Origin of the sequence: Streptomyces barringtoniae, from assembly GCF_020819595.1 — a bacterium.
Taxonomy (GTDB): Bacteria; Actinomycetota; Actinomycetes; order Streptomycetales; family Streptomycetaceae; genus Streptomyces; species Streptomyces barringtoniae.
This window is the reverse complement of sequence record NZ_JAJHNP010000005.1, coordinates 224862-281882: the sequence shown is the minus strand read 5'-3', so window position 1 is coordinate 281882 and position 57021 is coordinate 224862. Positions and strand designations below refer to the sequence as shown.

At 72.3% G+C, this 57021-nt stretch carries 47 protein-coding genes, 1 pseudogene and 1 riboswitch (2 of these 49 running past the window's edge); of the genes and pseudogenes, 18 read left to right on the top strand and 30 right to left on the bottom strand.

The window, feature by feature from the left end:
* Positions 1–600, top strand: partial view of a hypothetical protein gene (locus tag LMU33_RS10685; protein ID WP_228619480.1) — the 3' portion only. Its footprint begins 93 nt before the window's first position; 600 of the gene's 693 nt are visible here — the last part of the coding sequence; the start codon falls outside the window, past its left edge; its stop codon occupies positions 598–600.
* 552 nt (positions 601–1152) lie between these two features.
* Here LMU33_RS10685 and LMU33_RS10680 read toward each other — a convergent pair.
* A complete protein-coding gene (locus LMU33_RS10680; RefSeq protein ID WP_372477919.1) occupies positions 1153–1695 on the bottom strand; it encodes an ATP-binding protein in 543 nt (180 codons plus the stop codon).
* A 199-nt stretch (positions 1696–1894) separates the two neighbouring features.
* On the opposite strand from LMU33_RS10680, the gene LMU33_RS10675 reads away from it, so the two are divergent.
* Positions 1895–2488 carry a TetR/AcrR family transcriptional regulator gene (locus tag LMU33_RS10675; protein ID WP_228619477.1) on the top strand — a complete coding sequence of 198 codons (594 nt, stop codon included), beginning with the start codon at positions 1895–1897 and terminating at the stop codon, positions 2486–2488.
* 10 nt (positions 2489–2498) lie between these two features.
* Here LMU33_RS10675 and LMU33_RS10670 read toward each other — a convergent pair whose 3' ends face one another.
* A complete protein-coding gene (locus LMU33_RS10670; protein ID WP_228619475.1) occupies positions 2499–2834 on the bottom strand; it encodes a hypothetical protein in 336 nt (111 codons plus the stop codon).
* A 252-nt stretch (positions 2835–3086) separates the two neighbouring features.
* Between LMU33_RS10670 and LMU33_RS10665 the strand changes: the two genes are divergently transcribed.
* Positions 3087–4925, top strand: coding sequence for a glycoside hydrolase family 15 protein (locus LMU33_RS10665; RefSeq protein WP_228619474.1), 1839 nt, complete (start codon positions 3087–3089; stop codon positions 4923–4925).
* Between the two features lie 127 nt (positions 4926–5052).
* Here LMU33_RS10665 and LMU33_RS10660 read toward each other — a convergent pair.
* From LMU33_RS10660 to LMU33_RS10645, 4 genes and pseudogenes are all read right to left on the bottom strand, one after another.
* A pseudogene (locus LMU33_RS10660) lies at positions 5053–5285 on the bottom strand (cytochrome ubiquinol oxidase subunit I); the annotation flags it as partial.
* A 36-nt stretch (positions 5286–5321) separates the two neighbouring features.
* Positions 5322–6161: an SDR family oxidoreductase gene (locus LMU33_RS10655; RefSeq protein ID WP_228619472.1), complete on the bottom strand. Its 840-nt coding sequence runs from the start codon at positions 6159–6161 to the stop codon at positions 5322–5324.
* Positions 6162–6353: 192 nt separating this feature from the next.
* Positions 6354–7943 (bottom strand): GMC oxidoreductase, encoded by a 1590-nt coding sequence (locus LMU33_RS10650; RefSeq protein WP_228619470.1) that lies wholly within the window; start codon positions 7941–7943, stop codon positions 6354–6356.
* Between the two features lie 109 nt (positions 7944–8052).
* The gene (locus LMU33_RS10645; RefSeq protein ID WP_228619468.1) at positions 8053–9027 is read right to left on the bottom strand and encodes a cyclase family protein; all 975 of its coding nucleotides are present in this window, start codon (positions 9025–9027) and stop codon (positions 8053–8055) included.
* A gap of 840 nt (positions 9028–9867) precedes the next feature.
* On the opposite strand from LMU33_RS10645, the gene LMU33_RS10640 reads away from it, so the two are divergent.
* Both LMU33_RS10640 and LMU33_RS10635 read left to right on the top strand, forming a co-directional pair.
* Positions 9868–10011 carry a hypothetical protein gene (locus LMU33_RS10640; RefSeq protein ID WP_228619467.1) on the top strand — a complete coding sequence of 48 codons (144 nt, stop codon included), beginning with the start codon at positions 9868–9870 and terminating at the stop codon, positions 10009–10011.
* 129 nt (positions 10012–10140) lie between these two features.
* Positions 10141–11139, top strand: a complete 999-nt coding sequence (locus LMU33_RS10635; RefSeq protein WP_228619465.1) for a LacI family DNA-binding transcriptional regulator — start codon at positions 10141–10143, stop codon at positions 11137–11139.
* 106 nt (positions 11140–11245) lie between these two features.
* Here LMU33_RS10635 and LMU33_RS10630 read toward each other — a convergent pair whose 3' ends face one another.
* The 4 genes from LMU33_RS10630 to LMU33_RS10615 all read right to left on the bottom strand — a co-directional run bounded on the left by LMU33_RS10630 (position 11246) and on the right by LMU33_RS10615 (position 15582).
* Positions 11246–12094: a carbohydrate ABC transporter permease gene (locus tag LMU33_RS10630; RefSeq protein WP_228619463.1), complete on the bottom strand. Its 849-nt coding sequence runs from the start codon at positions 12092–12094 to the stop codon at positions 11246–11248.
* Positions 12084–13046, bottom strand: a complete 963-nt coding sequence (locus tag LMU33_RS10625) for a carbohydrate ABC transporter permease (protein ID WP_228619462.1) — start codon at positions 13044–13046, stop codon at positions 12084–12086. Before LMU33_RS10625 ends, LMU33_RS10630 begins: the two co-directional genes overlap by 11 nt.
* Positions 13043–14410, bottom strand: coding sequence for an ABC transporter substrate-binding protein (locus LMU33_RS10620; protein ID WP_228619460.1), 1368 nt, complete (start codon positions 14408–14410; stop codon positions 13043–13045). The genes LMU33_RS10625 and LMU33_RS10620 overlap by 4 nt, the downstream gene beginning before the upstream one ends.
* A gap of 80 nt (positions 14411–14490) precedes the next feature.
* A complete protein-coding gene (locus tag LMU33_RS10615) occupies positions 14491–15582 on the bottom strand; it encodes a glycoside hydrolase family 172 protein (RefSeq protein WP_228619459.1) in 1092 nt (363 codons plus the stop codon).
* 252 nt (positions 15583–15834) lie between these two features.
* Between LMU33_RS10615 and LMU33_RS10610 the strand changes: the two genes are divergently transcribed.
* The 4 genes from LMU33_RS10610 (at position 15835) to LMU33_RS10595 (ending at position 21061) form a co-directional block, all read left to right on the top strand.
* Positions 15835–17322, top strand: coding sequence for an FGGY-family carbohydrate kinase (locus LMU33_RS10610; RefSeq protein WP_228619457.1), 1488 nt, complete (start codon positions 15835–15837; stop codon positions 17320–17322).
* A gap of 290 nt (positions 17323–17612) precedes the next feature.
* Positions 17613–19247, top strand: a complete 1635-nt coding sequence (locus LMU33_RS10605; protein ID WP_228619455.1) for a fucose isomerase — start codon at positions 17613–17615, stop codon at positions 19245–19247.
* Positions 19248–19321: 74 nt separating this feature from the next.
* Positions 19322–20428, top strand: a complete 1107-nt coding sequence (locus LMU33_RS10600; protein WP_372477917.1) for a DUF4185 domain-containing protein — start codon at positions 19322–19324, stop codon at positions 20426–20428.
* A 51-nt stretch (positions 20429–20479) separates the two neighbouring features.
* Positions 20480–21061: a histidine phosphatase family protein gene (locus LMU33_RS10595; protein ID WP_228619453.1), complete on the top strand. Its 582-nt coding sequence runs from the start codon at positions 20480–20482 to the stop codon at positions 21059–21061.
* Positions 21062–21124: 63 nt separating this feature from the next.
* Here LMU33_RS10595 and LMU33_RS10590 read toward each other — a convergent pair whose 3' ends face one another.
* The 3 genes from LMU33_RS10590 to LMU33_RS10580 all read right to left on the bottom strand — a co-directional run bounded on the left by LMU33_RS10590 (position 21125) and on the right by LMU33_RS10580 (position 22804).
* Positions 21125–21877 carry a CbtA family protein gene (locus tag LMU33_RS10590; protein WP_228619451.1) on the bottom strand — a complete coding sequence of 251 codons (753 nt, stop codon included), beginning with the start codon at positions 21875–21877 and terminating at the stop codon, positions 21125–21127.
* Between the two features lie 21 nt (positions 21878–21898).
* Positions 21899–22120: a CbtB domain-containing protein gene (locus LMU33_RS10585; protein WP_191875862.1), complete on the bottom strand. Its 222-nt coding sequence runs from the start codon at positions 22118–22120 to the stop codon at positions 21899–21901.
* 36 nt (positions 22121–22156) lie between these two features.
* A riboswitch (cobalamin riboswitch) is annotated at positions 22157–22294 on the bottom strand.
* A 96-nt stretch (positions 22295–22390) separates the two neighbouring features.
* The gene (locus LMU33_RS10580; RefSeq protein WP_228619450.1) at positions 22391–22804 is read right to left on the bottom strand and encodes a (2Fe-2S) ferredoxin domain-containing protein; all 414 of its coding nucleotides are present in this window, start codon (positions 22802–22804) and stop codon (positions 22391–22393) included.
* 286 nt (positions 22805–23090) lie between these two features.
* Between LMU33_RS10580 and LMU33_RS10575 the strand changes: the two genes are divergently transcribed.
* Together LMU33_RS10575 and LMU33_RS10570 are read left to right on the top strand one after the other, a co-directional pair.
* Entirely contained in the window at positions 23091–23855 is a 765-nt protein-coding gene (locus LMU33_RS10575; protein WP_228619448.1) for an alpha/beta hydrolase family protein, read from the top strand.
* Positions 23856–24036: 181 nt separating this feature from the next.
* Positions 24037–24924 (top strand): GNAT family N-acetyltransferase, encoded by an 888-nt coding sequence (locus LMU33_RS10570; protein ID WP_228619446.1) that lies wholly within the window; start codon positions 24037–24039, stop codon positions 24922–24924.
* On the opposite strand, the gene LMU33_RS10565 is transcribed toward LMU33_RS10570, so the two are convergent.
* The 4 genes from LMU33_RS10565 to LMU33_RS10550 all read right to left on the bottom strand — a co-directional run bounded on the left by LMU33_RS10565 (position 24921) and on the right by LMU33_RS10550 (position 29567).
* Positions 24921–26105 carry a sensor histidine kinase gene (locus LMU33_RS10565; RefSeq protein WP_228619445.1) on the bottom strand — a complete coding sequence of 395 codons (1185 nt, stop codon included), beginning with the start codon at positions 26103–26105 and terminating at the stop codon, positions 24921–24923. The genes LMU33_RS10570 and LMU33_RS10565 overlap by 4 nt on opposite strands.
* 381 nt (positions 26106–26486) lie before the next feature.
* The gene (locus LMU33_RS10560; RefSeq protein WP_228619443.1) at positions 26487–28223 is read right to left on the bottom strand and encodes a sodium/solute symporter; all 1737 of its coding nucleotides are present in this window, start codon (positions 28221–28223) and stop codon (positions 26487–26489) included.
* Positions 28224–28254: 31 nt separating this feature from the next.
* Complete coding sequence (locus LMU33_RS10555) at positions 28255–28518, bottom strand: hypothetical protein (protein ID WP_228619441.1); 264 nt, start codon at positions 28516–28518, stop codon at positions 28255–28257.
* Positions 28519–28751: 233 nt separating this feature from the next.
* Positions 28752–29567 (bottom strand): LytR/AlgR family response regulator transcription factor, encoded by an 816-nt coding sequence (locus LMU33_RS10550; protein ID WP_228619439.1) that lies wholly within the window; start codon positions 29565–29567, stop codon positions 28752–28754.
* 152 nt (positions 29568–29719) lie between these two features.
* On the opposite strand from LMU33_RS10550, the gene LMU33_RS10545 reads away from it, so the two are divergent.
* Positions 29720–30763: a bifunctional class I SAM-dependent methyltransferase/NUDIX hydrolase gene (locus LMU33_RS10545; RefSeq protein ID WP_228619438.1), complete on the top strand. Its 1044-nt coding sequence runs from the start codon at positions 29720–29722 to the stop codon at positions 30761–30763.
* Between the two features lie 6 nt (positions 30764–30769).
* Here the strand turns inward: LMU33_RS10545 and LMU33_RS10540 are convergent, their stop codons facing one another.
* The 7 genes from LMU33_RS10540 to LMU33_RS10510 all read right to left on the bottom strand — a co-directional run bounded on the left by LMU33_RS10540 (position 30770) and on the right by LMU33_RS10510 (position 43521).
* Positions 30770–33139, bottom strand: coding sequence for a glycoside hydrolase family 65 protein (locus tag LMU33_RS10540; protein WP_228619436.1), 2370 nt, complete (start codon positions 33137–33139; stop codon positions 30770–30772).
* A gap of 2 nt (positions 33140–33141) precedes the next feature.
* On the bottom strand, positions 33142–35226 hold the full coding sequence (locus LMU33_RS10535; RefSeq protein WP_228619764.1) for a xanthine dehydrogenase family protein molybdopterin-binding subunit: 2085 nt from the start codon (positions 35224–35226) through the stop codon (positions 33142–33144).
* A 964-nt stretch (positions 35227–36190) separates the two neighbouring features.
* The gene (locus LMU33_RS10530; protein ID WP_228619434.1) at positions 36191–37186 is read right to left on the bottom strand and encodes an FAD binding domain-containing protein; all 996 of its coding nucleotides are present in this window, start codon (positions 37184–37186) and stop codon (positions 36191–36193) included.
* Positions 37183–37722: a (2Fe-2S)-binding protein gene (locus LMU33_RS10525; RefSeq protein ID WP_228619432.1), complete on the bottom strand. Its 540-nt coding sequence runs from the start codon at positions 37720–37722 to the stop codon at positions 37183–37185. Before LMU33_RS10525 ends, LMU33_RS10530 begins: the two co-directional genes overlap by 4 nt.
* Positions 37723–37814: 92 nt before the next feature.
* Positions 37815–40028, bottom strand: coding sequence for an RICIN domain-containing protein (locus LMU33_RS10520; RefSeq protein ID WP_228619431.1), 2214 nt, complete (start codon positions 40026–40028; stop codon positions 37815–37817).
* A gap of 28 nt (positions 40029–40056) precedes the next feature.
* Positions 40057–41412: a lectin gene (locus LMU33_RS10515; protein ID WP_228619429.1), complete on the bottom strand. Its 1356-nt coding sequence runs from the start codon at positions 41410–41412 to the stop codon at positions 40057–40059.
* Between the two features lie 222 nt (positions 41413–41634).
* On the bottom strand, positions 41635–43521 hold the full coding sequence (locus LMU33_RS10510; RefSeq protein ID WP_228619763.1) for an ABC transporter ATP-binding protein: 1887 nt from the start codon (positions 43519–43521) through the stop codon (positions 41635–41637).
* Between the two features lie 96 nt (positions 43522–43617).
* Between LMU33_RS10510 and LMU33_RS10505 the strand changes: the two genes are divergently transcribed.
* Together LMU33_RS10505 and LMU33_RS10500 are read left to right on the top strand one after the other, a co-directional pair.
* On the top strand, positions 43618–44592 hold the full coding sequence (locus LMU33_RS10505; RefSeq protein WP_228619427.1) for a lysylphosphatidylglycerol synthase transmembrane domain-containing protein: 975 nt from the start codon (positions 43618–43620) through the stop codon (positions 44590–44592).
* A 47-nt stretch (positions 44593–44639) separates the two neighbouring features.
* Positions 44640–45404, top strand: coding sequence for a crotonase/enoyl-CoA hydratase family protein (locus LMU33_RS10500; RefSeq protein WP_228619426.1), 765 nt, complete (start codon positions 44640–44642; stop codon positions 45402–45404).
* Positions 45405–45437: 33 nt separating this feature from the next.
* On the opposite strand, the gene LMU33_RS10495 is transcribed toward LMU33_RS10500, so the two are convergent.
* From LMU33_RS10495 to LMU33_RS10485, 3 genes are read right to left on the bottom strand one after another with little or no spacing between them, the layout of a single operon-like run.
* Positions 45438–46709: an NAD(P)/FAD-dependent oxidoreductase gene (locus tag LMU33_RS10495; protein ID WP_228619424.1), complete on the bottom strand. Its 1272-nt coding sequence runs from the start codon at positions 46707–46709 to the stop codon at positions 45438–45440.
* Positions 46706–48283 (bottom strand): FAD-dependent oxidoreductase, encoded by a 1578-nt coding sequence (locus LMU33_RS10490; protein ID WP_228619422.1) that lies wholly within the window; start codon positions 48281–48283, stop codon positions 46706–46708. The genes LMU33_RS10495 and LMU33_RS10490 overlap by 4 nt, the downstream gene beginning before the upstream one ends.
* The gene (locus LMU33_RS10485) at positions 48280–49710 is read right to left on the bottom strand and encodes an FGGY family carbohydrate kinase (RefSeq protein WP_228619421.1); all 1431 of its coding nucleotides are present in this window, start codon (positions 49708–49710) and stop codon (positions 48280–48282) included. The genes LMU33_RS10490 and LMU33_RS10485 overlap by 4 nt, the downstream gene beginning before the upstream one ends.
* Positions 49711–49958: 248 nt before the next feature.
* Between LMU33_RS10485 and LMU33_RS10480 the strand changes: the two genes are divergently transcribed.
* The 3 genes from LMU33_RS10480 (at position 49959) to LMU33_RS10470 (ending at position 53807) form a co-directional block, all read left to right on the top strand.
* Positions 49959–50945: a hypothetical protein gene (locus tag LMU33_RS10480; RefSeq protein WP_228619419.1), complete on the top strand. Its 987-nt coding sequence runs from the start codon at positions 49959–49961 to the stop codon at positions 50943–50945.
* A gap of 42 nt (positions 50946–50987) precedes the next feature.
* Entirely contained in the window at positions 50988–52520 is a 1533-nt protein-coding gene (locus tag LMU33_RS10475) for an amino acid permease (RefSeq protein ID WP_228619418.1), read from the top strand.
* Between the two features lie 183 nt (positions 52521–52703).
* Positions 52704–53807, top strand: coding sequence for a mechanosensitive ion channel family protein (locus LMU33_RS10470; protein ID WP_228619416.1), 1104 nt, complete (start codon positions 52704–52706; stop codon positions 53805–53807).
* A gap of 380 nt (positions 53808–54187) precedes the next feature.
* Here LMU33_RS10470 and LMU33_RS10465 read toward each other — a convergent pair whose 3' ends face one another.
* The 3 genes from LMU33_RS10465 to LMU33_RS10455 all read right to left on the bottom strand — a co-directional run bounded on the left by LMU33_RS10465 (position 54188) and on the right by LMU33_RS10455 (position 55874).
* A complete protein-coding gene (locus LMU33_RS10465; protein WP_228619414.1) occupies positions 54188–54616 on the bottom strand; it encodes a DUF7144 family membrane protein in 429 nt (142 codons plus the stop codon).
* A gap of 32 nt (positions 54617–54648) precedes the next feature.
* Positions 54649–55116: an SHOCT domain-containing protein gene (locus LMU33_RS10460; protein WP_228619413.1), complete on the bottom strand. Its 468-nt coding sequence runs from the start codon at positions 55114–55116 to the stop codon at positions 54649–54651.
* A gap of 110 nt (positions 55117–55226) precedes the next feature.
* Entirely contained in the window at positions 55227–55874 is a 648-nt protein-coding gene (locus tag LMU33_RS10455) for an HdeD family acid-resistance protein (RefSeq protein ID WP_372477916.1), read from the bottom strand.
* 240 nt (positions 55875–56114) lie between these two features.
* Here LMU33_RS10455 and LMU33_RS10450 point away from each other — a divergent pair, with 240 nt between their 5' ends.
* A protein-coding gene (locus LMU33_RS10450; RefSeq protein ID WP_228619411.1) for a DUF2252 domain-containing protein crosses the window boundary here: on the top strand, positions 56115–57021 show its 5' portion. Its footprint extends 503 nt past the window's final position; 907 of the gene's 1410 nt are visible here — the first part of the coding sequence; the start codon lies at positions 56115–56117; its stop codon lies beyond the right edge, outside the window.

Sequence of the window (57021 nt, the reverse complement as noted above, 5' to 3'; positions counted from 1 at the left end):
CACGCTCGGCAGGCCGCACAGGACCGCCTTCGAGACGTGGTGCAGGCGTACGCCGAAGACACTCCGCTCGGACCGGACATGGTCGTCATGCGCGACACCTGCTTCGGTGGCACGGCGAAGCAGTGGCTCGAGTCGAACGGCGACGACGCCTACAAGATCCGCTGTTCGATGCGGGTCAGCGCATACTTCGGAGTCGATCCGAAGCGGATCGGCTCGGTGCTCGACGGCATACTCGCCGCCGGCGACCGACCCCAGTCCCTCATCGCATTCGGTCACGACTACTACCGCAGCCACCTCGTCGGTTACTACCGGGGGCACGGTCCCAATCCGTCCGGCCCGGATGCGCCGGAGCCGACCCAGCTGTTCGACGCTACACAGACGCTTTCCTGGGACCCGGTGCATGACCGCAATCCCCGTCTTCTCGTCGGGGAGCCTGAGCAATGCCCGAAGAACGACCCTCCGGTGACACGCTGCCTGCGTGAGCCCGAATCGGAATCGGTCGCGGGCATCCGCCAGCGGCACGGCATGGTGTTCAAGCTGGAGCTCGGCTCCACCGAGTACTACGAAGTCGCCAAGGACGGCCATGTCGTCACGGGTTGAGCCTGCACTGCCACCGCAGAGGGCCGACCCGGCCGAGCCCGTGCGTGTCCGCACCGCATGCCGTCACAAGGCGCGCAGTGCGTCGACGGCGATGCGCGCGGCCGTACCGATGACGGCATCGGGATACGCAGCACCTTCCACGGCCTTCCCTCCGGGATCGCAAAGGCCGGTGCCTTCGCCGGAGCACTCGTCCTGGCCGACGGAGGACTCCGGGTCATGACGCTGATCGCCGCGTGCTGCTTCACGGCCGGCATCGACCCCGGCCGGGACCGGCCGTGCGGCCGCCGCTCGAAGGACGGGGCAGTGTTTCCCCTCGCGAACTCCTTCGGCGCGCCTGTCACCGGCCTCGGGACCAGGGGGCGTCACCGCGCGCGAGTATGGCGGTGACAGCGCGGACAAGAAGGTTGTGGAGCCCGGCCGGCCTCGGTCGACCGGGCTCCGTCCCGCCGTGCCGGATCGGGCCATCACCCGTGTCGTACTGCCGACTTCTGACATGAGACCGGTCAATCTGACATACGGCCGGTAAGCCGCTCTCGGGACAGCCCTTGGCGCCTAGTCCCCCAGACGGTCCTCGGCCCGCAGCTCGAACCACATGGTCTTGCCGGTGCCCGTCCTGGTGCTGCCCCACGCATCCGCGAGCAGATCGAGGAGCTCGATGCCACGGCCACCCTCCGCGTCCGCGTCGGCGACGCTGCGTGCGGGGCCGGCGGACTCGGTGTCCTCGACCTCGCACAGCAGGCGGGAGTGGCGCAGCCGCAGGTTGAGCCTGAGCGGGCCGCGCGTGTGCCGCAGGGCATTGGTGACCAGCTCGCTGACCAGCAGTTCGGCGGTGTCGGCCAGGTCGCCCAGGTCCCAGTCGCTCAGCTGCCCGGTCACCAGGTGCCGGGCCCGGCCCGCGGAGGTCAGCTCCCGCCGCAGGGGCCAGGAGGCGTCCCAGACGGTGGCCCGGCCGCGCGGTGCGTCCAGCGGGCGCAACGGCGCGAGCATGCGGGACCACAGGGCCCACTGCCTGGCGAACCACGTGGGCCCAGCGGCACGTGTGGACCGCCCTGCCCGGCGAAAGGCTGTGGGGCAGCCGACGGCCTGGACGGCCATGGGGATCAGTCCCTTCTGGGCCGACGGCCAGACGGTCCGCCGGGTGGCGTGCCCGGCAATGCGCCAGGCTCTTGCATGTAGCAGTCGCTACACCTCCAATATAGACGTAGCGGACGCTACGGTAAAGAGCGGACCAAAAAGAAATAAAAGTAATAAAGGACATCGCGCACTGCGCCCCCTCACGTGCCCAGGAGCCCCCATGCCTCGCCCGCCCGATCAAGCCAAGCGTCGCGACCTTCTCGACCGGGTCCGCGAGTACGTGCTGCGCAACGGCCTCGCGGATCTCTCGCTGCGCCCCCTGGCCCGGGCCCTGGGGACCAGCGACCGCATGCTCCTGTACTACTTCGGCACCAAGGAACGGATGGTCGCCGAGGCGCTCGCCCTCTACGAGCGCCGCCCCCTGCTGCGCACGCGCGACCTGCTGGAGACCGTCGGCCCGCCCACGGACCCCGCAGGGCTGCGCCGCTTCATGGAAGAGGTGTGGCGCCAGTTCGCCGACCCGGACGTACGCGCCTCGCTCCCGCTGTACGTCGAGATCATGAGTGCCAGCGTGCTTCACCCGGACCGCTACGGACCCGTCATGCGTGACATCGTCACCGAATGGACGGGCCTGCTGGTCTCCGTCTTCCGTGACCTCGGCATGAGCCAGGACCGGGCCCGGACACAGGCCACCCTCCTGGCAGACGCCTCACTCGGCCTCCTGGTCGCCCCTCTGGCGGACGGTCACTGGGAGCGGGCCGACAAGGCCTTCCACGCCCTCCTCGACAGCCTGGAACCGGGATGGGGCCGATGAGCCCGCGTCGTCACTCGGGGGCGAAGGAGAAGCTGCGCCACAGGCCGGTGGCACTGACGACCTGGTCCGCCGCTCCGATGTCCAGGTAGGTGCTCTGCCCACCCTGGGGCACGGTGCAGTCGGGTGTCGTATACAGGAGCAAGCTGCTCTGCGTCTGGTTGTTGACGTGGGTCACGCCCTCGGGGAAACGGTGACATCCGTGGATCGACGGGTTGGAGAGCGTCTCCACGAGCCTGAGTCCGTTGCGCGCCACCACCTGACCGGACGCCTGGTCCTGGCAGGCGCTGAGCGCGAGGCCGGACAGCACGATGCCGACGAGCGCGGCCAGCGAGCGTGAAGAAGGCATGGGGCCTCCCGGGATACGGGTGTTGCCGGGGACGTCGCCCTTCCTTCACTATTCGCCAGGTCCGATGGACCCGCACGGTGGGGACGTCCGTCGCGGTCCGTGGACGGTCCGTGCACCGCACTGGGCGGACGGCCGGGTCCACGACCGGCGCACAGCGCGCGCATCCCGATCGACGAGCCCGGGCAGCACCCGCGGCTTACGCTGATCGAGGGGGTGCGTCCGGGTGAATCGCACACCGAAAGGGGCGCCCCAATGGACGACTACCCGCTGATCGAGAACCACGGTCTGATCGGCGACCTGCAGACGGCGGCGCTGGTGACGACCGAGGGCGTGGTCGACTGGTTCTGCTCCCCGCGGTTCGACTCGCCGAGTGTCTTCGGGGCGCTGCTGGACAAGGGCAACGGCGGGCACTGCACGGTCCGGCCGGCGCACCGGACCCATGCGACCAAGCAGTTGTACCTGCCCGACACGGCGGTCCTGGTGACCCGGTTCATGACCGAGGGGGGCGCCGGTGAGGTGCTCGACTTCATGCCCGTGACCGGTACGACGACCACCTCCCGCCACCGGCTGGTGCGGCTGGTCCGCTGTGTGCGCGGCAGCATGACGTTCCAGGTGGAGATCGCCCCGCGGTTCGACTACGGGCGCAGGAAGCACGAGTTGCACATCACCCAGCACGGAGCGGTCTTCGCCGCGGAGGACGGCACGGAACTCACCGTGCACCCCATCCGTGAACCGCAGGACGAGCGGCTCGTGGACGTGCTCACGGACCAGGGTGCCGACCTGCACCTCTCGCTGACGCTGCAGGCCGGTCAGCATCGCGGGCTGATGCTGGAGACGGGCGCCGAGGGGCCGCCCGCCGAGATCCGCCTGGACGCATACCAACGGCTCTTCGACGAGACCGTGGCGTTCTGGCGCTCCTGGCTGGCGCAGTCGCGCTACACCGGGCGCTGGCGGGAAGTGGTGGAGCGTTCCGCGATCACGCTGAAGCTCATGACCTTCGCACCCAGCGGTGCCGTGGTGGCCGCCCCGACGGCGGCTCTCCCGGAGCAACTGGGCGGCGAACGCAACTGGGACTACCGCTTCACCTGGATCCGTGACGCCTCCTTCTCCGTGTACGCCTTGCTGGGGCTGGGCTTCACGCAGGAGGCCCGGGCGTTCATCGTCTGGCTGAGCGACCGGGTCAAGGAGCGGGCCGGCAGCGGCGGGACCACGGGCCCGCTCAACATCATGTACAAGGTCGACGGCTCGGCCGACCTGAACGAGCAGATCCTCGACCACTGGGAGGGCTATGCGGGCTCCGCGCCGGTACGGATCGGCAACGGCGCCGCGACGCAGCTCCAACTGGACATCTACGGCGAGGCGCTGGACAGCATCTACTTCGCGCACCAACACGGTTTCCAGGTCGGGCACGGGGGATGGACCTCGATGCGGGCGGACCTGGACTGGCTGGCCGACCACTGGGACCAGGCGGAGGAGGGTATCTGGGAGACCCGCGGCGGGCGCCAGGACTTCACCTACGGCCGGGTCATGTCCTGGGTGGCGTTCGACCGCGCTCTGCGCCTCGCCGAGTCGAAGGGCTGGCCGTCGGCGGCCGGACGGTGGCGGACCGAGCGGGACGCCGTCTACGAGCAGGTCATGGCCAAGGGGTGGAGCGAGGAACGGAAGGCCTTCGTCCAGCACTACGGCAGTGACGTACTGGACTCCTCGCTGCTGCGCATGGCGACGGTCGGGTTCCTCAGCGCCGAGGATCCGATGTGGGCATCGACCCTGGACGCCATGGAGCGGGAACTGGTCAGCGACAGCCTGGTCTACCGCTACAACCCCGAGGCCTCGCCCGACGGGCTGCACGGCTCGGAGGGCACCTTCTCGCTGTGCACGTTCATGTACGTCGACGCCCTGGCCCGCGCGGGGCGGACGGACAGGGCACGGCTGGTGTTCGAGAAGATGATGGGGTACGCCAACCATCTGGGCCTGTACTCGGAGGAGATCGACCCGACGGGCCGTCAACTGGGCAACTTCCCCCAGGCGTTCACGCATCTCGCCCTCATCGACGCGGCCCTCACCCTCGACAAGGCGCTCGACGAGCGGTAGCCCGGGCCCGGTTCACAGCGCATCGGCGACCGGTTCCAGCCGGCCGTCGCGCCGAGGTCAGCCCTGGTCACCGGCGCCGCCGCGGCGCAGGTCCACGTCGGTGAGGCCCTCCAGCTCGCCATGGACCGGTGCCGGTGACCACGCCGATCGCGAACTGGACCGCCATGACGGCCGGCCACCGCCGGGCCAGCAGCAGGGCGGTGGCGTCGTCACGGCGCAGACCGTAGCCGTGCATGACGAGCGTGATCAGCGGCAGCGCCACGCCCAGGGCACGAGGATGATGTGGGAGGCCAGGGTGAAGGCCATCATCGATCTGGGCGGCAGCGTCTGCGGCGGTACGTCCGCCGGCAGCAGGAGCATGTGATGTCCCTCCTGGGGCCGGCACGGTGGGCTGGGTCAGCCGCCGGTGGCGAAGCCGGGGAAGAGGGTCATCCCGCCGTCGACGTACAGGGTGGTGCCGACGACGTAGTCCATGAGGTCGGAAGCGAGGGCGACGACGGCGTGGGCGATGTCCTGGGGGTCACCGATGCGCTTGTACGGGATCAGCCGCAGGAGGTCCTGCTGCGCCTCGGGGGTCTCCCAGGCGGTGCGGTTGATGGGCGTCTTGATGGCTCCGGGGGCGACCGCGTTCACGCGGATGCGCTTGGGGGCGAGTTCCTGGGCGAGCGTCGCCATCATCATCTGCACGCCGCCCTTGGAGGAGGCGTAGTTGACGTGACCGGACCAGGGGATGATCTGGTGGACCGAGCTCATGCAGATGATCTTCCCGGCGGCGCGCGACACCTCGGGGACGATCCCGCGGCGCAGGAACTCCTTGGTCGCCTCACGGGCGCAGAGGAACTGTCCGGTGAGGTTGACGTCCAGGACCTTCTGCCACTGGGCGAGGGTCATGTCGGTGACCGCCGCGTCCCGCTGCAGTCCCGCGTTGGCGACCAGGATGTCGATCGTGCCGAACTCCTGGACCATCCGGTCCGTCATGGCGACGACCTGGTCCTCCTGGGACACGTCCGCCTCGTAGGCGGCCGCCCGGACCCCGAAGCCGGTGATCTCCTCGACCACCTTCTCGGCGTCCTCGCGGCCGGCCACGTAGTTCACCACGACATCGGCCCCCGCCCGGCCCAGGGCGACGGCCGTCGCCCTGCCGATTCCGGAGTTCGCGCCGGTCACCAGTGCCTTCTGCCCCTTCAGCAGGTGGGCGGGGATCACGCCCTGGGGTGCCCCCTCGGTGGAACTCACGATGTCCTGCTCCTCCACTGCGCGCCCGTCCCCGCCGGGCCCGTCGCCCGGTGGTCCAGCCATCAGGCAAGCACCGGCGAGGAACGGCGGCATCCCGGAGCGGATCGCGTTGCGCTGCCCGGCTGAGCATCTTCGCCCGGTCGTCGGAGTCCGGGCGGCCGAGTCCGGGCGTCGGAGTCCGGGCGGCCGAGGTCAGCCCAGCCGTTCCTTCAGGTGGTCGCCCACGCGGAGGGCGTTGGCGATGGCCGTCAGGGACGGATTGACCGCGCCGATGCTCGGGAAGAAGCTGGTGTCGACGACGTAGAGGTTGTCCAGGTCGTGGGCCTTGCAGTTGACGTCCAGGGCCGAGGACGCCGGGTCGGTGCCGAAGCGCACGGTGCCGGCCTGGTGCGCGGTCGCGCCGATCGGCATGCCCTTGTGCAGGTAGATGCTGCGGGACAGCAGCCGGTGCTCGTGCATGCCCAGATGGCCGAGCATGTGCTGCAGTTTGTGCCGCAGGCGCGTCAGGCCGCCGATGTTGTTGCCCTCGTCGAGCGTGAGCCGGATCCTGCCGCCGGCTTCCAGCGTCACCCGGTTGTCCGGCTGCGGCAGGTCCTCTCCGCACAGCCAGAAGTCGACGGCGTGATGGGCCAGGACCTCGAACGGCATGTCCGGCGCCACCGCTCCGGCCCAGCGCGGGGCCTCGCCGTGGATCTGCTCGGCGTCCGACTTGCCGAGCATCTGGATCCCGCCGAGCGGGTAGTCCCAGTCGTCCGCGCCCAGGTACCAGTCGTGCAGGGCGAGGGTCTTCTGGAACTGGGTGTCGTTGGGTTCCTTCGAAATGGCCATCAGCGCAAGGTTGTTGTGGCGCATGTAGTACCGGCCTACGACGTCCGAGCTGTTCGCCAGCCCGCGCGGATGCCGGTCGTCGGCCGAAGCGAGCAGCAGGGCGGCGGAGTTGACGGCCCCGCAGGCCACGACCACGACGTCCGCCGAGAACCGGGCCTCGTCCTCGTCGGGGAGCTGGGTGACGACGCCGGTGACGCTGCGCCCGGTGGCGTCGGTCTCCAGCCGTGTCACCCGCGCGTTGGTGATCATGTCCACGTTGGGGTGCTCCAGTGCCGGCTCCACGCAGATCACCTGGGCGTCGGACTTGGCGCGCACCAGACACGGGAAACCGTCCACCCGGTTGCAGCGGATGCAGACGCTGGAGTGGGTTGCGCGGCCCAGCGCGTCCTGGGTCAGGTTGACCCCGATCGGCAGGTGGAAGGGGTGCAGCCCCTGCTTCTCCAGGTCGTGGCCCAACTGCTCGATGCGCGGCTCGTGTTCGACCGGCGGGTAGGCGTACTGCGCACTGCACGGACCTTCCCAGGGATCCTCGCCGTGCCGGCCGTGCACCAGGTAGAGGTGCTCCGCCTGGGTGTAGTACGGCTCCAGGTCGTCGTAACCGAGGGGCCAGGCGGGAGAGATGCCGTCGTGGTGGCGCAGTTCCCCGAAGTCCTCGGGGCGCAGCCGGAACAGGGCCGCGCCGTAGAACTTGGTGTTTCCGCCGACGTAGTAGTTCACCTCGGGCGGGAACTCGTTGCCGTGACTGTCGAGCCAGAACTCCGGGGCCCGGTACTTGGCCTTGACGAACACGGCCGTGGAGTCCCAGTTGTCGCGTTCGCGCCGCAGGTAGTCGCCGCGTTCGAGGATGAGCACGCGTCGGCCCGACGGAGCGAGGCGGTGGGCCAGCGTGCCGCCGCCGGCTCCGGTACCGATCACGATGACGTCGTACGAAGGCAGGGCGTCCACGGCAACCACCGTCCTTGCTCGTGCTCGCGTGGTCTGCGGGGCCGTTGCGGCTCTTTCCTCTTCGAACGTACGCGCCGTGCAGGGGTACAGCACCCGGAGCGGGCCGCACACCGGCAGGTCACAGAACGGCGATCGGGTTCACCGGGGAGCCGGTCGCCGCCGGGAGGCGCAGCGGGGCGACCACGCACAGGAAGTGCCAGCGCCCCTGCTCCTCGCACACCTCCGCCAGTTCCTCGAAGTCCAGGTAGTCCAGCAGGTGCAGCCCCATGGCGTTGACCGCCAGCACGTGCACGGGAAACGCGACCCCGGCGACCGCACTCGGCGCGGCGTCGCTGTTGCCGTCCGACCCCAGGACGGACACATGCCGTTCGGCCAGGAAGCCCATCGCCGTCGGATGCAGGCCCGCCCGGGCCCGCGTCACGTCCCATGGTCCGAGGTCCCGGCGCCGCAGGCGGTGTCCTACGCGTACGAACAGCAGGTCACCCGGACCGACCGTGGTCCCCTGGGCGGTCTCGGCCGCGACGAGGTCCTCGGCGGTCACCTGGGCGCCCGGTTCGAGCCACGGCACACCGCGCAGCCGCGGGATGTCCAGGAGGACGCCCCGGCCGACGATGCCGTCACGCACCAGATCGAGGGTGAGCGCTCCGGCCCCGTCGGGTGTCACGGTGCTCGACGGGACACCGCCGTACAGCTCTCCGTCGAAGATCACGTGGCACAGCGCGTCGAGGTGACTGTCGACATCACCGTGCACGTTCATGGCGAACCGGTCACGGGCGAAGGTGAGCCCGGGTTCGGCGCTCTCCCGGTGCGTGGGAGCCGTCATCCGATGGGTGGCGGGCTCCGGGCTGTCGGGACCGGGCCGCGTCTCGACGGGCGCGGCCAACGACACGGTACGCCCGCACCGGACCTCGGCGGCGGCCGCCACCACGCGCTCGGGCGTCAGCCGGTCCAGGGCGCCGCGCCGCTCCTCGCCACCGTCCGGGTTCGGGTCCCGCAACCGGCGATACAGCTCGCGGAAGGCCGCTTCGGACAGGGGCTGCGGTGCGGCGGGCTGCGCGGGCGGCGCGGGTAGGGGCTGCTGGTGCGAGGTCATCGGGAACTCCTCCTCGTCCGCCTCGGCCCACAGCACGTGTTCCGGACGCGGGAGACGGATGCGACCGCGTCACGGCATGCCGAGCTCATGGTCACCGCTGCGGCCATTGCACCACTCGGCCACAGGCTCCGCACGTCCGCACAGTGCGGGCCGTACGGCGCTTGCGGACGGCGTGGCTCGGCGAGGGCAGGCAGGGCCGGCGCACGGCGCCTCTCGCATCCGGCACCGGGCACTCGGAGGCCCTGTCCACCAAGGGAAGGGGAGGCGGGGCGGTTCTCGCGCCCGCAACGGCGGGCCGGCCCGGCCGGACGACGGTCCTGGAGGTCAACGGCGGGAAGCCGCCGGGTCCGCCGCCAGGCAGAGGATCGCCTGCGCCGTGGCCGCGGGGGCGCCTCCCTGGGCGGAAAGTGACCGACACCGGGCAGCAGGGCCCGTTCGTACGGGCCGGTGAACATCTCGTCCTTGCCCTCGGTGGTCTCTGCGAGGTTGTCGCCGTCACGCTCGCCGTGGAGCACCAGGGAGGGGACCCGCACCGGCGGCGGCTCGGCGAGGCGGTCTTCGATGTCCTGGTAGGCCGGGTCGCCGTCCGCCTCACCCCAGCGGTGCAGGTAGGCGTGGACACTGATCTCGGCCCAGTCGGGGTTGTCCCACGCCGCGGCGGCCGTGTCGAATGCGGCCTGGGTGAATTCCCACCCCGGTGACCAGGACCGCCACAGGTAGCGGCAGAAGGCGCGCCGGTCCTCCTCCAGTGCCGCCCGGCCCCGGGCCGTGGCCGTGGCCGTGTACCACTCGTACCAGTAGGCATGGGCCAGCGGACAGGGGACCTCGCTGTCGGGGCGGTTGGGCCCCGCCACGATCGAGAGCGACGCGGCCGTACGCGTCCTGCTGCTGTGGGGACGCCGCCCCGCCGACCCGAACCGCTGGCACAGCGACGCCGGCCCGGAGGCCCTGCGCAGGGTGCGGAGCCTCCCGGGCGGCTACTGACGCCGCGCCGCCCGCCCCGCCGCCCGTAGGGGGGCGACCGAGAACATGGGGCCCAATTCGAGGGGATGAAATCCTTTTCAGCTGCAGGGTAGGGTGTTCCTACACACGGCTGAAAGGATGCGCACTCAGGTGGTGACGATCCATGACGTGGCGCGAGCCGCCGGGGTGTCCCCGGCGACGGTCTCGCGTGTCTTCAACGGCGGCAGGGTCACGCCGGAACGCGCCCTGTCCGTCCAGCAGGCCGCCGCGGCTCTCGGCTTCGCGCCCAACCGGGTGGCCCGCTCGCTGCGCAAGCAGCGCTCCAGCGTGATCGCCCTGATCATCCCGGACATCGAGAACCCCTTCTTCACCTCGCTCGCCCGCGGGGTCGAGGACGCCGCGCAGCGCACCAGCCTCTCGGTCGTCCTGTGCAACTCCGACGAGGACACCGACAAGGAACGCCGCTACCTCGAGGTCGCCCTCGGCGAACAGATGGCCGGTGTGATCGTGGCCGCGGCCTCGCAGGACGAGACGGACCTGGCGCCGCTGATCGCCCGGGGCGTGCCCGTGGTCGCCGTGGACCGCCGGCCGCACGCGGCCGAGGTGGACGCGGTGCAGGTGGACAACCAGCACGGCGGCGAGGTGGCCACCCGTCATCTGCTGCGGGCCGGCTACCGCCGGATCGCCTGCATCACCGGCCCCCGGGGCGCCTCCACCTCCGAGGAGCGCCTCGCCGGATACCGCACGGCGCTGTACTCCGCGGGCGACGCCGCCCCGGCCGGCGACGCCTACGTACGGCACGCGGACTTCCGGGTCGAGGGCGGCCGGGCCGCGATGCGTGAGCTGCTGGCGCTGCCCGAGCCGCCGGACGCCGTGTTCGTCGCCAACAACCTCATGACGATCGGCGTCCTGGACGCGCTGCGCGAGGTCGGGCGCACTCCGCCGGGCGTCGGTGTGCTGTCCTTCGGCGACGTGCCGTGGGCGTCGCTGCTGCGGCCGTCCCTGACCGCCGTGGAGCTGCCCTCGTACGAGCTGGGCCGTACCGCTGCCGATCTGCTGCTGCAGCGCATCGAGGGCAAACCGTCGCCGCTGCAGACCGTGGTGCTGCGCACCAGGCTGCAGGTGCGGGAGAGCACCGCCGGGCCGTGAGCCCGGCCGGGCACACCAAGGGCGCGGTGCCGGTCGGGTGACCGGTACCGCGCCCTTTTCGTGGGCCCTGCGCCGCCGCACGCCCGGGCCCACGGCAGGTCCGGAGCTACTTCAGCCCGGACGTCTTGATCGACTCCACGATCTGCCGCTGGAAGACGAAGAACAGCACCAGCATGGGCAGTGCCGCGACCGTGGCCGCCGCCAGGATGTAGTTCCAGTTGGAGGTGTACTGGTTCTGGAACGAGGCGATGCCGAGCTGGACCACCGTCAGGGACTGGTCGTTGGTGGCGACCAGCGGCCAGACGAAGGCGTTCCAGTTGGCGAGGAAGAAGAAGATCGCAAGGGCGGAGAGGATGGGCCGGGACATCGGCAGGACGATGTTCCAGTACACCCGCCAGTGTCCGCAGCCGTCGACGATCGCCGCCTCCTCCAACTCCTTGGGCAGGCCCAGGTAGAACTGGCGCAGCAGAAAGATGCCGAAGGCGTTGAAGATGGCCGGGACGATCAGTCCGGCGTAGCTGTTGAGCAGGCCCAGCTCACGGGCGACCAGGAACAGCGGTATCAGCACGACCGGGGCCGTGACCAGCAGGGTGGCGAAGATCGCGCCGAAGAGCTTCTCGCGGCCCGGGAAGCGCAGCCGGGCGAGCGCGTAGGCGGCCATGGAGTGGAAGAACAGCGCCACCACGGTGATCACGGCGGAGACGAAGAAGCTGTTCCAGAGGTAGCGGGCGAAGGGGACCTCGGTGAAGACGTAGACGAAGTTGTCGAAGGTGAAGTCCTTCGGGATCAGGTTGCCGTCGGTGACGGTGGCCCGGGTCTTGAAGGACGACGTGACCATCCACAGCACCGGGAAGATGCTGATCAGCGACAGGACGACGGCCAGGACCGTGAGTCCCGTGCGTGAGGAGCGAAGCCGACGCCGGCCCGCCCGGGTCGTCAGGGCGTCACTCGCCATCGTCGAACCTCCCGCCTGAAGTGAGCTTGAAGATCACGGCGGAGATCACGACCATGATCAGCACCAGGAACGACCCCATGGCCGACGCGTAGCCGAACTCGCCGAATCCGAAGGCCTGCTGGTAGATGTAGAAGATCGCCAGTGAAGTGCCGTTGGCGGGGCCGCCGTTGGTCAGCACGAAGATCAGGTCGAGGCCTCCGCTGATGGCGGCGACCGTCGACATCAGCAGGACGAAGAAGCTGGTGGGGCGCAGCAGCGGCCAGGTGATGGTCCGGAAGGTGGTCCACGGTCCGGCACCGTCCAGCTTGGCGGCCTCGTAGAACTCCCTGGGGATCTCCTGGAGCCCCGCCAGGAAGATGATCATGTAGTAGCCCATCATCACCCAGACCATGATGGCGATGACACAGCCGAGGGCCAGGGAAGGGCTGCCGAGCCAGGACTCGCCGTCGAAACCGGCGGCCCGCATGGCCCGGTTGACCGCTCCCGTCTGGTCGTCGAGCAGGAACTTCCACAGCACACCGACCACCACGAGGCTGATCACGTACGGCAGGAAGAGCGCGGTGCGGTAGACGCCGACGCCGGGCAGCTTCTGCTTCACCAGCAGGCCGAGGCCGAGGCTCACGCAGAAAAGGACGGGGACGAGGATCACGACGTACTCGCCGGTGATCTTCATCGAGTCCCAGAACAGCGGGTCGTGCATCATCCGCTGGTAGTTGCCGAGCCCGATCCACTGGTACGAGCCGAAGCCACTGACCTGGAAGAAGCTCAGGGCGATGGAGAGCACCATCGGGATCGCGACGAAGACGAGGAGGCCCAGCACGTCGGGCGCGAGGAAGAGGCCCGCGGCCAGCCATTCGCGGTGCTTGCGGCTGAGTCCCGGTGTGTCCGCGGAGGCGGGTGCCTGTGCCGGGGCCGCGGCCCGCCGGCGCTGTTGTGCGGCGACGCTGCTCATATCAGGCTCGCCCCCTTGTAGCTCTTGGTGTACGCAGCGATGGACTGTGCGGCTCTCTCCGCCTCGCCGGCGACTCCGCGGCCGGCGAGCATGGTGCCCTGGATGGCGTCGGAGATCGCCTTGTAGACGACCGGGGGGTAGCGCGGCTCGGCGCGCCCGCCGGGGAAGATCTCGTCCTTGAACTTCTTCATGATCTCGGAGTCGTAGCCGCCCTTGGCGGCGCCCCGCTCCAGGGCGCTGGCGCGCGGCGCCACGTCGGACTTGGCGCCCACGCACCAGTCGACCATCCGGTTGATCGAGTCGTCCTTCATGGAGCCGAGCGCCCAGGCGCAGAACTCGGCCGCCGCCTCGGGGTTGCGGCCCTGGGCGTTGGCGCAGAAGGACCAGCCGCCGAGCGTGGTGACGTAACTGCCGCCCGACGGTACGGGCAGCTTGAAGACGCCGTAGCGGTACTTGGGCGCGAACGCCTTGAAGCTGGAGACGTTCCAGATGCCCTGCTGCCACATGGCGACGTTGCCGCCCTTGAAGCCGCCGATCACGTCGTCGGCGGCGGGCACGACGCGCGGGGCGATGCCGTGGCGTACGGCGTCCTGCCACAGCGCGAGAGCCTGGCGGGTGGCCGGGGAGTCGAAGACGACCTTGCCCTGGTGGTCCAGGACGTCGCCGCCGCCCTGCCACATCCACGGGTACCAGGTGAAGTTCTGGTAGTAGCCGGGCTGGGTCTCGAAGACCAGGCCCGCCCGGGTCTTCGTCCGCAGTTTGTCGCCGATGTCGAGCATCTGGTCCCAGGTGGTGGGGATGTCGGCCTCGGACAGACCGGCCTTCTCCCACACGTCCTGGGCGTAGAACATGGCCAGCGGCTCGATCTCCATCGGGAGGGCGTAGACCTTGCCGTCGACCTTGCGGCTGTCGAGTGCGGAGCCGTAGTCGTCGATGGCGGCCTTGTCCATGTGCGGGGTGAGGTCCGCGAGGACGCCGCCGTTGTAGTAGCGCAGGAAGTCGCCGGGCGAGAGCAGGAAGATGTCCGGGCCCTCGCCGGTGGCGAAGGCGGACGGCAGCTTGAAGCCGTTGAGGTAGGTGGGCTGGGGCAGGTAGACGAGGTCGATCTGGCTCTTGTGGGTGCGGTTCCACGCGTTGACCATGTCCACGAACCACTTGGACTGGGCGTTGATCGCGGGGTCGGGCGAGCGCTGGGGGCCGTAGAAGTTCCAGAACTGGAGGTTGCCCCCCTTCGCCTGTGCCGTGCCGCAACCGGTGAGCAGGGCCGGGGAGGCGAGGGCCGCGCCGGTGCCCGCCGCCGCGGTGAGGAAACGCCGGCGTGACGTGGTGGCCGGGCGCCCGGCGTCGTTGCCGTGCTGGAGCATGCGTGCGCTCCTGTCGGAGTGGGATGGGGCCGGATGGAGGAAAAGCAAGGGGGGTGGCGGACGGAGAACGGGGGCGGCGGTCAGTCGACTTCGAGGGTCAGCAGGTCGGGTGTGGCCGGACGGGAGGCCGAGCTGGGGGCGTCCAGGTAGAAGAGCGAGGTGCTGGCTATGTCGTCGCTGGTGTGCCGGTAGCGGTGCGGCAGGCCGTTGCCCTGGCCGGGGCCGATGCCGAGGCTCTGCACGGTGACGCGCAGGTCCCGGGAGAAGCGGACGGGGTCGAGGACGTGCCAGCGGTACATCCCGAACCGCTGCTGGCTGCGGTAGAGCCCGTCGGGTCGCAGGATCTGGTTCAGGCCCAGGTAGGGCGTGGTGTAGGCGGTGTAGCCCTGGCCGGGGACGTCGAAGTTCCAGGCGCCGCCGAAGTAGTCCTCGGTGCCGGTGCCGCAGATCGTCGGGAACTCCTCGTCGCCGTCGAGGTAGAACTTGAACTCGCCCTCGCCCCACCAGCCGGGGCTGTTGACGCCCCAGGCGAGGTAGGTGCCGACATAGCTGCCGGCGCCGGTGACCCCGTCGAGCAGGGTGTGCACCTCGCCGTACGGCACCGGGTGGCTGCGCCGCCACTGCGCGTGGAAGTAGGAGGCGTCCTCGCCGACCTCGTCCAGTTCGTAGTCGACCTGGTAGTAGAGGGTGACCTTCTCGGCGGTCAGGTTTTCCAGGGTGATGCGGGCGCTGCGGCGGAACGGCATGGGCCAGTACGCGTTGAAACCGCCGTTGGGGTTGGCGGCGACGGGCACGGACGAGACCTGGCTGAATGTGTTCCAGCCGTTGCAGAAGAAGTCGCCGAGCGGCACCTCGACGGCCGGGGTCTCCTCCCCCTCCCAGTACATCCGGAGCAGGGAGCCCCGCCAGGCCGTGTGCGGGTCGGTGGTGCACCACAGGTGCCGGATGGTGCCCGGCCCCTCGATGTCGGCGAGCACCGCGGTCTCGCCTGCGGCGATGTCGATGCTCGGGGAGATCTTCCAGCCCGGCCCCAGCCTGCTCGCCGCGACCGCTCCGGTGCCCTCGGTGGCCCGGCCGCCGCCGGACTTGGCACCGGTGAAGTTCTCGGCGCTGATCGAACGGCTCACGGCACGGGTCCTGCGGGAGATGCCGTCGAGTCCAAAGGTCGTCATCGTGTTATGTGCCTTCATGGGTGGGGTGCGGGGCGGGCCCGGAGCCGGGCCGCGCACCCTGTGAAATCCATTTCAGCGAAAAGTAGGGCGGACACCAGAGGGTGTCAAGGGGTGAGATCGGAGCGGACGCCGGCCACCTCATGACGCCTGAATTACGCACATTGCTCAGTTTGTTACGGCTCTTCTCGGCCACATGGCCCGACCCTGCGCGGCCTCTTGACGCTGAAATCGATTTCTGCCAGCGTGCACCTCATGCCTCGCAAGTCTCCCAACGCAGTCATCGGTGTGGACATCGGCACATCGAGCAGCAAGGGCGTCCTCGTCGGCCTCGACGGCACCCTGATCCGCTCGGCCGTGCGGGAGCACACCCCCTCAAGGCCGGGTCCGGGCCGCTTCGAGATGGACGCCTCCGTGTGGTGGCACGAGTTCGCCGACATCGCCCGCGAGCTGACCGGCCCGGACGACTCCACCGTGCTCGCCGTCGGGGTCAGCGGCATGGGCCCCTGCGTCCTGCTCGCCGACGAGCACGACACCCCGCTGCGCCCGGCGATTCTCTACGGCGTCGACACCCGCTCGGTCCGGCAGATCCGCCGTGTCGAGGAACGGCTCGGCGCCGACGGGATCATCCGCCGGTGCGGCTCCGCGCTCACCACCCAGGCCGCCGGACCGAAGATCGCCTGGGTCGCCGAGGAGGAACCCGAGCGGTACGCCCGCGCCCGCCGCCTGTACATGCCCAGCTCCTGGCTGGTCCGCAAGCTCACCGGGGCTTATGTGCTGGACCACCACTCGGCCAGCCAGTGCACCCCGCTGTACGACACGCTCGCGGGCGAGTGGTACGGCCCCTGGGCCGCCGAGGTGGCCCCCGGCATCGAGCTGCCGCCGCTGCGCTGGTCCGGCGAGGCGGCCGGCACCGTCACCGCCGAGGCCGCCGAGGCGACGGGCCTGCCGGCCGGGATCCCCGTCACCACCGGCACCATCGACGCCTGGGCCGAGGCCCTCAGCGTGGGTGCACAGCACACCGGCGACCTGATGCTCATGTATGGCACGACCATGTTCCTGATCCACACCGTGCCGAAGCCGCTCACCAGCCCATCGCTGTGGGGCACGGTCGGCGCCCTGCCCGGCACCCGGAACCTGGCCGGCGGCATGGCCACCTCGGGCGCGGTCACCAACTGGCTGCGCGATCTGTTCGCCGCCGGTGACCACGACGAACTGACCCGCCTGGCCGCCGAGTCGGGGACCGGCGCGGGCGGGCTGCTGATGCTCCCGTACTTCTCCGGCGAGCGCACTCCGATCATGGACCCGGACGCCCGCGGTGTGATCGCCGGACTCACCCTGTCCCACACCCGCGGGGACCTGTACCGGGCCGCGCTGGAGGCCACCGGATTCGGGGTACGCCACAACATCGAGGTCATCGAGGAGGCGGGCGGCGACATCCGCCGCGTGGTCGCCGTCGGCGGCGGCACCCAGGGCGCCCTGTGGACCCAGATCGTCTCGGACATCACCGGCCGGCCGCAGGAGCTGCGCACCACCACGATCGGCGCGAGTTACGGCGGCGCGCTGCTCGCTGCGCAGCTCGTCGGGGACGCCGGTATCGACGACTGGAACCCGGTGCGGGAGACGGTGACGCCGCGCGCGGAGCATCGACGGCGGTACGACGAGCTGTACGGGCTCTATCGGCGGCTGTACCGGGAGACTTCGGCGACCGTGCATGCCCTTGCCCCACTGCAGGAGCGCTGAGCCCCTCCGAGTCCAGCAAGGGGCTCCGCCCCTTGAACCCCGCCAGGGGGCTCCGCCCCCTGGACCCCCGGCCTATGCCCACCCACCACCCGACTCGGTCGGCCGGAAAGGCACCGAACCCGACTCGGTCGGCTGGAAGGGCGCCGGCCCCTGCTCGCCCCACTCGGCCGACCGGAAAGGCACCCAACCCCAACTCGCCCCACTCGGTCGGCGGGAAAGGCGCTGGACCCCCAACTCGACCCAGTCGGGCGGCTGGGGGGTGGCCCATACGCACACCCAACGGAGATCGCATGACCACGTACACCCTGCCCGTGCCCGGCCGGCCCGCTGCCGCCGAGCCGCACACCGTCTACACCGTGGCGAGCGGTGACCTGCGCCCCGCCGCCAACGTCACCTGCTGGCCGACCCAGGAGAAGCTGGAGAAGGACCTCGCCGCGGCGCTGACCGGCCTCGGATGGCAGGTCCGCCGCGGACACCCCTTCGACGCGGCCAAGGGGCACGGCTTCATCGACAGCCAGCGCGCCGGCATCGAGGTGTTCAAGACCCTGCCGAAGGACGCGCCGCTGATCGTCGTGGAAGGTGTCTGGCAGTACAGCCACCACGTCCTGGCCGGGCTGCGCGACCACCGGGGACCGATCCTCGTCGTCGCCAACTGGAGCGGTGAATTCCCGGGCCTGGTGGGCCTGTTGAACCTCGCGGGAAGCCTCACCAAGGCCGGGCGCGCGTACTCCGTGCTGTGGAGCGCCGACTTCACCGACGACTGGGCCCGCGGCGGGCTGCGTACCTGGCTGGAGACCGGCACCCTCACCCACGACACCAGCCACGTCCGGCCGCTGCCGCCCCTGCCCGAGGACCCCGAGACCGCACTCGGCGTGGCCCTGGCCCGGCAGCTGCGCGAGGAGAAGGCGATCATCGGCGTCTTCGACGAGGGCTGCATGGGCATGTACAACGCCATCATCGACGACGAGTTCCTCAACCCCCTCGGCATCTACAAGGAGCGGCTGTCGCAGAGCGCCCTCGTCGCCGAGATGAACAAGGTCTCCGACGAGGAGGCGCAGGCGGTCCGCGCCTGGCTCGACCACGCCGGCATGACCTTCCACACCGGTACCGACGAGGCGACCGAGCTCACCGACGCCCAACTGCTCAGCCAGTTCAAGATGTACATAGCCGCGCTGCGCATCGCCGACGACTTCGGGCTCGACGCGGTCGGCATCCAGTACCAGCAGGGCCTGAAGGACACCGTCCCGGCCAGCGACCTCGCCGAGGGCCTGCTCAACAACGTCCAGCGCCCGCCGGTGTTCAGCCGTGACGGGGACCGAGAGCTGTACGCGGGTGCGCCGCTGCCGCACTTCAACGAGGTGGACGAGGGTGTCGCCGTCGACTCCCTGGTGACCAACCGCATCTGGACGGCGATGTGGCTCGACCCGGCCACCACGCTGCACGACATCCGCTGGGGCGAGGAGTACGACGGCCGGTTCGTGTGGGTCTTCGAGATCTCCGGCTCGGTGCCCGCCTCCCACAACGGCGGCTACCACAAGTCGTACAGCATGCGGCAGCCCCCGATGTACTTCCCGCTCGGCGGCGGCACGCTCAGCGGGGTCTCCCGGCCGGGCGAGATCGTCTGGTCGCGGGTGTTCCTAATGGACGGCCGGCTGCATGCCGACCTCGGCCGGGCCACCGCGCTCGAGCTGCCGGAGGAGGAGACCCGGCGCCGCCTCGAGGCCACCACCCCGCAGTGGCCGATCATGCACGCGGTGCTGCACGGCGTCAGCCGCGACCAGTTCATGGCCCGCCACCGCGCCAACCACCTGAACGTGGCCTACGCCCCCGACGCGGAGACGGCCGACAAGGCGCTGCGCGCCAAGGCCGCCCTCTTCGCCGAGCTGGGCGTCGAGGTGCACCTGTGCGGTGACGTGGCGCTGTAGCCGTACCCGCGGCCCCGCCGGTGCTGCACGTGCGCGAGCGAACCGACAGCCCTTCGAGGAGTGAGGAGTTCAGCATGGCCGGTGCACGACGTTCCACCCCCACCGACGAGGCCGGAGGCCCCAGCCGCCGCCAGGTGCTCGCCGCCGGTGCGGGCATGGCGGCGGCAGCCGCGTCCCTCACGGGCGCGCCACCGGCGGCCGCCGCCACCGCCCGGGCCACCGCCATCACCGGCACCAAGGTCAGAAACCTCACCGGCCCCGCCGAGACGGGCCCGTTCGCCGCGCCCTGGACGGATCTCGGCATCCCCGTCACCTGCCCCGACGGCACGATGCTGTTCGTCTGCGGCGACACCTTCGACGGTGCCGGCGTCGGCGCCTCGGACTGGCGGGCCCCGGTCGGCCTGCGCGCCCGCCAGCCCGATCCGAACGGTCTCGTCATCGACGACAGCGTGGGCGGTGCGCACGCGGGGGGCCTGGTCCCGGAGGGCCACCAGAACAACACGACCGCCATCCCGTCGGACGTGTTCACCGTCGGCGACACGATGTACATGCACCTGATGCGAGGTGTCCTGTACCAGACCGACCACTCGGACTTCTGGCGCTCCACGGACAACGGCGAGAGCTGGGAGTATCTGTGCCTGTGGCCGGGCGACCAGTACGGCGGCCAGTTCCAGCAGAAGACGTACGCGGTCGCTGACGACGGCTACTGCTACGTCCTGTCGACCGTGTTCAACCGTGACGCCGACTCCGACCTCCTGCTGCACCGGGTGCGCCAGGACCGGCTGGGCGACCCGGCGGCCTACGAGCCGTGGGGCTACGCGAACGGCGCCTGGGCGTGGGGCAATGACCCGACCACGATCACCGCGCGCCGCCGCTGGGGCGAGATCTGCTTCCGCGCCATGGGCGGCAGGTACGCCCTGACCTGGCTGAACATGGATCCGCTCGGTATCCGCGCGCAGGTCTTCGCGTTGCCGACCAGCAACCTGTTCACCACGCCGGAGCAGACGGTCATCGTCCCCACCACCCCCGGCGACGAGTCCGGCAACGCGGTGGCCAGCCCCTACGGCGGCTTCATCGTGCCCGGGTCGACGTTCAGCGACTTCAACATCAACGTCAGCCAGTGGTACGACGACCAGAACTACCGGGTGATGCAGTACCGGATCAGCGGACTGGCCGTCTGAGCCCGTCCCCGGATTGTGCGAGCGGTGCGGATGCTGGTACTTGTGGATCACATGACCAGCCGAGTCCTTCTCGTCTCCCCCGCCATGAGCGCGTCGCTGCGGCAGGCCCGCTTCGACGACGGCGGCTCCATCGACGAGGGCGGCGCGGCGCGGGCCCGCTCGGCGGCCGGTGTGCTGCCGTCCGCGGTCCGTGTCCTCTCCTCCCCCGGTGTGCGCTGCCGGGAGACGGCCGCGGCGCTGGGCCTCGACGGTGTGCCGGTGCGGGAGTTGGCGGGTCTCGACGTGGGTCGCTGGCGCGGGCGCACGCTGGAAGAGGTGGGGGCCGCCGAGCCGGAGGCGGTGGGCCGCTGGCTCAGCGACCCGGAATGCGCATCCCATGGGGGTGAGTCCGTGCGGGACCTGTGCGGACGGGTCGCGCGCTGGCTTGCCGACGCGCAGGGGTGGGAGGGCCGTACGGTCGCCGTGGTCGAGCCGGAGGTGGTGCGGGCGGCCGTCGTCGACGCACTCGGCATGCCCGCGGCAGTCTTCTGGCGCCTCGACGTGCCGCCGCTGACCGTGACCGAACTCAGCGGCCGGGCCGGACGCTGGAATCTGCGACTGGGGCGTCCCCTTGCCGCGCCGGAGACCGACTAGGCGGGGAGAACGGCACAGGGCCCGACGGATCGTTCCGTCGGGCCCTGTGCCGTACAGAAGGAGTCAGCGCGCGGCCGGAACCGCTCGCCGGTTCGCGGCCGCCGCCGGTTTGGGGTTGAGCAGCCGCTCGGCCAACTCACCGAAGACGAGGCCGTATCCGGCCCACAGAGTGGTCTGGATCGCCAGTGCCGAGAGCCGGAACCGCCACAGCAGGGTGGCCGGGAAGGCCTTGGGCACCTCGTTGACGACGGGCAGGAACTGGTAGGCCAGGCCGATCAGGACGGTGAACGCGACCACCGCGGCAACCGTGGCCCACCAGGTGCCGAGGCGCGGGGCGAGCCGCTTGCCCAGGATGGTGACGGCGACCGCCAGCAGGACGCTGAGCAGCATCATCAGGAAGTACAGGGTGGTCCGCTTGCCGATGGTGTCGGGGTTGCCGATCGACGGCGGGTTGGCCGGGTACTTCAGGAACGGCACGACGTACACGGCGAGCAGCGCACAGCCCGACAGCAGCAGTGCCGTGGCGCGCGGGCCGAAGCGCCCCACGCGGCCGAGGGCGAAGCCGAAGGCGAGCGCGGCGATGCCGCCGAAGGCGACCCCGTAGACGAGAACACCGGTGGCGAGGCCGGCGGTCGACTGCAGGGATCGGGAGACGACCTCCATCTCGTGCTCGTGGGAGTGGGCCTCCTCGAAGCTGATCGCCTTGTCGACGTTCGGCTCACCGAGGACGTACGCCACGACCAGGGCGAGCACACCGGCCGCGAGACCGGCGAGCATGCCCCGGACGAGAAGGTTCCGTACGGTTGCGGAGTTCATGGGCGCGGTGGTGTTCCTGCGTCAGTGGCAGGGGAAGCCCAGAAGGTGGCGGGCGTCGTGCACCCACTCGTGGACGTCCGTGCCGTTGAACACGGAGGTGGCGCCCTGCTCGGCGCCGACGAAGTAGAGCAGGACCAGCATCAGGATGCCGAAGAAGACCGCCCAGGGAGCAATCGCCTTCAGCGGCAGCTTGGCGGGAACGACGGGGGTGGTGGCTGTCGGCTGGGCGACGGTCTGCGCCATGGCAGGACCTCCTCTGGGAGTTCGCGTCCCATCTCGGTGGTGCACAGGACGACGGCCACGGGTCTGACTCACGAGCCCCTGAGGGTCCCGCATACAGTGGCGCGACCGTGCCGGATTTCCACCGGCTTCCGTTTCGCCGTCATCGATATCGGACCGACCGTACCGCGTGACGCGCGCACGGCCAAGACCGCCTCCCTCCCAAGTGATCTTCCTCTCCCACCAGGTGGGACGGTACGAGACCGGTGGGTCGGCGGTGAACGCCCGGCGGGATCACCCGCCCGGTGAACGGGAATCCGTGCGGCGTCGCGGCGGGGTGAAGGCGTACAGGTCGAGGATGTCCGGCACGGGTGCCACGCCGGGGCCGCCGGCGCGCACCCAGGCGACGATGTCCTCGGTCGCGTCAGGGTCGTTGACGAGCCCGAGCCAGACCGGCCGCGCGCCGGCTGCCCGGCCCGCGGCGGACGGCTGTACGACGACGACGTTGGCCTGGTCGCACACGTCGAGGCAGTCGGAGATGCGCACCGGCACCTCCGCCCGCAGACGCGCGGTCTGCGCCGCGTGATCGACCCCGGTCACCTTGGGACTGCCGCAGCAGCAGTCCCGGCACAGGACGACCCGGCAGGGTGCCGCACCGCTCTCCGCCGCGGCGTCGTCCGACGCCTCTTCCGCCGGCCTCTCGGGCACGCCGCGTCACTCCCCGCCGTCGCCTTGTGTCGCCGGCCATCATTCCACGGCGGAGAACACCCGGTTGCCGAGGGCGTGTTCGGCTGTGCAGGTGGCGGGAAAAAGGGTTGGGCGGGTTGATCATCGATCTGGTAGCTTGCGGTCGACCGTGAAACCGCCCGAGGAGGTGAGACCCATGAACGCTGTATCCGTATGGGTGCTCCCCCTCGTCGTCACGGTCGGGCGATCGACGTAGGTGTCGCCGGGAGCGCCTCAAGAACAGGGCACTCCCGAAAGGCAACACACCATGAAATCTCTGCAGTTCACCGCCGAGTCGTCCGCCAACGGCATGATCGAACGCGACTTCACCGTGGGCGAGGTCCCCGGTGTCCTGTGGTCGCCCGCATCCGGCGCGGACCGTGCGCCCCTGGTCCTGATGGGCCACGGCGGCGGCAACCACAAGAAGCATCCCGCGATGGCGGGGCGTGCGCAGCTCCTGGTGAGCGGCTGCGGCTTCCACGTCGCCTGCATCGACGCACCCGGTCACGGCGACCGGCCGCGCACGGCACACGACGAGCAGGAGATCGCCGAGCTGTTCCGGGCGAGGGCGGCGGGCGAGCCGGAAGGCCCGGTCGTCGTCCGCTACAACGCCCACCTGGCGGAGCTCGCCGTACCCGAATGGCGGGCGACGCTGGACGCCCTCCAGGAACTTCCGGAAATCGGCGCCGACGGACCCGTCGGCTACTTCGGCATCAACATGGGCACCGCGATCGGCGTGCCGCTGGTGGCGATCGAACCCAGGATCACCGCCGCGGTCTTCGGTCAGCACTGGCCCGACGTCCTGGCGGAGAAGGCGAAGCAGATCACCATCCCGGTCGAGTACGACATGCAGTGGGACGACGAGCACATTCCGCGCGAGGCCGGTCTGGCGCTCTTCGACGCCTTCGCCTCGCAGGAGAAGACCCTGCACGCCAACGCGGGCAGGCACAAGGAGCTCCCCCGGTTCGAGGCCGCCAGCGCGGTCCGGTTCTTCGCCCGGCATCTCGGCCGAACGGCCGCCGTGCCGGCCTGACCCGAGCCGTGGCGGCGCCCGGCCTGCCGGTCGGGCGCCGCGACCGCCGCGCGCCCCGGCGACCTGGTCGTCGTCCCCTGGTCCGTCAGCTGCGGCACCTGTGACCGCTGCCGCGCCGGACTGACCGCGCAAGCCGGAATGCGGGTGCGGGCCAACGGCGCGGTGGTGTGTGATCGGGGGTATGGCGATGGTGCTGGGCAAGCCGGGAGTCGACGGGTTGGGCGAGGTCGTGGGCGTGCTGCCGGAGTGGCAGTACGACGGGGCGCCGATGCAACTGCATCCGGGGGACCTGGGCTGGTTCTGGCGGTTCGGTGCGCAGGCCACGGCCGAGGCGGTCCGGACCTGGAGCCGGGACGGACGGATTCTCGCCGTCGGGCTGCTGGACGGTCACGACCTGTTGCGGCTGACGATCGCGCCGGACGCTCACCGGGACGAGGAACTGGCGCGGCAGCTGGTGGACGACGTGACCGAGCCGGAGCGCGGCGTACTGGAAGAAGGGACGGCGTACGTCGAGGCGCCGAGGGGCGCACTGATCCACGAGCTGCTGTTCGAGGACGGCTGGAACACCGACGAGCCGTGGACGCCGCTGCGCCGCGACCTCACGGAGCCGGTGCAGGACCCGGGCGTGCGGGTCGAGGTGATCGGACCGGCGCAGGCGCACGTGCGTGCCGCCGTACAGCGGGCATCGTTCGACAGGTCGACGTTCACGGACGAGCGGTGGCACACGATGGCGGCCGGATTGCCGTACGCCGACGCCCGGTGTCTGGTCGCCTACGACGACCAGGGCAACGCGGTGGCGGCGGTGACCGTGTGGTCGGCCGGACCGGGGAGGCCCGGGTTGCTCGAGCCGATGGGCGTGCACCGGGCACATCGCGGTCACGGCTACGGCACGGCGGTCACCGTCGCCGCGGCGGCCGCACTCCGGGAGCTGGGCTCGTCGAGCGCGATCGTCTGTACCCCGAGCTCCAACGTCGGCGCCGTCGCCACCTACACGTCGGCCGGCTTCCAGCGGCTCCCCGAGGTCCGGGACCGCCGCCGGGACGGCTGGGCCGTGCACCCCCGTTCCTAGGGCCTGGCCTGGATGCCGGGGCGGAACTTCGGGACGCGGAGGGTGATCTTCGTGCCCGCCCCGACGCCGGTCTCGATGACGAGGCCGTGGTCGTCGCCGTAGACCTGGCGGAGCCGGCGGTCGACGTTGCTCAGGCCGATGCCGGTGGCGGGGCCGGCCGTGCCGCGCAGGATCGCGCGCAGGCGTTCCGGTTCCATGCCGATGCCGTCGTCCTCGATGACGACCCGGGCCTCGGTGCCCTCGTCCTCGGCGACGATCGTGACGCCGATGCGCTCCACGGCCCCCTCCAGGCCGTGTTTGAGGGCGTTCTCGACGAGGGGCTGCAGGCAGAGGAAGGGCAGCGTCACGGGCAGCACCTCGGGGGCGATGCGCAGGGTGACCTTCAGGCGGCGGCCGAAGCGGGCGCGGGCGAGTTCCAGGTACTGCTCGATGGAGCGCAACTCCTCGGCGAGGGTGGTGAAGTCGCCGCCGCGGCGGAAGGAGTAGCGGGTGAAGTCGGCGAATTCCTGGAGGAGTTCGCGGGCACGCTCGGGGTCGGTGCGGACGAAGGAGGCGATGCTCGCGAGCGAGTTGTAGATGAAGTGCGGGGAGATCTGGGCGCGCAGGGCCCGGAACTCGGCCTCGTGGGCGCTGGTGCGGGCCCGGTCCAGGCCGGCGAGCTCGAGTTCCAGGGAGAGCCGGCGGGCCGCTTCCTCGCCGGCCCGGACGACAGCGGTCGACTCGTCGGCGGCGAACACGACGAGGGCGCCGGGCGCGCTGCCGTCGGCGGTGAGCGGCACCAGGGCGCCCCAGCGGACGGGGCAGCCGGTGTCGTCGCAGGACAGCGGGAAGGTCCGGGCGCTGGGCGGGTCGGCGAGCTGTGCCGGCACCTCCGCGCGGTGGTGTTCGCCGGCGCCGTCCCAGGCGAGCACGGCGGTGTCGTCGGTGAGGGCGAGGGCGGGGGCGCCGAGCAGGGGGCGCAGCCTGCGGACCGTCTTACGGGCGGTGTCCGGGGTGAGCCCGGCGCGCAGGGGTGCCGCGGCGAGCGCGGCGGTGTGCAGCCCGTGGGCCAAGGCGCGCGCGCCGTCGCGATCGGCCGAGTGCTCCTGCTGCCGACGCGCCGCCCCGTGCCCGAGAGCAGCACCGAGCACGAACAGCCCGAGCCCCGCGAGAACGAGCGCCGCGGTACCGAGGACGGTCATGGGCGACGCGGGTTCGGGCCGACGGGGTGTGTGCCGCTGGACCGCCGGGGGGCGCCGCCGGCCACCGGGTGCCTGGACCGCCCGGGGGCTCCTCGGTACGGTCCAGGGCCGGGGGATCGGCGGTGCCGTCCAGCGCCGGGGGCTTGGCGGTGTAGGCGAGCGGCGCGGCCTTGCCACTGCTGGGCAACCACGCGGTCTTGCCGGTGCTGGGCAGCCGCGCGGTCTTGCCGGTGTTGCGGAGTGGCGCGGTCTCGTCGGGCCGGGTGCCTCGCCTGCTCTCCTCTGTCCCGGCGACCCGCATGTGGGTCGGCACCGTCGGGGCGGCCGACGGGTGTCCCGGCTCGTCCGGCTGTGGCGCTGGTCTGCACAACGGCTCCTCGGTCAGGTCGTCGCCGGTCCGGGGCGGGTGGGGACCGGGGGCTCGGGGAGGTGGAGTCGGGCCATGGTGGCGGCGGTGCCGGGTGGGACGCGGCTGCGGGTGGCCAGGGAGATCAGGACCATCGTGGTGAAGCCCAGGGGGACGGACCACACCGCGGGCCAGGCCAGCAGGGTGTGCGGCCAGCCGGAGCGGGCGCCGCCGGCGATGGTGGCCGTCACCGCGGTGAGCGCCGAGCCGCCGCCGAGGACGAGCCCGGCGATCGCGCCCGGCGGGGTCAGGCCGCGCCACCAGATGCCGAGGACGAGCAGCGGAGCGAACGAGGACGCGGAGACGGCGAAGGCGAGGCCGACCGCGTTGGCCACGGGCAGATCGCTGACCACGGCAGCCGCAGCCGTCGGCACCGCGATCGCGGGCAGCGTGGCGAGCCGGAAGTGGCGGACGCCGAGCGTGGGCAGCACGTCCTGGGCGAGGACGCCCGCGACGGACATGGTCAGCCCGGACGCCGTGGAGAGGAACGCCGCGCAGGCGCCCCCGGCGACGAGGGCGCCGAGCAGGTCACCGCCGACCCCGCCGAGCAGCCGCTGCGGCAGGACGAGGACCGCGGCGTCGGTGTCGCCGGTCAGGAGCAGGTCGGGGGCGTACAGGCGGCCGAGCATGCCGTACAGGGGGATGAGGAGGTAGAACGCGCCGAGCAGGCCGAGCACGCTCACGGTGGTGCGGCGGGCGGCGCGGCCGTCGGGGTTGGTGTAGAAGCGCACGACGACGTGCGGCAGGCCCATGGTGCCGAGGAAGGTGGCGAGGATCAGCCCGTAGGTGGCGTACAGGCCGTGCTGTTCGCGGTCCGAGGACAGCGGCATGGCCCAGCTGGAGGGCACGGCGCGGTCGGCTGCCCGGTCCGGCAGGGGGACGCGGGCGCCGGCCGGGAAGCGCAGGGCGGTCTGCGCGCCGATCCGGTGCCGGCCCTCGCCGAGCCGCAGCGAAACCCCGTGCACCGCGCACCCGTCGACGGTGCCGGACGCGGTGACCCGGACCGGCTCGCGCACGGTGAGGGTGAGGGGCCGGTCGACGCGCACCTCGGTGGAACGGTGGAAGACGGGCCGGTCGTCCCAGGCGGGTGCCGGGGCGTTGTCGCCGCGCCAGGCGAGCAGCAGGAACGCAACGGGCACCAGCAGGGCGGTGAGTTTCAGCCAGTACTGGAAGGCCTGGACGAAGGTGATGCTGCGCATTCCGCCGGCGGCGACGGCCGCGGTCACCACGGCGGCGACGACGAGACCGCCGAGCCAGCCGGGCGCGCCGGTGAGCAGCCGCAGGGTGAGGCCGGCGCCGCGCAGCTGGGGCAGCAGATACAGCCAGCCGATGCCGACGACCAGCACACCGGCGACCCGCCGCACCGCCCGGGACTCCAGCCGGGCCTCGGCGAAGTCGGGCAGGGTGTAGGCGCCGGAGCGGCGCAGCGGGGCGGCGACGAAGGCCAGCAGGACCAGGAAGCCCGCGGTGTAGCCGATGGGGAACCACAGCATGTCGACGCCCTGGGCGAGGACGAGTCCTGCGACGCCGAGGAAGGAGGCGGCGGACAGGTACTCGCCGCTGACCGCGCAGGCGTTGAGGCGGGGGGCGACGGTGCGTGAGGCGACGTAGAAGTCGGAGGTGGTGCGGGAGATGCGCAGGCCCAGCGCGCCGACGAGGACCGTGGCGAGGATCACGGCCGTCACGCCCACGATGCCGTACGTCTGGTTCACCGGCCGGCCCCGGCGGTAGGTCGGCGCATGGTCAGGGGTGTTCCGCGGGAGCGCCGGCGGCCGTGTCGGTCTCGTTGCGTTCGGCGCGGCGGACGTACCAGACGCCGATGGCCAGCAGGGCGGGGTACGGCGCCACGCCCAGGACGAGCCATACGGCCAGGGGGACGCGGGGTGCGGCGTGGGCGAGCGGCAGGATGCGCAGGAGGACGGGGAGCAGGCCGAGCGGGAGGGCGAGGAGGGCCGTGGTGATGAGAGCGGCCTTCAGCTGACGCCGTATCAGCTTCTCTGGTAACACCTCGGATCCGGGGTACGGCGAGGGTGCCGGGCGGGGTGTGGTCGTACCACCGGCGGGGCGCGGCCGTCCGGTGACCACCTCTCTGCGAGGGACGGACTCCGCACCCATGACGCACTCCCCGACGCAGCGGTGATCACCTTGTGCTGCGGCGAGTGTACGCAGCGGGCGGGGAGCGAGACAGCGGGCGGACGAGAATCGCCACAGGTCCGTCACCCGGCAACCGCTTGCCGTGCTCAACGGGCCCGGCCCGCCGCGTGTCTGGCCAGCAGGTCCCGCAGTTCCCGGGCGTTGCGCCGGCTCACGGCGAGGACGCGGTCGCCGATCCGTACGGTCACGTTGCCGCCGTCCAGGCGGAGTTCCTCGATGCGGCCGAGTGCGACGAGCCGGCTGCGGTGGATGCGCACGAACCCGCGTGCGCGCCACTGTTCCTCCAGGGTGGACAGCGCGACGCGCACCAGGTGGCTGCCGTGCGGGGTGTGCAGTCGCGCGTAGTCGCCCTGGGCCTCGACATAGGTGATGTCGGCGATGGGCACGAACCGGGTGACCCCGCCCAGTTCGACGGGGACCTGATCACCGAAGGCGGGCGCCTGCTCGGGCGCGGTCGCGGCGGGGGCGGCGGCCGGCCGGGGGCCCTGCCCGGCCCGTACCAGCTCGGCGACCCGGCGTACGGCCTCGGCGAAGCGCTCCTTGCGGAGGGGCTTGAGCAGGTAGTCGACAGCCTTGAGGTCGAAGGCGCGGACGGCGAAGTCGTCGTGGGCGGTGACGAAGACGACCAGCGGCGGGGCGGCGAACCCGCTCAGCAGCCGGGCGAGTTCGAGGCCGTCGAGTCCCGGCATGTTGATGTCGAGGAAGACGACGTCGATGCCGTGCTCGCCGTCCGGCCCGTCCGCCCCGGCCCGGCCGAGCCGCCGCAGCGCCTCGGTGGGTCCCGCCGCGGGCACCACGGTACCGACCCGGGGATCCCGCTCCAGGAGGTACAACAGCTCCTCGAGCGCGGGCTCCTCGTCGTCCACCGCCAGCACACGCAAGGGAGCGTCGCTCGCGCTCATCCCCACTGGCCCCTTCCCGTTTCAACCACTTACCCGGTGCATGGTGGCCTTCCCGTCCGTCCGCGTCGATACGCGGACGCCGGTGGTGTACGACGGCCGGCACCGGGCGAGGATCCCGAAGTCCACGGAGACGAGCGGTCCGAGGAGGCCCGGTGGCATACGTGAAGCGTGCGGAGTGGGACGCGCACTACGCAGACGGCGGCCGGTTCCGGGAGCTCGGCGACGGTGAGCGGCGGCTGCTGGCGGAGCACGTCCCGGCGCCGGCCGGCGGGCTCGCGCTGGACCTCGGCTGCGGGCTCGGCGAACTCGCCCGCCATCTGGCCGGATCCGGCTATCGGGTGGACGCCGTCGACTGGTCGGAGGCCGCCCTCGCGGAGGCCCGGAGCACCGGCGAGGCGGGCGTGACGTACCGGCGCCTGGACATCGAGCGGGACGACCTGAGTCAACTGCCGCACCCCTCCTACGACTTGATCACGATCCGGCTCGGCTGGGCCTTCGTGGGCGACCGCACCCGGGTGCTGAACCGGCTGCGCGAGCGGCTGCGTCCGGGCGGGGCACTGTGCGTGATCACGCCGGTCGCGGACGCGGTGCCGGACGACCGGCGCGACATCGCGCTGGACGAGGAGGAGATCGGTCTGCTGGGCGCCGGCTGGGCGCTGGCCGACCGGTACGACGCCGACGGCCTGGCGATGTTCGTCCTGCGCGGCCCCTCCCCCACCGCGCCGCGGTACGCCGGCAAGGGCCGCCCCTCTCCGCACGCCCTGACCGGCGCCGGAGTCGTCGTCACCGACCGCGCGGGCCGGGTACTGCTGGGCTGGTCGGTGCGGGGAGTCTGGGAGTTGCCCGGCGGCAAGAACGACGCGGACGAGGACTTCGCCGCGGCGGCCGTGCGCGAACTGCAGGAGGAGACGTCCTTGACGGCCGACCCGGCCGGTGCGCGGGTGCGGGCGATCCTGATGGACTCGGTGCACGGCATCCCCCGGGTGACGGCCGCCGTCCGGGTGACCGCCTTCACCGGCGAACCCGTGGTCACCGAGCCGCGACTGGTACACCGCTGGGAGTGGCACGAGGTCGGGGACCTGCCCTGGCTCGGCGGGCCGCTGTTCACGCCGAGCGCCCACGTCCTGGACGTCATGTGGCCCGGTGTGCTGCCGGGGCTCCCGGCCGTGCACCGGTACCCGGTGACGGACGGCTGAATGGTGTCACTCCGGGACCACCAGCCGTGCCGCCTCCCCCGGGCCCACCGGAACCACCCGGTCGCGCAGGCAGACGTCGATGGGGGCGCGGTCGGAGTCCGGTACGGCGATCTCCAGCAGGCCGCTGCGCAGGTGCAGATGGACGCCCCAGTGGCCGTGGTAGCGGATGGCGAAGCCGTAGGAGGAGAGTTCGGGGAGTGGGACCGGATCCAGGCACAGGGCGCCGTTGCGGGTCTCCAGGCCGGTCAGTCCGCGCTGGACGAGGTCGAGGGTGCCGGCCATGGCGCCGAGGTGGATGCCCTCGCCGGTGGTGCCGCCCTGCAGGTCGGCGATGTCGCCGCTCAGCGCCTCCTGGACGAAGGCCCAGGCGTCGGCGCGGCGGGCGCGGGTGAGGACCCAGCCGTGGACCAGGCCGCTCAGGGTTGAGCCGTGGCTGGTGCGGTGCAGGTAGTGGTCGACGGTCGCGGTCCAGGTCCGTTCGTCCAGGCCATAGCCCAGTTGGTCGAAGAGGGTCTTGAGTTCGGCGGTGGAGAAGAGGTAGCCGAGCATCAGCACGTCGGCCTGTTTGGAGGCCTTGTAGCGGTTGACGGTGTCACCCTCGGCCTCCAGGATCCGGTCGAGGCGGCGGATGTCGTCGTACCGCTTGCGGTAGTCGTCCCAGTCGAGTTCGGCGAGGTCGCCGTAGCCCTCGAACTGGCTGATCACCCCGTCGTGGAAAGGGATGTGGAGGGTGCGGGAGACCTCCTCCCAGCGGGCGGGCTCGTCCTCGTCCAGGCCGATGCTCTCGCCGAGTTCGCGGCGGCGCGGCTCGGGCAGGAGGTTCAGCAGGTCCAGGGTGCGGGCGAGCACCCAGGCGGCGGTGACGTTGGTGTACGCGTTGTCGTCCAGGCCCGGCAGGGCCGCGCCGGGGTAGGCGTCGTGGTACTCGTCGGGGCCCATCACCCCCCGGATGCGATAGCGGCCGAGGCGGTCGTCGTAGCAGGCGGAGTCCGCCCAGAAGCGGGCGATCTGCAGCAGCATCTCGGCGCCCTCGCCGTGCAGGAAGTCGGTGTCCGCGGTGGCCTCGCAGTACTGCCAGATGTTGTAGGCCACCGCCGAGCCGACGTGGTGCTGGAGCCGGGAGTGGTCCGGCAGCCAGCGGCCGGAGCGGGGGTTGAGGTGGAGTTCCTGGGCCTCCTCGCGGCCGTCGCTGCCGCTCTGCCACGGGTAGAGCGCGCCGCGCCGGCCGAGTTCCCGGGCCGCGCGGCAACCGGCGTCCAGGCGCCGGTGGCGGTAGTGGAGCAGGGCGCGGGAGACCTCGGGGAGGTGCAGGTTGAGGTAGGGCAGGACGAAGAGTTCGTCCCAGAAGACATGGCCGCGGTAGGCCTCGCCGTGCAGTCCGCGCGCGGGGACGCCGGCGTCGAGGTCGGCCGTGTGCGGCGACAGCGTCTGCAGCACGTGGAACAGGTGCAGGCGCAGGATGCTGCCCGCCTCGCCGGGCACCTCCAGCGCGGTGCGCCGCCACAGCTGTTCCCAGGCCGTGGCGTGCGTCTCCAGCAGTTCGTCGAAGCCGGGGGCGGCGCCGACGCGGTCGACGGCCGCGTCCAGCGGGTCACCGATGGCGGGGTCGTGCGAGGTGTGCAGGGCGACCGTCTTGTCGACGGTGACGGTACGGCCGGGTGCCAGGCGCAGCCGCACGTGCTGGACGGCGCGCAGGGCCTCGTGCGCCGTCGCCACCGGCGCGTCGGCGGACAGCCGGGCCGCGAGGACGCATTCGATGCGGGAGGTGCGGGTGTGGCAGCGCAGCCACATCGCGCCGTGTGCGGCGAGGCCGGTCCGGATCTGGGTGAGGTGCCGGCCGTCCAGGTCCCGGTAGCGGGCCACGCCGGCATTGGTGACGCGTCCGTCGAGGGCTGCCTCGACCTCCAGGTCGGTCCCTCTGCCCTCGACGGTGAACTCCGTGCGCAGCGCGGCAATGTGACGGTCCGCCAGGTGGACCAGGCGCAGCTGGCGCACGTGGAGTGTGGCGCCGCCGTCGAGGCCGTAGCTGGTGCGGCGTTCCAGCAGGCCGGGCTCGAGATGGATGGTCAGGTGGTGCTCGGTGACGGGGTCGGAGTCCGGGGTGAGCCAGGCGCGGCCCGCGGGACGGAAGCGCAGCGGCAGCCAGTTGGGGAGATTGACCAGGTCCTCGTTCTCGACCCGGCGTCCGGCGATCTCGGAGGTGAGCCGGTCGTAGCAGCCGGCCACGTAGGTGCCCGGGTAGTGGATGTCGTCCGCGGTGCACTCGGGCAGTGCCCCGCGGGTGGCGAAGTACCCGTTGCCCAGGGTGCACAGCGACTCCCGCAGGCGTTCCTCCTCCGGCCGGTAGCCCTCGTACTCCCAGGTCGGCCCCGTCACGGTCACCCCTCGGACAGCAGGCCGGCGAGGATCCGGTCGGGGGTGAGGGGCAGGTCGCGGAAGCGGATGCCCGTGGCGTTGTGCACGGCGTTGCCGATGGCGGCCGCGGTGCCGACGATGCCGATCTCGCCGATGCCCTTGCTGCCCATGGGGTTGAGGTGCGGGTCGTCCTCGGCGATCCAGTCGGCCTCGATGGCGGGCACGTCGGCGTGCGCGGGCACGTGGTAGGAGGCGAGGTCCGCCTCGGTGAAGTCGCCGAACGCGCGGTCCAGGGTGCTGTGTTCGGTGAGGGCCATGCCGAGGCCCATGGTCATGCCGCCGGTGAACTGGGAGCGGGCGGTACGCGAGTTCAGGATCCGCCCGGCGGCGAAGATCCCCAGCAGCCGCCGTACCCGGGTCTCGCCGGTGACGGTGTCGACGGCGACCTCGGCGAAGTGGGCCCCGAAGGCGTGCCTGGAGTAGGGGCTGTCGGCGTCGGCCTGCCCGGCGGTGTCGGCGTGGGTCTCGATGCCGTCGGCGGGCAGCGCTCCGGTGTGCGCGGCGAGCCGGGAGGTCAGCTCGGTACAGGCTTCGTGCACGGCCCAGCCCCAGGAGGCGGTGCCCATGGAGCCGCCGGCCAGCCAGGCGGACGGCAGGTCGCTGTGGCCGATCTCGGTACGGACCCGGTCGAGGGGTGCGCCGAGGGCGTCGGCGGCGATCTGGGCGAGGACCGTACGGGCCCCGGTGCCGATGTCGGTCGCGTTGATCCGCACGATGAAGGTGCCGTCGGGCAGGGCCCGGGCGGTCGCGGTGGCCGGGACGGCCGCGGCCGGATAGGTGGCCGCGGCCACGCCGGTGCCTATGAGCAGCGGGCCCTCGCGGCGGCTGCCCGGGCGCGGGTCACGCCCGTCCCAGCCGAAGCGGCGGGCGCCCTCGCGCAGGCACTCCACCAGGTGCCGGCTGCTGAACGGTTTGCCGCTGTCCGGCTCGCGCTCGGGTTCGTTGCGGATGCGCAGCTCGACCGGGTCCATGCCGAGTGTGTCGGCGAGTTCGTCCACGGCCGACTCCAGGGCGTACATGCCGGGCGCCTCGCCGGGGGCGCGCATCCAGGACGGGCTGGGCACGTCGAGCGGGACCACCCGGTGGGAGCTGAGCAGGGCCGGGGTGGCGTACATGATGCGAGAGGGCACCGCGGCCTGTTCGACGAACTCCTTCACCCGGGAGGTGTGGGTGGTCGCCTCGTGCAGCACGGCGGTGAGCCGGCCGTCCGCGCTCGCGCCGAGGCGGAGGCGCTGCACGGTGGGGGCGCGGTGGCCGACGGTGGTGGGCAGGTGGCGGCGGGGGTAGGCGAGGGTGACGGGCCGGCCGGTGCGCCGGGCGGCCATGGTGGCGAGGACGACGTCGGGGCGCGGGGTGCCCTTGGAGCCGAAGCCGCCGCCGACGTGCTCGGTGACGACGGTGACGTGGTCCTCGGACAGCTCGAACAGCTGGGCGAGGACCTCCCGCACGGTCGTACCGCCCTGGCTGGAGGTGTACACGGTGAGCCGGTCCCCGTCCCAGTGGGCCGTGCTGGTGTGCGGCTCCATGGGGTGATTGTGCAGCGGCGGCACCCGGTAGGTGACGTCGACACGGACCTCGGCGGCGGCGTAGGCGGCCTCCGGGTCCCCGTGCTCGACACGGCCCGGATAGCCGGCGTTGGCCTCCTCGGGCTCGTAGGCGTCCGGGTGCGCCGGATCGAGATCGGCGTGGTGGGGTTCGGCCGTGTAGGTGACCCGTACCGCCCTGGCGGCCGCACGGGCCGTCTCCAGGGTGTCGGCGACGGCCAGGGCCACGCACCAGCCCCGGTGCGGCACGTGCGGGCCCTGCAGCACGGCGAGCGTGGCGTCCTCGGGTGCGGCGAGACGCGGGGCGTCGTCGGGGGTGAGGACGGCGAGGACACCGGGCAGCGCGAGGGCGGCCGAGGCGTCGACGGCGGTGACCCGGCCCCGGGCGATCGCGGCGGGCACGGGCCAGGCGTGGGCCCGGCCGGGCAGGACGTACTCACCGGCGTAGCGGGCCACACCGGTGACCTTCTCCCGCCCTTCCCGCCGCTCGGCGGGTGCACCCAGGGCGCTGCCAGGGCCCGGGTGCCCTCCCGGCCGACGCTCGCCGACAGCTCGACCGGCGGCGGCCGCGTTCCGTGCGTCCCGGCACGCTGTCGGCGCGCCCAGGGCACTACCGGGGGCCGAGGGCCGGTGCTCGCCGAAAGCCCCGGTGCTGCCGGCGGCCGAGTCCCCTGCGCCCCGACGCTCTTCGGGCGCACCCGAGCCGCTGCGGGGGCCCAGGTGCCCTCCTGGTCGACGCTCGCCGACAGCCCGACCGGCGGCGGCCGCGTTCCGTGCGTCCCGGCACGCTGTCGGCGCGCCCAGGGCACTGCCGGGGGCCGGCTGCCCTCCTGACCGACGCCCACCGAGAGCCCCGGTGGGCGTGGCGGGGGCTGTGTTCCGTACGTCCGCACGTTCGGCGGGTGCACCCAGGGCGCTACCAGAGCCCGGGTGCTCGCCTGACTGACGCTCGCCGAAAGCGCCGATGGGGATGGCCGCGGAGTCCCCTGCACCTCGGTGCTCTGCTTGCGCGCCCAAAGCGCTGCCAGGGCCCGGGTGCCCTCCCGGCCGACGCTCGCCGACAGCCCGACCGGCGGCGGCCGCGTTCCGTGCGTCCCGGCACGCTGTCGGCGCGCCCAGGGCACTACCGGGGGCCGAGGGCCGGTGCTCGCCGAAAGCCCCGGTGCTGCCGGCGGCCGAGTCCCCTGCGCCCCGACGCTCTTCGGGCGCACCCGAGCCGCTGCGGGGGCCCAAGTGTCCTCCCGGTTGACGCTCGCCGAAGGACCCGGTGCCGGTGGTCGGGTTCGCCGCGTCCCGGCGCTCTTCGGGTGCGCGCGAGCCGCTGCCGGGCGCCGGGTGCCCTCCCGGTCGGGGCTCGACGAAGGGCCCGGTGGTGGCGGGGGTCGTGGGCCGTGCGGGGTCTTCGGGGGTGCCCGGGGAGTTGGCGGTCATGGGTTCCTCCTGGTCTGCTCGCTCCTGCCGTGCCGGCTCAGGCCACCGCCGGGGCCGGGGCGAGGCGGTTCAGGACGTCCAGGGCGAGGTTGCGGGCGAGGGGCACCTTGTAGGCGTTGTCCCGCAGCGGCTCGGCGTGCGCGAGTTCCAGCGCCACGGCTCCCTCGAAGGCCTCGGGCGTCGCGGGGGCGCCCAGCAGGGCCAGCTCGGTGTGCCGGGCCCGCCAGGGTCGGTGGGCGAGCCCGCCGAAGGCGATCCCCGCGTGGTCGACGACACCGTCCGCCACCCGCAGTACGACCGCCACGGAGGCGAGGGCGAAGGCGTACGACGCCCGGTCCCGGGCCTTGCGGTAGGCGGACGGGACGCCGGCGGCGGCAGCCGGGAGCAGCACACCGGTGATCAGTTCGCCGGGGCTGATCCAGGTGTCCCGGTCGGGATGCTCGCCCGGCAGCCGGTGGAACTCGGCAGCCGGAAGGCGCCGGGCGCCCTCGGTGCCGTACAGCTCGACCTGGGCGTCCAGCGCGGCGAGGGCGACGGCCATGTCGGACGGGTTGGTGGCGATGCAGTGCTCCGAGTGCCCGAGGACGGCGTGGTCGCGGTGGACGCCCTCCCGGGCGCCGCAGCCGCTGCCGGGCTCGCGTTTGTTGCAGGGCTTGTCCAGGTCCTGGAAGTAGGGGCAGCGGGTGCGCTGCAGCAGGTTGCCGCCGGTGGTGGCGGCGTTGCGCAGCTGCCCGGAGGCGCCCGAGAGGAGCGCCTGGGACAGCACGGGGTAGCGGTCGCGGACGCGGGGGTCGGCTGCCAGGTCGCTGTTGCGGACGGTGGCACCGACGCGCAGGGAGCCGTCGGGCAGCTCCTCGATGGTGCCCAGCGGCAGCCGGCCGACGTCGATGAGCAGGGCAGGGCGCTCGACGCCGAGTTTCATCAGGTCGACCAGGTTGGTGCCGCCGGCCAGATAGCGGGCGCCGGGGTGGGCGGCGTACGCCTCGACGGCCTCCTGGAGGCTGCCGGGCCTGAGGTATCCGAAGCCGTTCACGGGATCACGTCCTCCACCGCCTCGACGATGCGCGGGTAGGCGCCGCAGCGGCACAGATTGCCGCTCAGTCGCTCGCGGATCTCGGCCCGGTCCAGCGGGACGGGCCGGCCGGAGGGGGCCGCGGGGTCGGTGACGTCGGAGGGGTGGCCGGCCGCTGCCTCGGCGATCATGCCGATGGCCGAGCAGATCTGCCCGGGCGTGCAGTAGCCGCACTGGAAGGCGTCGCGGTCGAGGAAGGCCCGCTGCAGCGGGTGCGGCTCCTCGCCGTCCCCGCCGAGGCCCTCGACGGTGGTGATCTCACTGCCGTCGAGGGCGACCGCGAGCAGCAGGCAGCTGTTGACGCGGCGGCCGTCGGCCAGCACGGTGCAGGCACCGCACTGGCCGTGGTCGCAGCCCTTCTTCGACCCGGTGAGGCCGAGGTCCTCGCGGAGCAGGTCCAGCAGGACACGCCGGTGGTCGACGCGCAGCGTGTGGGGCTTCCCGTTGACCCGGAGGGTGATCTCCGACTCGGGAGAGAGCTGGTTTTCTCTGGTCATGGCAGGGGTGGCCTTCCGGACGGGCCCTGGTGTCCGTCCAGTCCGCGTATCCACGCGGCGGTGCCTCACACGTCCGGGAGGCCCCCCTTCACTCACGGGTAGCGGACCAGGTCCGCCACGTTGGACGAGGAGTTCGACGGTCCTCCCGTGTTGTTGATGACATGACCGATGGTGCCGGTGCCGCCGAGGGAGACGGTGACCAGGCTGGTGAAGCGGACGCCCGGGGTGTCCGGCACCTCGAAGGCGCGGTCGGCCGTCACACCGGGGTTGGCGCTGAAGTAGCAGTAGCTGCCCACGCCGTACGCCTCGTGGCTGGTGACGGAGTCGGCGACCTTGTAGGCGGCGTAGCCACGCGTGGAGCCGTTCGTCCAGGCGGACTGGTTCGGCACGTCGTAGGGCATCTCGTTCTGGAAGAAGTAGGTGCGGCCGCCGTTGCCGTTCCAGAGCACCTGGTACTTCTGGAAGTGCTCCACGAACAGGCCGTACATCGTCACGTCGTCGCCGTTGACGACGAGCCCGGTGTCGGCGGTGTTGCTGGTCCAGCCGACGCCGCTGCCGTGGTCGGCCCGCCAGATCCACATGTGGTCGCCGATGACGTCGTCGCTGTTGACGACGAGGCTGGTGGCCGCCTTGCCGACGCCCGCGCCGCCGATGCGGAAGTAGACGTCGTGCAGGGACGTCGGGTCGGCCGCGTGGGAGGCGGTGGAGCCGGCCGGCCCGACCTCGAGCAGGGTCTTCGAGCTGGTGGTGCCGGCGTCGAAGAGCAGGCCCGCGATCTTGACGCCGTCGACGTCGGCGACGGTCATCGCGGTGATGCCGTTGTCCGGGACGAAGGTGGCGAGCCCGAGGCCGAGGACGACGGTGTCGGGGCGGGTCACCTTCAGGGTCTGGTCGAGGTGGTAGACGCCGGGGGTGACGAGCAGGTTCTGTCCTGCCGCGAGGGCCGCGTTGATCTGTGCGGCGGTGGCGCCGGGCTTGACGACGTAGAACCGGCTCAGCGGCAGGGAGGCGCCCGACGGGCTGCCGCTCGCCCAGCTGGTGGCCGTCGAGTTGGAGCGCACCGACGGCACGAACACCTGGTAGTTCCCGGAGCCGTCGACGTACAGGAACGGCTTCTCGCGGGTCACCGGGCTCTGGGCGACGGTGGTGTACGGCGGGTTGGGGAAGCTGGTGGCCGGGACGCCCTGGCTGCCGACGAACACCATGTTCCAGTTGGACCCGGTCCAGCTGCCGAGCTGGGAGTTGCGGGTCAGCCACTGCTGCTGGGTGCCGGAGTTGACCTGTCCGTCGACCTTGCTGTCGGCGAGATAGCCGCCGGAGGACCAGCCGCCGTCGTCGAGGGCGAGGTTGCCGCGCAGGTGCATCCGGCGGTACGGCGCGGCCTGCGAGACCGCCCAACGGTCGCTGCCGTTGGCCGGGTTGACCGAGAGGTTCTCGGCGCCGCGCCAGAAGTTCTGCGTGGCGTTGCCCTGGAACCAGTCCGCCTCGGCGTGCACGGCGCCGTTGACGGAGACCGCGTCCGGGGTCAGGCCGAGGCCGAGCACCTGGGTGTAGAAGCCGACATTGACGTCCGCGCTGTAGGCGCCGGGCTTGAACAGGACCGCGTAGCGCTGGGCGCCGAACTGGTTGGTCTCCTGCTGCTTGAAGATGGCGTCCAGCTTGCTCTGGATGGCGGAGGACGACATCGACGGGTCGAAGACGACGACGTTCGGACCGAGGTCCGGGTTCGTGGCCGACTGGGTCACGGGCACCACCTGGAAGCGCTGGGCGGCGGTGCCGTTGCAGGTGTACTGCTGGAACTGCACGCTGTCGGCGGTCGAGGCACCGGGGTCGTCCAGGCACTTGCCGCTGTTGTTGTTGACGAAGTGGAAGGCGCCGCCGCCGTCGTCCACGGCCTGCCACTGCTGGTTGGCGCCGCCGCCGTAACTCCACAGGTGCACCAGCGCGTTGTCGGCCGCGGACACGTCGCTGACGTCGACGACCTGGTTGGTGTCGTTGCGGTTGTCGATGTGGACGTAGCCGTTGCCGGCGTCGGTGAAGCTCCATTGCTGGGCGGTGGTGCCGTTGCAGGCGTACTGCTGGACGGCGGTTCCGTTGGCGGTGGCCGCGGCCTTGGCGTCCAGGCACTTGCCGCTCGCGGCGTTGATGACGGTTGCGAAGCCGGTGGGCAGGGCGGCGGCCTGGGCGGTGGCGGCGTGCGCGGGCCCGGCGCCGAGCAGGGGCGTGGGGGCGGCGGTGAGCAGGGCGGCGGCCGCTGCCGCGACCAGGGCGACGGCCGTCGGTCTGCGGCGTGGACGAGGAAACACGGGTTCTCCTGGTGGGGGGATGGCGGGGTCAGCCGGTGTAGGCGGCGAAGACGCGGGTGTAGTCCCAGTCGGACTGGTTCACGCCGGAGCAGCTGTCGGCGGGGCCGCCGGTGCACGGCCGGTCGCGGTTGGCGGACCAGAAGGTGAGCCGGGCGAGGTGGTGCGCCTGCGCGTAGGCCAGGATGGTCCGGAAGTCGTTCACCGTGACGGTCTCGTTGTTGTCGGTGATGCCGTTCATGGACGAGATGCCCATGTCGCGGTAGGCCTGGTCGTCGCCGTAGCCGTACGCGTTCTTCAGCGCGGTCTTGAGTCCCTCGGCCGCCTGGGTGGTCAAATTGCCCATGTTCTGCCCGGCGCCGCCGAAGTCGAACGGCATGATGGCCCAGGCGTCCACGGTCAGCCCGGAGGACGCGGCCCGGTTGATGAGGCTGGTGTCGGGGCCGCTCTGACCGGTGCCGATGGTGATGTAGACCTTCAGACCCGGATTGCCGGCCTTGACGGTCTTCAGCGCGTCCACGGTGCGCTGCTGCACGGTGGCGTTGCTGTAGGCGTCGGCCTCGATGTCGATGTCGATCGCCTTCAGTCCGTAGGCGTTGATGACCTTCTGGTAGGCGCCGGCGAGTTCTCCGGCGCTGGAGCAGGAGCTCTCCAGCTTGTTGCCGCTGTAGCCGCCGAAGGAGGGGATCACGTCTCCGCCGCCTGCCCGCACGGTGTTGACCGTCTGCTGGTCGACCCCGCCGGTCAGCGGACGGCTGCCGTCCCACTGCGGGTTGCAGTAGCCGTTGCTGAGCACGAAGGCGAGGGTGAACCACTTCACGCCGGTGGCCTGGGTGATGGTGGCCGGGTTGGGCGGGCTGCCCCAGCCGTTGTAGAGGTACGGCGCGACGGCCATCGGCGCGGAGGGGGTGCTGTCGCCGGCCGCGGGCGCGTTCCACTTCTGGTTGGCGCCGCCGCTGCAGCTCCAGATCTGTGTCCGGGTGCCGTTGGCGGAGTTGTTGTCGGTGACGTCCAGGCACTTGTTCGCCTGGGGGTTGACGATGTCGTGGGCGGCAGTGACGGTCCACTTCTGGTTGGCGCCGCCGGTACAGCTCCACAGCTGCACCTTGGCGCCGTCGGCGGTCGAATTGCCGGTCACGTCCAGGCACTTGCCGAGGGCACGGATGGTGCCGTCGGTGCCGACCGTCCACTGCTGGGCGTTCGTGCCGTTGCAGTCGTAGAGCTGGACGGGCGTGCCGTCGGCGGAGTTGGCCCCGGCGACGTCGAGGCACTTGCCGGCGAGCCCGGTGATGTTGCCGGTGGCGGCCTGCGCCGGGGAAGCGGTGAGCAGTCCGGTGGAGAGCGCGAGTACGGCGACGGATACTGCCGCGGGCAGAGGTCTGGCCATGTAGGGGGCGGCCTTTCGTGTGGGGGGTGCGACCCAACACCAGTGGACAGAATGGGCGTTGAGGCGTCCGCAGACTTTGTTTAAGGCGTGAAACTAAAGGTACGGACCACTGGCGTCAAGTGATGTGACAGACGTTCACCACCGTGGGCCGCCGTGGGCGCGGCCGTCTCGGTGGCGCCTTCTGCGGCACCACCGAGGTCTCCCGCGGTCTTGAGGGCAGACTCAGCCGACCGCCACTTCGGCGTCCGGCTCCGCACGACCCGCGAACTGGGTCCGGTACAGCTCCGCGTACCGGCCCTCCCCCGCCAGCAGTTCCTCGTGCGTGCCACGCTCCACGATCAGGCCGGACTCCACGACGAGGATCAGGTCGGCGGCCCGGACCGTGGACAGTCGGTGGGCGATGACCACGGCGGTGCGGCCCTCCAGGGCCTCGGTGAGGGCCTCCTGGACGGCCGCCTCGGAGGTGTTGTCCAGGTGGGCGGTGGCCTCGTCCAGGATGACCACGCGCTGGCGGGCCAGCAGCAGCCGGGCGATGGTCATCCGCTGGCGCTCGCCGCCGGAGAGCCGGTAGCCGCGCTCGCCGACCACCGTGTCCAGGCCGTCGGGCAGGGACCGTGCAACGTCGGCCAGCCGGGCGCGGCCGAGCGCGTCCCAGAGCTCCTCGTCGGTGGCGTCGGGGCGGGCGAGGAGGAGGTTGGCGCGCACCGTGTCGTGGAAGAGGTGGCCGTCCTGGGTGACCATGCCGAGCGTGCCGCGCAGGGAGGCGGCCGTCACGTCGCGGACGTCGACGCCTCCGATGCGGACGGCGCCCGCGTCGACGTCGTACAGGCGCGGCAGCAGCTGGGCGATGGTGGACTTGCCGGCGCCGGAGGAGCCGACGAGGGCGACGGTCTGGCCGGGTTCGGCGCGGAAGGAGATGCCGTGCAGGACCTCGGAGCCGCCGCGGGTGTCGAGGGCGGCGACCTCCTCCAGGGAGGCGAGGGAGACCTGGTCGGCGGCCGGGTAGGAGAAGCGGACGTCGTCGAACTCGACGGCGACCGGCCCCTCGGGGACGTCCCGGGCGTCCGGCTTCTCCTCGATCAGCGGCTGAAGGTCCAGCACCTCGAAGACCCGCTCGAAGCTGACCAGCGCGCTCATCACCTCGACCCGGGCGCCGGCGAGCGCGGTGAGCGGGGCGTACAGGCGGGTCAGCAGCAGGGCGAGGGAGACGACCGCGCCCGCCTGCAGGGTGCCGTCCAGCGCGAACCAGCCGCCGAGGCCGTAGACGAGGGCCAGCGCGAGGGAGGAGACCAGGGTGAGGGAGGTGATGAACACCGACTGGGCCGTGGCCGTGCGCACACCGATGTCCCGCACCCTCGCGGCGCGGGCCGCGAACTCCGCCGACTCCTCCTCCGGGCGGCCGAACAGCTTGACCAGGGTGGCTCCGGGCGCGGAGAAGCGCTCGGTCATCCGGGTGCCCATGGCCGCGTTCAGCGCCGCCGCCTCGCGCTGCATGCGGGCCATCCGGGTGCCCATGCGGCGGGCCGGCAGCACGAACACCGGCAGCAGCACCAGCGCGAGCAGGGTGATCTGCCAGGACAGGGTCAGCATCACGGCGAGGGTGAGCAGCAGGGTGACCAGGTTGCTGACCACGCCGGACAGGGTGTTGGCGAACGCCCGCTGGGCGCCGATCACGTCGTTGTTGAGCCGGCTGACCAGCGCTCCCGTACGAGTCCGTGTGAAGAACGCGACGGGCATGCGCTGCACATGATCGAACACAGCCGTTCTGAGGTCGAGGATGAGTCCCTCCCCGAGCGTCGCCGACAGGCGCCGGCCGAGGATGCCGAGCCCCGCCTCCGCGAGGGCGACGAGCGCGATGAGCAGGGACAGCCGGACCACCGTGCCGGAGTCGTGCCCCGCCACGATCGCGTCGACGACGCGGCCGGCGAGCACGGGGGTGGCCACGGCGAGCAGCGCGGTCACCACCCCGAGCACCACGAACCGGACGATACCCGCGCGGTGCGGGCGGGCGAAGGCTGCGATACGGCGCAGCGTGGCGCGGGCGAACGGCCGGCGCTCGTCCTGCGCGTTCATGACACTATGCAGTTGCATCCATGCGGTGGTCTCCATGCTCATGGAAGAGAACGTAGAACCTCAAGCTTCGTTGAGGTCAATGTTCCCGCCTTTTCACCCGCCGTTGGGACGGCCCGGAGATCCTCTGCGGATGTGACTGCCGTCCCGCTGTCCCCGCCACCCCGGGGACGACTCCCCCGTCGCGTCCCCGTCCGCCAGGTGCTGTGCCTGCTGCCGCTCCTGCTCGTCGCCGTGGTCGCCGTGCGGAACCGCTCCCTGCTCGCCGAGGGCTTCGGCCAGCTGCGCACCGCCTCCTGGCCGTGGCTGCTCGCGGCGGCCGGCGCCACCTGTCTGACCTGGGTGGCCGCCGCGTTCACCCGCCAGGGCGCGGTGGTGCAGCCGCTGCCCAAGGGGCGGCTGCTGGCCACCCAGTTCGCGGCGGCCTCGGCCAACCACCTGCTGCCCACCGGGCTGGGCGCGGGCGCGGTGAACCTGCGCTTCATGACCGTGTGCGGGGTGCCGCTCGCCCGCTCCTCGGCCGCACTCGCCCTGTATCTGCTGGCCGAGTCCGTCGGCCGGCTCGGTCTGCTGTCCGTGCTGCTGCTGGCCTTTCCCGACGCGCTGCAGCTCGGCCCCCTGCTGCCGGACGGTTCGGCCCTGCCGCTGATGCTGGGCGCGGGCGGCCTGCTGGTGGTGGCGGCGGCCGCGGTGGCCCTCGTACGACCGCTGCGCACCCGCGTGTACGCCTTCGTCCGGGACGCCCTCGGCGAGGCCCGGTCGGTGCACACCCGGCCGGCCCGCGCCCTGGCGCTGTGGGGCGGCTCGCTGGCGTTCCCCGCACTGCAGGCGGCCGGTCTCGCCGCGGTCGGCCAGGCGCTCAGGCTGCCGGTGCCGGTGGCGCACATGGCGCTCGCCTACCTCGCGGCGACCGTCGCGGTGGCGCTGGTGCCCACGCCGGGCGGGCTCGGCTCGGTCGAGGCCGCCCTGATCGTGGCCCTGGTCGCCGTGGGCGGTCCGGCCGCGGTGGCCACGGCGGTGGTGCTCGCCTACCGCATCATCACCGTGTGGGTGCCGCTGCTGCCGGGGGCGCTGACGCTGGGGGCGCTGGTACGGTTCAAGGTCATCTGAGGCAGAGTGGCCTTCCGAGCCGGAAACCGGAACAAGGAGGGCCTCCCATGCCGGTCCGCGTGGAGCGCACGGAGTACGTCACCACGGTCGTCCTCTCCCGGCCGGCGGCCCGCAACGCGGTGGACGGTCCCACGGCCGCCGCACTCGCCGACGCCTTCCGGGAGTTCGAGGCGGACGACCGGGCCCGGGTCGCGGTGCTGTGGGGTGAGGGCGGCACGTTCTGCGCGGGGGCGGATCTGAAGGCGATCGGCACCGAGCGCGGCAACCGTGTGGCCGAGGACGGTGACGGCCCGATGGGGCCGACCCGGATGCGGCTGTCGAAGCCCGTGATCGCGGCGGTGGCCGGGCACGCGGTCGCGGGCGGCCTCGAACTCGCCCTCTGGTGCGATCTGCGGGTCGCGGAGGAGGACGCCGTGTTCGGGGTGTACTGCCGCCGCTGGGGCGTGCCGCTGATCGACGGCGGCACGGTACGGCTGCCCCGGTTGATCGGCACCAGCCGGGCCATGGACATGATCCTCACCGGCCGCCCCGTACCGGCCCGTGAGGCCTACGAGATCGGTCTCGCCAACCGCGTGGTGCCGACGGGACGCGCCCGCGCCGAGGCCGAGGCGCTGGCCGCGGACATGGCCCGCTTCCCGCAGGCGTGCCTGCGCAGCGACCGCGCGTCGGTCCTCGACCAGGAGGGCCTGGACGAGGAGGCGGCGTTGCGTAGTGAACTCCGATACGGCATGGGCGTGTTGGCCCAGAGCGCCAAGGGCGCGGCCCGGTTCACGTCAGGGTCCGGGCGGCACGGTTCGTTCACCGATCTGTGACGGGTCGCGCACGGCACCGGCAAGTCGGGCCGCTCAGCCCACGCTCACCCGCACCTCTCCGCCCTTCGGGTCGACCTGGTCCGTCCAGCGGGCCGTGAGGGTCAGGGTGCGGTTGGGCAGTGCGGTGCCGAGGCCCGGGCGCGCGCGGTGCAGGAGGCGGCCGTCCTGGTGGACCCGGAGGGCCGGGCGGGTCAGCGGGGCGTCGGTGCGCAGGACGTAACGGGCGGGCGGGTCGGCGGGGTTGACGCGGTTCGGGGCGATCCAGCGCAGCGGGGCACCGACGACGAGCGGGACTCCCGGGTCCGGCCAGGGGGCGCCCGCCAGGAAGTCCAGGACGGCACCGGCCACCCGGGCACCCTCGGCGGCCGCGGTGCCGGCGCGCTCGACGGCGTGCAGGACGTTGCCGGCGGCGAAGACTCCGGGGCGCGAGGTGTGCAGGCCGCCGTCGACGGCGGGTCCGCGGGTGCCGGGATCCAGGGCGAGGGCGCCGCGGCGGGCGAGTTCGTGGTCGGGGACGAAGTCGCCCGTGAACACGACGGTGTCGCAGGCGAGATCGGCCGTACGCCCGTCGCGTCGGCGGACGCGGACCCCGGACAGGCGGCCGTGGCCGAGGAGTTCGGCGACCGTGGTGTGCGTCAGCAGGGGAATACGGTCGCGCAGGCGGGCCGACTGGGCGCGCGCCCGGCCGGTCTGGGCCCGCGGGTGTTCCGTGACCAGGGCGACGACCTCGGCGCCGGCCGCGCGCACGGTGGCGGCGGCCGCGTACGAGACGTCCTCGGCGCCGACGACGATCGCGCGGGTGCCGATGTGCTGCCCGAACAGGTGGACGGCCTGCTGGAGTTCACCGGTGGTGTAGACACCGGCGGGACGGGTGCCGGGCACCAGCCGGGCGGTGCGCGGGCGTTCACGGGCACCGGTGGCCAGCACGACGGCCCGCGCCTCGATGATCTCCGGCCCACCGGGTCCGACGGCGGTGAGTACGGTGTCCGGTCCCGGGGCCGGGGCGTCCCCGGACGCCGGCAGCTCTGCGGCCGCCCAGTCCAGGACCGTCACCCCGGTTCGGATCACCGCTCCCGCCCGCACGGCGGCCTGGGTCAGCAGGCGGGCGTGGGCGGGGCCGGTCAGCGGATGCGTCCACGTGCCGAAGCCGCCGTGGGCGCAGTGCCGCGGGACACCGCCCGCCTCGGTCTCCCGCTCCAGCACCTCCACGTGCCCCGCCCCGGCGGCGGCCAGCCGTGCGGCGGCAGCGAGTCCGGCGGGTCCGGCACCGACGACGAGGACGTCGACCCGGCGATGGTTCGTCATGACCGCCCCCTGCCGAACCGCTCCCGTCGCCGCACCGGCTCCCCAGCGGACGGCTCCCGCCGCACCGCCCCCTCGCCACCCGGCTCCTGCCCCCGCTCCCGCTCCCGCTCCCCAGCGGAGACCTCCCGCCGCACCGCCTCCTCGCCCGTCGGCTTCCGTGTCGCCCCCTCGCGCTCCGCACGGCCCCGTTCGAACAGCTCCCGTACCGCCGCCCCGCAGTAGAAGCCCTGGCAGCGGCCCGCCCGGGCCCGGGTGCGGCGGCGCAGGCCCTCCAGGGTGCGGGGCGGGATCGTCCCGGCGAGGGCGTCCCGGATCTCGCCGCGGGAGACGCGCTCGCAGTGGCACACGAGGGTGCCGTACTCGGGGTCGGCGGCGATGAGTTCGGGTCGCTGGTAGGGGCGCGGGAAGGCCTCGCCGAGGTTGGGCACGGTCACCGGCTCCGGCTCGCGCACCGGGCCGAGGTCGAGTCCGGTCCCGGCCAGCAGGCCGACGACATGGGCGGCGATGGCCAGGGACGCGGTCAGACCGGTGGAGCGGATGCCGCCGACGGTGACGTACGCCTGCTCGGGGTGGGCGGCGATGCGATAGTCCTCCTGCCCGGTGGCCGCGCGGAGCCCGGCGTAGACGGCGGTGACCTCCTCGTCCAGGAGGGCCGGCAGGATGCGGCGGCCCTTGGAGCGCAGTCCGGCCAGGCCGTCGGTGGTGGAGCCGGTGGCCCGCTTGTCGTCCAGGTCCTCGGCGGTGGGGCCGAGCAGCACGTTGCCGTGGACCGTCGGCGCGACCAGGACGCCCTTGCCGAGCGCGGTCGGTACGGGCAGCAGGATGTGCCGGAGAAGCGGGCGGGCGAACTTGTCGTACACCAGGAGCTGGCCGCGGCGCGGGGTGACGGTGAAGTCCTCGTGGCCGAACAGCCGGTCGACGGTGTCGGCGTGCAGTCCGGCCGCGTTGACCAGGTGGCGGGCGTGCAGGGTCCCACGGGAGGTGAGCAGGCGGTGGCCGTCCTGCCGGCCGGTTTGCTCCACCTTGGTGTTCAGGTGCAGGTCCACTCCGGCGCGGACCGCCTGGGTGGCGTAGGCCAGGGTCGTCGTCCAGGGGCAGATGATGCTCTCGCCGGGCACGTGCAGGGCGCCGAGCGCGCCGGGGCCGAGGTGGGGCTCGCGGGCGTACAGCTCGTCGGGGCCGAGCAGGCTCGTCTCGTGGCAGCCGTTGCGCCCGGCCTTCCCGGCCAGCCGGGGCAGGGCGGCGAGCTGCTCCTCGTCCCAGGCGACCAGCAGGGCGCCGACGCGTTCGACGGGGATGCCGCAGTCGGCCGCGTAGGCGCCGAGCCGGTCGTAGCCCTCGCGGACCAGCCGGGCCTCCAGGGTGCCGGGAGCCGCGTCGAAACCGGTGTGCAGGATGGCCGTGTTGGCCTTGGAGGTGCCCTGCCCGACGTCGTCCTGGGCCTCGACCAGGGCGACGCGCAGGCGGGGGTGGCGGGCGAGTTCCCGCGCGATGGCGCAGCCGACGACCCCGGCGCCGACGATCGCGACGTCGTACGACGTCGTGGGCAGCGGGCCTTCCGCGGTGACGGTCATGAGCCGAGCAGCGCCGCGACGGCGGCCCGGAAGCCGGCGCGGCGTTCGGCGGCCTGGTCGGCGGTGATGCGGGGTTCGTACACGGCGGCGGGCTTCCAGTCGGGCAGGGCCTGTCCGACGCCCAGGGTACGGTCCGCGCCCAGGCGGGCGAGGGCGGCCGCGCCGAGTGCGGTGGCGTCGGGCAGCGCCGAGACCTCGACGGGGCGCTGCAGCAGGTCGGCCTGCGTCTGCATGAGCAGGGCCGAGCGGGTCAGGCCGCCGTCGACGCGGAGCGTGTCCACCGGGCCACCGAGGTCGGCGGCGGCCGCGTCGGCGAGTTCGGCGACCTGGGCGGCGATGCCGTCGCACAGGGCGCGCACCAGATGGCCGGGGCCGGTGTCGAGGCCGAGTCCGGTGAGCGAGCCGCGCAGGTCGCCGCGCCACCAGGGGGCGCCGAGTCCGGCGAGGGCGGGGACGAAGGTGACGCCGCCGCTGTCGGGGACGGCGCCGCCGACGGGGTCGAGGTCGGCTGCGCAGGAGATGACCCCGAGGTCGCGGAGCCAGCGGACGGCGGAGGCCGCGGTGTAGACCTGGCCGTCGAGGCAGTAGCTGGTCGCGCCGGCCAGCCGCCAGGCCACGCAGCTGACCAGGCCGGAGGTGCCGCGCCGGGGCCGGTCGCCGGTGTGCGCGAGCAGGAACGCGCCGGTGCCGTAGGTGCACTTGGCGGTGCCGGGTGCGGTGACGCGCTGGGCGAGCAGGGCGGCCTGCTGGTCGACGATCAGTCCGGTGAGCGGGATCTCGCGGCCGAATGCCGTTGTGGTGCCGATGTGTTGGGCGTTGTCGGCCGGGTGCGGGAGCCGTTCGTCCGCCAGGCCGTACATCTCCAGCGCCCTCGGCGACCACTGCGCGCCGTCCAGGTCGAGGAGCTGGGTACGGCCGGCGGTGGCGGCGTCGGTGGCGAAGGCGCCGGTGAGGCGGTGGACCAGCCAGGCGTCGGAGGTGGTGACGACGCCCTCGCGGGTGAGGTGGCGGCGGATCCAGGCCATCTTGGGGGCGGCGAAGTACGGGTCGAGGGGCAGCCCCGTCAGCTCACGCAGCTCCTCGGCGTGCCCCGCGAGTTCGGTGCACACGGTCTCGGCGCGCCGGTCCTGCCACACCAGGGCGTCGGTGAGGGGGCGGCCGTCGGCCGGGTCCCAGGCGAGGACGGTCTCGCCCTGGTTGGCCAGGCCCAGCGCCACGACGTCCTCGCCGGCCTCGGCGAGCGCCTGTCGGCCGGCGTCGACCACGGAGTCGTACAGGTCGGCCGGGTCGGCCTCGACCAGCCCGCCGGGCAGGTAACGGGGGCGGACCTCCGCGAACCCGGAACCCAGGACGCCGCGCTCCGGACAGACCACGAGGGCCTTGGTGCCGGACGTGCCCTGGTCGACGGCGAGCACCGGACCCGTCATCTCGCCATACCCCGCTCCGCACCGAAGATCACCGCGCCAGCCTGCCGCCGCCACGGGACGGCGTCAAGCGCCCCTCGGCTGCCAACTGGCTGAACGCTTGCTCGAGTTGGTAACAATGGCACGGCGGAACCCACGCCTCTATAGTGACCGCCGACCAGCACCCCACACCTCCGTCCGCCCGCAGGAGGGCTGTTGCCACGCCACCCCGCCAGCTCACCCGCGCCCCAGTGGCCCGGGGCAGTCGGCTGATGGCCAGAGAAGGACCCCGTCCCTCCTACGACCCCGCCGGCCCCGACCACGCCCTGCGCGCCGCACTCCAGGACCTGCGCACCGGCCGCTGGATGGCCATGCGCACGCTGCTCGCGGACACCCCGCCCGGAGGGCGGTGGACCCAGCGCACCCAGGTCCTCGCGGCGGCCGCCGCCGGCACCGACGTGGTGCGCGCCTGGCTCACGGAGGAGCCGGACAGCGTCCACGCCGCGGTGATGCGGGCGCGGGTCGGGGTGGAACGGGCCCTGCGCGCCCGGCGCGAGAAGCACCGCCGTACCCACGAGTTGTGGATCGAGGCCTGGGACGCCGCCCAGTCCGCCACCGGGATCGCCCCGCGGGACCCGGTGCCCTGGGTGTGTCTGCTGGCGCTGGCCCAGCTGGATCCGGAGCAGCGCTGGGAGGAGCACCGGGTGCCCGCGCCCGAGCCGACGCTGCCGCCGGGACCCTGGGGACTGCTGGCGGAGGCCCACGCGCGCGATCCGTACAACCGCGAGGCCCACCATCGGATGCTCCAGTTCCTGTACGTGCGGGGCGGCTCGGGCCGGCTCGCGCAGGCCGCGGGCTTCGCCCAGTGGGCTGCCGGACAGGCGCCGCCCGGCTCGGCGCTGCACCTGCTGCCGCTGTACGTCCGTGTCGAGCGCTACCGGCGCGACAGCGGCCACGACGCGGCGCTCGACCTGCACTGGGTGGCGGAGGACGCGGCACGCGAGGCGCGGCACGCCCTGCACTCCTGGTTCGAGCACACCCGGCGCGACGAGTGCTCGCTGCCGGACCTCAACCACCTGGCCCACGCCCTGTGGGGGTCGCTCCGGTTCCCCGACGCGGCAAGGGTGTTCGACGCCATCGGACCGTACTTCACACCCCCGCCCTGGATGTACCGCACGCCCGACCGCGACCGTGCCGTGGAGGTCTTCACCCAGGCCCGGGACCGCTGCCGGGCGGCCGCGGACGGCTCGCACACCTGAACGGCACCTGTCCTCGCCCCTCTTGACCCGGAGGTCCCCCGCATGTCCCCCACCCCCGAGCCCACGCCCTCGCCGGGCCTGCCCCAGCAGGACGAGGAGAAGCGGCTGCGCGAACTCGGCTACCGGCCGGTGCTGGCCCGCCGCATGGGCGGCTTCGGCAACTTCGCGATCAGCTTCTCGGTGATCTCGGTCCTGTCCGGCTGCATGACCCTGTACGGCTTCGGCCTGAACACCGGCGGCCCGGCCGTGATGCTGTGGGGCTGGGCGGGCGTCGGCCTGTTCGTGCTGTGCGTCGGCCTCGCGCTCGCCGAGGTCACCAGCGCCTACCCGACCTCCGGCGCGCTGTACTACATGGCGGACCGGCTCGGCGGCCGGCGCTGGGGCTGGTACACGGGCTGGCTGAATCTGCTCGGTCTGCTCGGCGCGATCGCCGGTATCGACTACGGCGCCGCCCTGTTCACCGGCGCGTTCGCGAACCTCCAATGGGGCTTCACGCCGACTCCCGGCAGGACGATGCTCATCTTCTGCGCCATTCTGCTGCTGCACGCGGTGCTGAACCTGTTCGGCGTCCGCCTGGTCAGCCTGCTGAACTCGGTGAGTGTGTGGTGGCATCTGGCGGGTGTCGCGCTCATCGTCGGCGCGCTCGCGGTCGTCCCCGACCACCACCGGCCGGTGTCCTTCGTGTTCACGAAGTTCGTCAACGACACCGGCTGGCACAACCCGCTCTACGTGGCGGCGATCGGCCTGCTGCTCGCCCAGTACACCTTCTCCGGCTACGACGCCTCCGCACACCTGTCGGAGGAGACCTCGCAGGCCTCGGTGTCCGCGGCGCGCGGCATCGTGCGGTCCATCTGGGCGTCCTGGATCGCCGGCTTCGTGCTGCTGGCCGGTCTGACCTTCGCCATCCAGAACTACGACGCCACGCGCAACACCGCCACGGGTGTGCCGCCCGCGCAGATCCTCCTCGACGGCCTGGGCACCGGCGGCGCGAGCGCGCTGCTGCTGGTGGTGATCGTCGCGCAGCTGTTCTGCGGCAACGCCGAGGTCGCGGCGGCCAGCCGGATGGTGTTCGCGTTCAGCCGCGACGGCGCGCTGCCCGGCTCGCAGCTGTGGCGCAAGGTGAGCGGCCGCACCCAGACACCGGTCGCCGCCGTGTGGCTGTCCGTCGTCGTGGCCGGTCTCCTCGCCCTGCCGTCGCTGTACTCGACGACGGCGTACAACGCGGTGACCGCCATCAACGTCATCGGCATCACCCCCGCCTACGCCATCCCGGTGCTGCTGCGGCTGCGCGCGGGCGACCGTTTCCGGCCGGGGCCGTGGCAGCTGGGCCGCTGGAGCCGGCCGATCGGCTGGATCGCGGTGATCTGGGTGGCCTGTGTGACCGTGCTGTTCTGCCTGCCGCAGGCCTCGCCGGTCACCGTCGACACGATGAACTACGCGTCGGTGGCGCTCGCCGTCGTCCTGGTCCTCGCGACCATCTGGTGGTACATCGCCCGCCGCTCGTACGGCACGCCCACCGCCGCCGCGTACGGCAGCGACCGCGACCAGGCCGAACTCGCGGAGGGCATCGTCTGAGCCACCTGCCCGAAGAGCGCCGGTCCGGGTGCGAACTGGCGTTCCGGATACGGCAGGATGAGCGATCGCGCCGGTCACCGGGGTTTCTCCGGCCGGCGCGATCGCACATCCCGCACATCGAGCAGGTGACAACGTGACGAGACTTCACAACTCCGCAGCAGGCGCGCGCACCGGAGGTGACCGGTGAACCGCGCGCTGACCCTGGACGACCTCGTCCTCGCCGGTATCGCGGTGGCGGCGGGGCTGGTGCTCGCCTTCATGTCCCGCACCCTTCTGCGCTGGCTGGCGGGGCACGCCAAGCGGACCCGCTGGAGCGGCGACGACGTCATCGTGGACGCGCTGCGCTCGGTCGTGCCGTGGGCGGCGATCGCGGGCGGCGCGGCGGCGGCCGCGGCCGTGCTGCCGCTGACGCGGACCGTGCACCACCACACCAACCAGCTCCTCGAGGTGTGGCTGATCTTCGTGGTGACCCTGTCCGCGGCCCGGGTGATCGCCGGTCTGGTCCGTACGGTCACCCAGTCCCGCTCGGGCGTGGCGGGCTCGGCGACCATCTTCGTCAACATCACCCGGGTCCTGGTCCTCGCCATCGGCTTCCTGGTGGTCCTGCAGACCCTCGGCATCTCCATCGCGCCCCTGCTGACCGCCCTGGGTGTCGGCGGTCTGGCGGTCGCACTCGCCCTGCAGGACACCCTCGCCAACCTCTTCGCGGGCATCCACATCCTGGCCTCCAAGACGGTCCAGCCGGGCGACTACATCCGGCTGGGCAGCGGCGAGGAGGGCTATGTCGTCGACATCAACTGGCGCCAGACGACGGTCCGTCAGCTGTCCAACAACCTGGTGGTCATCCCCAACGGCCAGCTCGCCAAGGCCAACATGACCAACTACACGCATCCCGAGCAGCGGTTGACGGTGCTGGTGCAGGTCGGGGTGGGTTACGACGCCGACCTGGAGCACGTGGAGCGCGTGACGGCGGAGGTCGTGGCGGAGACCATGCGTGAGGTCGAGGGCGCGGTCCCGGAACACGAGCCCGCCATCCGCTTCCACACCTTCGGCGACTCCCGCATCGGCTTCACGGTGATCCTCGGCGTCGGCGAGTTCAGCGACCAGTACCGCGTCAAGCACGAGTTCATCAAGCGCCTCCACCGCCGCTACCGCACAGAGGGCATCAGCATCCCCGCCCCCACCCGCACGGTGACTCTCCAGCAGGGTGCGGCGGTGATCCCGCAGCAGCGCACCGGGGAGACGGCCGCACCGGGCCCTGCCTGGGACGACCAACAGCTGCGCTGAACAACGGGGCGCTGCCGGGGGCGGCCCTGCCGACGGCACGATGCGCCCACTCGGCCCGCGCGGTGACGTTCCAGCAAGGGTCGGCGGCCGCAGAGGCAGCGATGCCGTGGGCGGGCTCCTGGCTCGCCGCCCCGAGCGGCTCCCCCTGTCCGGGTGGCGCCCGGTGGGTGCAGGAACGCATCCAGGACAGACAGCCGGAAGCGCCGACACGCCCCGCCTCCTCGGCAGCGTCGGGGAGGGACGGGGCGAGCTGACGTCGTCGACCGGCGGTCACCCCGCGTTCGCCGTCCAGCAGCGAGGCGTGGACGCTGGGCGGGTCGAAGCGCGGGGTGCACCGCCGGTCGGCGGTCGTGCCGGACGGCGCGGGGGCCGCGGTCCGGCTACGGGCTCTTGGCGGATTCCTGGCCCTGGACCACGCACAGGGCCCAGATGACGAAGCCGGAGACGGCGATCATCACGACGGACCACACCGGGTAGTACGGCAGGGACAGGAAGTTGGCGATGATCACCAGGCCGGCGATGGCGACTCCGGCGACGCGTGCCCACATCGACGGTCCGAACAGGCCGAAACTGACGACCACGGCGATCGCGCCCAGGACCAGATGGATCCATCCCCAGCTCGTCAGGTCGAACTTGAAGACGTAGTTGGGCGTCGAGACGAAGACGTTGTCCTGGGCGATCGCCATGATGCCCCGGAACACGCCGAGCAGCCCGGCGATCATCAGCATGACGCCCGCGAAGGACGTCAGGCCGCCCGCCCATGCCTGCTTGGTGCTGCGGGTGTGGGCGCGGGAGGGGGTCGTGGTCATGGGTGGCCTCGATTCGTTCTCGTGGGCGCCTGTCAGCGCCCGGTGGAGGTGTGTACGGTGTCGCCGCTCCGGGCCGGGCCGGCACCGCTGAGGACCAGCTCCTTCGCCCTGCGGAACTCGTCGTCGGTGATCTCACCCCGGGAGCGCATGGCGGAGAGCTTGGTGAGCTCGTCGGCGCTGCTGGTGCCGGTCGCGCCCTGCGCGGTCTGCCGCACATAGGAGTCGAACGCCTCCTGCTGGGCGCGCGCCTGCGCCACTTCCCGCTGCCCCATGCCCTTGCCGCGGGCGATCAGGTAGACGAAGACGCCCAGGAAGGGCAGCGCGATCACGAAGAGCGTCCAGCCGGCCTTGCCCCAGCCGCCCATGTCGTCGTCGCGGAAGATGTCGACGATGACCCGGAACAGCAGGACGAACCACATGATCCACAGGAAGAACACCAGCATGGTCATGAAGGCACCCAGCACCGGGTAGTCGTACGCGAGGTATGTCTGCGCGCTCATGTCTTTCCTCCGTCCGGGGCACCGGCTCGCCGAGCCGGTCTATGCCGTTCTCAGCGTGCACACGACGAGGGAGGGGCGTCCTCACCCGATGCGGGTGAGGATGCCGGGGATCAGTCCGCGGACTCGGGGACGCCCGGCGGCATGCCGCTGCGGCGCAGCGCGGCCCGCCACGCGAAGGCGGTCACCAGTTCGGCCAGGCCCAGCAGCACGAGCCAGAGACCGAGCAGCCGGGTCAGTGCCCGCGCCGACTCCGCGGGCAGCACCAGCACCACGATCCCGGCGACGATGCCGAGCAGCGCGGCGCCCAGGACGACCCCGCGGTGCGGCAGGTCCCGTGCGGCGATCGCCGGGTAGAGGGTGAGGACGCCGGACGACAGCCACACGAGCCCGACGATCAGCGACAGCGCGGTGATGGTCTGCAGCGGATGGCGCAGGCAGAGCACGCCCGCCAGGACGTACAGCACCGCGACCAGCAGAACTGTGAGCCGGTCTGCGTGGTCCTCCCGCGCGAACGCCGTCACGAACCGGATCGCGCCGGTGAGCAGCAGGTAGAGGCCGATGAGCACGGCGAGGACGTGCAGGGTCTCGTCCGGCCAGACGAGGATCAGCACGCCCGGTACGAGCGTCACGATCGCCGCCCCGAGGATCCAGGTCCAGGAGCGGGCGATCGCCGCCATGGCCTGTGCGGGGCCGCTGGCCGCCTCGCCGGGCAGATACGACAGTCCGGCCCGCTGCGCCTGTCCACGCGGTTCGGTCATGGCTCCTCCTCGCGCGATGGGATCAGGCCGCTCACGGACTGTCGGCGGGGCGGCCCACGGCCCCTCGAGCGGACAGCCTGCCCGGGGCGGCCGCCGCGCCGGATCACCCGCCGCGGGTGATCCTTCCGCCCGGCCCGGGCGGTGGGGTGGACCCGACGGGTGCACGGCCCGTGTTCCCGCGCCCCGCGCGAGCCCGGTTCCGGCGGCGGACGACGGGCCGCAGGACCAGGAGAGTGGATCATGGCCGCACCCAGTGCCGTCACCGTCTCGTCGTCACCGGCCGACCGGGCGGCCCACGGCAGACAGGCCCGCAGGCGCGCCCCGCGCTCGAGCCACGGCGACTTCGAGCCCGCGCCGCACCGGCCGGACGCCGTCGACGTACTGGAGCACCAGGCGGCCGACCGGCTACCGGAGTTGGTGCCGATCCGCTACGGCCGCATGCTCGCGTCCCCGTTCCGCTTCTACCGTGGCGCGGCGGCGGTCATGGCGACGGACCTGGGCAGGCTGCCGGACACCGGGCTCCAGGTCCAGTTGTGCGGGGACGCGCAGTTGCTGAACTTCGGGCTGCTGGCGTCGCCCGAACGGCATCTGGTCTTCGACATCAACGACTTCGACGAGACGTTCCCGGGTCCGTTCGAATGGGACGTGAAACGGCTGGCGGCGAGTTTCGTCATCGCGGGGCGGGCCAACGGCTTCACGCACCGGGAGCAGAACGACGCGGCGGGCACCTGCGTACGGGCGTACCGGGAGCGGATGCGGGAGTTCGCCGGCATGCGGACGCTGGACATCTGGTACGCCCAGGACGACGCCGACGCGATGCGCGAGTTGCTGGCCTCCTCGATGGGCAGGGAGACCAGGCGTCGTACGGACGAGGCGGCCTCGCGCGCCCGTGCCCGCACGCATCTGCGGGCGTACGCCAAGCTCACCCGGCTCACGCCGGAGGGCCGGCGGATCGCGCCGGACCCGCCGCTGATCACCCCGCTGCGCGAGCTGCGCGGCGAGTCCTCCCGCGGGGAGGAGGACAAGGAGCTCCAGACCCTGCTGGAGGCGTACGCGCGAACCCTGCCGCCGGACCGGCGGCACCTGCTGCGTCACTTCCGGCTGGTGGACATGGCCCGGAAGGTGGTCGGGGTCGGCAGCGTCGGCA

Bases quoted from the DNA above. Each gene is read 5' to 3' on its own strand.
- LMU33_RS10490 (WP_228619422.1), bottom strand. From the start codon at position 48,283: ATGACCGTCACCGCGGAAGGCCCGCTGCCCACGACGTCGTACGACGTC.
- LMU33_RS10575 (WP_228619448.1), top strand. From the start codon at position 23,091: ATGAAATCTCTGCAGTTCACCGCCGAGTCGTCCGCCAACGGCATGATC.
- LMU33_RS10485 (WP_228619421.1), bottom strand. From the start codon at position 49,710: ATGACGGGTCCGGTGCTCGCCGTCGACCAGGGCACGTCCGGCACCAAG.
- LMU33_RS10600 (WP_372477917.1), top strand. From the start codon at position 19,322: ATGGCCGGTGCACGACGTTCCACCCCCACCGACGAGGCCGGAGGCCCC.
- LMU33_RS10595 (WP_228619453.1), top strand. From the start codon at position 20,480: ATGACCAGCCGAGTCCTTCTCGTCTCCCCCGCCATGAGCGCGTCGCTG.
- LMU33_RS10590 (WP_228619451.1), bottom strand. From the start codon at position 21,877: ATGAACTCCGCAACCGTACGGAACCTTCTCGTCCGGGGCATGCTCGCC.
- LMU33_RS10480 (WP_228619419.1), top strand. From the start codon at position 49,959: ATGGCCAGAGAAGGACCCCGTCCCTCCTACGACCCCGCCGGCCCCGAC.
- LMU33_RS10570 (WP_228619446.1), top strand. From the start codon at position 24,037: ATGGCGATGGTGCTGGGCAAGCCGGGAGTCGACGGGTTGGGCGAGGTC.
- LMU33_RS10610 (WP_228619457.1), top strand. From the start codon at position 15,835: ATGCCTCGCAAGTCTCCCAACGCAGTCATCGGTGTGGACATCGGCACA.
- LMU33_RS10495 (WP_228619424.1), bottom strand. From the start codon at position 46,709: ATGACGAACCATCGCCGGGTCGACGTCCTCGTCGTCGGTGCCGGACCC.
- LMU33_RS10510 (WP_228619763.1), bottom strand. From the start codon at position 43,521: ATGGAGACCACCGCATGGATGCAACTGCATAGTGTCATGAACGCGCAG.
- LMU33_RS10605 (WP_228619455.1), top strand. From the start codon at position 17,613: ATGACCACGTACACCCTGCCCGTGCCCGGCCGGCCCGCTGCCGCCGAG.
- LMU33_RS10475 (WP_228619418.1), top strand. From the start codon at position 50,988: ATGTCCCCCACCCCCGAGCCCACGCCCTCGCCGGGCCTGCCCCAGCAG.
- LMU33_RS10670 (WP_228619475.1), bottom strand. From the start codon at position 2,834: ATGCCTTCTTCACGCTCGCTGGCCGCGCTCGTCGGCATCGTGCTGTCC.
- LMU33_RS10620 (WP_228619460.1), bottom strand. From the start codon at position 14,410: ATGCTCCAGCACGGCAACGACGCCGGGCGCCCGGCCACCACGTCACGC.
- LMU33_RS10525 (WP_228619432.1), bottom strand. From the start codon at position 37,722: ATGACCAGAGAAAACCAGCTCTCTCCCGAGTCGGAGATCACCCTCCGG.
- LMU33_RS10585 (WP_191875862.1), bottom strand. From the start codon at position 22,120: ATGGCGCAGACCGTCGCCCAGCCGACAGCCACCACCCCCGTCGTTCCC.
- LMU33_RS10550 (WP_228619439.1), bottom strand. From the start codon at position 29,567: ATGAGCGCGAGCGACGCTCCCTTGCGTGTGCTGGCGGTGGACGACGAG.
- LMU33_RS10460 (WP_228619413.1), bottom strand. From the start codon at position 55,116: ATGAGCGCGCAGACATACCTCGCGTACGACTACCCGGTGCTGGGTGCC.
- LMU33_RS10465 (WP_228619414.1), bottom strand. From the start codon at position 54,616: ATGACCACGACCCCCTCCCGCGCCCACACCCGCAGCACCAAGCAGGCA.
- LMU33_RS10675 (WP_228619477.1), top strand. From the start codon at position 1,895: ATGCCTCGCCCGCCCGATCAAGCCAAGCGTCGCGACCTTCTCGACCGG.
- LMU33_RS10500 (WP_228619426.1), top strand. From the start codon at position 44,640: ATGCCGGTCCGCGTGGAGCGCACGGAGTACGTCACCACGGTCGTCCTC.
- LMU33_RS10515 (WP_228619429.1), bottom strand. From the start codon at position 41,412: ATGGCCAGACCTCTGCCCGCGGCAGTATCCGTCGCCGTACTCGCGCTC.
- LMU33_RS10615 (WP_228619459.1), bottom strand. From the start codon at position 15,582: ATGACGACCTTTGGACTCGACGGCATCTCCCGCAGGACCCGTGCCGTG.
- LMU33_RS10645 (WP_228619468.1), bottom strand. From the start codon at position 9,027: ATGACCTCGCACCAGCAGCCCCTACCCGCGCCGCCCGCGCAGCCCGCC.
- LMU33_RS10625 (WP_228619462.1), bottom strand. From the start codon at position 13,046: ATGAGCAGCGTCGCCGCACAACAGCGCCGGCGGGCCGCGGCCCCGGCA.
- LMU33_RS10565 (WP_228619445.1), bottom strand. From the start codon at position 26,105: ATGACCGTCCTCGGTACCGCGGCGCTCGTTCTCGCGGGGCTCGGGCTG.
- LMU33_RS10680 (WP_372477919.1), bottom strand. From the start codon at position 1,695: ATGGCCGTCCAGGCCGTCGGCTGCCCCACAGCCTTTCGCCGGGCAGGG.
- LMU33_RS10455 (WP_372477916.1), bottom strand. From the start codon at position 55,874: ATGACCGAACCGCGTGGACAGGCGCAGCGGGCCGGACTGTCGTATCTG.
- LMU33_RS10665 (WP_228619474.1), top strand. From the start codon at position 3,087: ATGGACGACTACCCGCTGATCGAGAACCACGGTCTGATCGGCGACCTG.
- LMU33_RS10630 (WP_228619463.1), bottom strand. From the start codon at position 12,094: ATGGCGAGTGACGCCCTGACGACCCGGGCGGGCCGGCGTCGGCTTCGC.